Origin of the sequence: Paenibacillus harenae, assembly GCF_030812415.1 — a bacterium.
Taxonomy (GTDB): domain Bacteria; phylum Bacillota; class Bacilli; order Paenibacillales; family Paenibacillaceae; genus Pristimantibacillus; species Pristimantibacillus harenae_A.
In genome coordinates this window covers 1-57,671 of record NZ_JAUSST010000012.1, presented here as the reverse complement: position 1 = coordinate 57,671, position 57,671 = coordinate 1, and the positions used below count along the sequence as shown (strand labels likewise).

At 52.2% G+C, this 57,671-nt stretch carries 55 protein-coding genes, 1 other RNA gene, 1 pseudogene and 1 riboswitch; of the genes and pseudogenes, 39 read left to right on the top strand and 18 right to left on the bottom strand.

Going from position 1 to position 57,671, the window contains the following annotated elements; genetic code table 11:
• Positions 1–30: 30 nt before the first annotated feature.
• Positions 31–1,527 carry a Mur ligase family protein gene (locus J2T14_RS29665; RefSeq protein WP_307476765.1) on the bottom strand — a complete coding sequence of 499 codons (1,497 nt, stop codon included), beginning with the start codon at positions 1,525–1,527 and terminating at the stop codon, positions 31–33.
• 23 nt (positions 1,528–1,550) lie between these two features.
• Complete coding sequence (locus J2T14_RS29660) at positions 1,551–2,726, bottom strand: carboxylate--amine ligase (protein WP_307476763.1); 1,176 nt, start codon at positions 2,724–2,726, stop codon at positions 1,551–1,553.
• 317 nt (positions 2,727–3,043) lie between these two features.
• On the opposite strand from J2T14_RS29660, the gene J2T14_RS29655 reads away from it, so the two are divergent.
• Positions 3,044–3,238, top strand: coding sequence for an aspartyl-phosphate phosphatase Spo0E family protein (locus J2T14_RS29655; RefSeq protein ID WP_307208376.1), 195 nt, complete (start codon positions 3,044–3,046; stop codon positions 3,236–3,238).
• Position 3,239: 1 nt separating this feature from the next.
• Here J2T14_RS29655 and tadA read toward each other — a convergent pair whose 3' ends face one another.
• Positions 3,240–3,704 (bottom strand): tRNA adenosine(34) deaminase TadA, encoded by a 465-nt coding sequence (gene tadA, locus J2T14_RS29650; protein WP_307208377.1) that lies wholly within the window; start codon positions 3,702–3,704, stop codon positions 3,240–3,242.
• A 276-nt stretch (positions 3,705–3,980) separates the two neighbouring features.
• Between tadA and J2T14_RS29645 the strand changes: the two genes are divergently transcribed.
• The 3 genes from J2T14_RS29645 to rluF are packed head-to-tail and all read left to right on the top strand — an operon-like array spanning position 3,981 to position 7,380.
• On the top strand, positions 3,981–5,822 hold the full coding sequence (locus J2T14_RS29645) for an ATP-binding protein (protein ID WP_307476761.1): 1,842 nt from the start codon (positions 3,981–3,983) through the stop codon (positions 5,820–5,822).
• A 26-nt stretch (positions 5,823–5,848) separates the two neighbouring features.
• Positions 5,849–6,673 (top strand): NAD(P)H-binding protein, encoded by an 825-nt coding sequence (locus J2T14_RS29640; RefSeq protein ID WP_307476759.1) that lies wholly within the window; start codon positions 5,849–5,851, stop codon positions 6,671–6,673.
• 2 nt (positions 6,674–6,675) lie between these two features.
• The gene (gene rluF, locus J2T14_RS29635) at positions 6,676–7,380 is read left to right on the top strand and encodes a 23S rRNA pseudouridine(2604) synthase RluF (RefSeq protein WP_307208380.1); all 705 of its coding nucleotides are present in this window, start codon (positions 6,676–6,678) and stop codon (positions 7,378–7,380) included.
• An 87-nt stretch (positions 7,381–7,467) separates the two neighbouring features.
• Here the strand turns inward: rluF and J2T14_RS29630 are convergent, their stop codons facing one another.
• Complete coding sequence (locus tag J2T14_RS29630) at positions 7,468–8,289, bottom strand: flagellar motor protein MotB (protein ID WP_307476757.1); 822 nt, start codon at positions 8,287–8,289, stop codon at positions 7,468–7,470.
• Positions 8,273–9,073 carry a flagellar motor stator protein MotA gene (motA, locus tag J2T14_RS29625; RefSeq protein WP_307208382.1) on the bottom strand — a complete coding sequence of 267 codons (801 nt, stop codon included), beginning with the start codon at positions 9,071–9,073 and terminating at the stop codon, positions 8,273–8,275. The genes J2T14_RS29630 and motA overlap by 17 nt, the downstream gene beginning before the upstream one ends.
• Positions 9,074–9,397: 324 nt before the next feature.
• On the opposite strand from motA, the gene J2T14_RS29620 reads away from it, so the two are divergent.
• Both J2T14_RS29620 and J2T14_RS29615 read left to right on the top strand, forming a co-directional pair.
• A complete protein-coding gene (locus J2T14_RS29620; protein WP_307208383.1) occupies positions 9,398–9,691 on the top strand; it encodes a hypothetical protein in 294 nt (97 codons plus the stop codon).
• 166 nt (positions 9,692–9,857) lie between these two features.
• Positions 9,858–11,093, top strand: a complete 1,236-nt coding sequence (locus J2T14_RS29615; RefSeq protein WP_307476755.1) for an EAL domain-containing protein — start codon at positions 9,858–9,860, stop codon at positions 11,091–11,093.
• Here the strand turns inward: J2T14_RS29615 and J2T14_RS29610 are convergent.
• Positions 11,081–11,560 (bottom strand): GNAT family N-acetyltransferase, encoded by a 480-nt coding sequence (locus J2T14_RS29610; protein WP_307476792.1) that lies wholly within the window; start codon positions 11,558–11,560, stop codon positions 11,081–11,083. The two genes, J2T14_RS29615 and J2T14_RS29610, sit on opposite strands and share 13 nt — an antisense overlap.
• 148 nt (positions 11,561–11,708) lie before the next feature.
• Here J2T14_RS29610 and J2T14_RS29605 point away from each other — a divergent pair, with 148 nt between their 5' ends.
• A complete protein-coding gene (locus J2T14_RS29605) occupies positions 11,709–12,941 on the top strand; it encodes an MFS transporter (RefSeq protein WP_307476753.1) in 1,233 nt (410 codons plus the stop codon).
• 479 nt (positions 12,942–13,420) lie between these two features.
• The gene (locus tag J2T14_RS29600) at positions 13,421–14,164 is read left to right on the top strand and encodes a phosphodiester glycosidase family protein (RefSeq protein ID WP_307476751.1); all 744 of its coding nucleotides are present in this window, start codon (positions 13,421–13,423) and stop codon (positions 14,162–14,164) included.
• A gap of 724 nt (positions 14,165–14,888) precedes the next feature.
• On the opposite strand, the gene J2T14_RS29595 is transcribed toward J2T14_RS29600, so the two are convergent.
• The 3 genes from J2T14_RS29595 to J2T14_RS29585 form a co-directional block, all read right to left on the bottom strand.
• The gene (locus J2T14_RS29595; RefSeq protein ID WP_373458235.1) at positions 14,889–15,365 is read right to left on the bottom strand and encodes a C40 family peptidase; all 477 of its coding nucleotides are present in this window, start codon (positions 15,363–15,365) and stop codon (positions 14,889–14,891) included.
• Between the two features lie 3 nt (positions 15,366–15,368).
• Positions 15,369–15,562: riboswitch (cyclic di-AMP (ydaO/yuaA leader) on the bottom strand.
• A gap of 325 nt (positions 15,563–15,887) precedes the next feature.
• A complete protein-coding gene (locus J2T14_RS29590; protein WP_307476749.1) occupies positions 15,888–16,724 on the bottom strand; it encodes a hypothetical protein in 837 nt (278 codons plus the stop codon).
• 27 nt (positions 16,725–16,751) lie between these two features.
• Positions 16,752–18,770: a M1 family metallopeptidase gene (locus J2T14_RS29585; protein ID WP_307476746.1), complete on the bottom strand. Its 2,019-nt coding sequence runs from the start codon at positions 18,768–18,770 to the stop codon at positions 16,752–16,754.
• Positions 18,771–18,876: 106 nt separating this feature from the next.
• On the opposite strand from J2T14_RS29585, the gene J2T14_RS29580 reads away from it, so the two are divergent.
• The 7 genes from J2T14_RS29580 to J2T14_RS29550 all read left to right on the top strand — a co-directional run bounded on the left by J2T14_RS29580 (position 18,877) and on the right by J2T14_RS29550 (position 23,450).
• A complete protein-coding gene (locus tag J2T14_RS29580) occupies positions 18,877–19,398 on the top strand; it encodes a YwhD family protein (protein WP_307476745.1) in 522 nt (173 codons plus the stop codon).
• A gap of 95 nt (positions 19,399–19,493) precedes the next feature.
• Complete coding sequence (locus J2T14_RS29575) at positions 19,494–20,177, top strand: RNA polymerase sigma factor (RefSeq protein ID WP_307476743.1); 684 nt, start codon at positions 19,494–19,496, stop codon at positions 20,175–20,177.
• Entirely contained in the window at positions 20,174–20,785 is a 612-nt protein-coding gene (locus J2T14_RS29570) for a hypothetical protein (RefSeq protein WP_307476741.1), read from the top strand. Before J2T14_RS29575 ends, J2T14_RS29570 begins: the two co-directional genes overlap by 4 nt.
• Before the next feature lie 77 nt (positions 20,786–20,862).
• Positions 20,863–22,065 (top strand): hypothetical protein, encoded by a 1,203-nt coding sequence (locus J2T14_RS29565; RefSeq protein ID WP_307476739.1) that lies wholly within the window; start codon positions 20,863–20,865, stop codon positions 22,063–22,065.
• Positions 22,062–22,742 carry a hypothetical protein gene (locus J2T14_RS29560; RefSeq protein WP_307476737.1) on the top strand — a complete coding sequence of 227 codons (681 nt, stop codon included), beginning with the start codon at positions 22,062–22,064 and terminating at the stop codon, positions 22,740–22,742. Before J2T14_RS29565 ends, J2T14_RS29560 begins: the two co-directional genes overlap by 4 nt.
• Positions 22,743–22,916: 174 nt before the next feature.
• Positions 22,917–23,105, top strand: a complete 189-nt coding sequence (locus tag J2T14_RS29555; RefSeq protein ID WP_307476734.1) for a hypothetical protein — start codon at positions 22,917–22,919, stop codon at positions 23,103–23,105.
• A 150-nt stretch (positions 23,106–23,255) separates the two neighbouring features.
• Positions 23,256–23,450 carry a hypothetical protein gene (locus J2T14_RS29550; protein WP_307208395.1) on the top strand — a complete coding sequence of 65 codons (195 nt, stop codon included), beginning with the start codon at positions 23,256–23,258 and terminating at the stop codon, positions 23,448–23,450.
• 69 nt (positions 23,451–23,519) lie between these two features.
• Here the strand turns inward: J2T14_RS29550 and J2T14_RS29545 are convergent, their stop codons facing one another.
• The 7 genes from J2T14_RS29545 to J2T14_RS29515 all read right to left on the bottom strand — a co-directional run bounded on the left by J2T14_RS29545 (position 23,520) and on the right by J2T14_RS29515 (position 31,268).
• Positions 23,520–23,993 carry a VOC family protein gene (locus tag J2T14_RS29545; RefSeq protein ID WP_307476732.1) on the bottom strand — a complete coding sequence of 158 codons (474 nt, stop codon included), beginning with the start codon at positions 23,991–23,993 and terminating at the stop codon, positions 23,520–23,522.
• 148 nt (positions 23,994–24,141) lie between these two features.
• Entirely contained in the window at positions 24,142–24,501 is a 360-nt protein-coding gene (gene cyoD / locus J2T14_RS29540) for a cytochrome o ubiquinol oxidase subunit IV (protein WP_373458234.1), read from the bottom strand.
• Position 24,502: 1 nt separating this feature from the next.
• Entirely contained in the window at positions 24,503–25,153 is a 651-nt protein-coding gene (gene cyoC, locus J2T14_RS29535) for a cytochrome o ubiquinol oxidase subunit III (protein ID WP_307476730.1), read from the bottom strand.
• Complete coding sequence (locus J2T14_RS29530; protein WP_307208400.1) at positions 25,153–27,123, bottom strand: cbb3-type cytochrome c oxidase subunit I; 1,971 nt, start codon at positions 27,121–27,123, stop codon at positions 25,153–25,155. The genes cyoC and J2T14_RS29530 overlap by 1 nt, the downstream gene beginning before the upstream one ends.
• A 45-nt stretch (positions 27,124–27,168) precedes the next feature.
• Positions 27,169–28,149 (bottom strand): ubiquinol oxidase subunit II, encoded by a 981-nt coding sequence (cyoA, locus tag J2T14_RS29525; protein WP_307476728.1) that lies wholly within the window; start codon positions 28,147–28,149, stop codon positions 27,169–27,171.
• Between the two features lie 247 nt (positions 28,150–28,396).
• The gene (locus tag J2T14_RS29520) at positions 28,397–28,684 is read right to left on the bottom strand and encodes a hypothetical protein (protein ID WP_307208402.1); all 288 of its coding nucleotides are present in this window, start codon (positions 28,682–28,684) and stop codon (positions 28,397–28,399) included.
• Positions 28,685–29,249: 565 nt separating this feature from the next.
• On the bottom strand, positions 29,250–31,268 hold the full coding sequence (locus tag J2T14_RS29515; protein WP_307476786.1) for a transglycosylase domain-containing protein: 2,019 nt from the start codon (positions 31,266–31,268) through the stop codon (positions 29,250–29,252).
• A gap of 332 nt (positions 31,269–31,600) precedes the next feature.
• On the opposite strand from J2T14_RS29515, the gene speE reads away from it, so the two are divergent.
• Together speE and speB are read left to right on the top strand one after the other, a co-directional pair.
• Positions 31,601–32,428: a polyamine aminopropyltransferase gene (gene speE / locus J2T14_RS29510; protein ID WP_307208403.1), complete on the top strand. Its 828-nt coding sequence runs from the start codon at positions 31,601–31,603 to the stop codon at positions 32,426–32,428.
• Positions 32,429–32,461: 33 nt separating this feature from the next.
• Complete coding sequence (gene speB / locus J2T14_RS29505; RefSeq protein ID WP_307208404.1) at positions 32,462–33,331, top strand: agmatinase; 870 nt, start codon at positions 32,462–32,464, stop codon at positions 33,329–33,331.
• Positions 33,332–33,455: 124 nt separating this feature from the next.
• Here the strand turns inward: speB and J2T14_RS29500 are convergent, their stop codons facing one another.
• Positions 33,456–34,103, bottom strand: coding sequence for a GntR family transcriptional regulator (locus tag J2T14_RS29500; RefSeq protein WP_307208405.1), 648 nt, complete (start codon positions 34,101–34,103; stop codon positions 33,456–33,458).
• A gap of 234 nt (positions 34,104–34,337) precedes the next feature.
• Between J2T14_RS29500 and J2T14_RS29495 the strand changes: the two genes are divergently transcribed.
• From J2T14_RS29495 to argS, 8 genes and pseudogenes are all read left to right on the top strand, one after another.
• Complete coding sequence (locus tag J2T14_RS29495; RefSeq protein ID WP_307476726.1) at positions 34,338–35,291, top strand: phosphate/phosphite/phosphonate ABC transporter substrate-binding protein; 954 nt, start codon at positions 34,338–34,340, stop codon at positions 35,289–35,291.
• Positions 35,292–35,342: 51 nt separating this feature from the next.
• Positions 35,343–36,155: a phosphonate ABC transporter ATP-binding protein gene (gene phnC / locus J2T14_RS29490; protein ID WP_307476724.1), complete on the top strand. Its 813-nt coding sequence runs from the start codon at positions 35,343–35,345 to the stop codon at positions 36,153–36,155.
• A complete protein-coding gene (gene phnE, locus J2T14_RS29485; RefSeq protein WP_307476722.1) occupies positions 36,155–36,949 on the top strand; it encodes a phosphonate ABC transporter, permease protein PhnE in 795 nt (264 codons plus the stop codon). The genes phnC and phnE (J2T14_RS29485) overlap by 1 nt, the downstream gene beginning before the upstream one ends.
• Positions 36,949–37,778: pseudogene (gene phnE, locus J2T14_RS31055) on the top strand (phosphonate ABC transporter, permease protein PhnE). The gene phnE (J2T14_RS29485) and the pseudogene phnE (J2T14_RS31055) overlap by 1 nt, the downstream one beginning before the upstream one ends.
• Before the next feature lie 189 nt (positions 37,779–37,967).
• Positions 37,968–40,208, top strand: a complete 2,241-nt coding sequence (locus J2T14_RS29470) for a bifunctional 2',3'-cyclic-nucleotide 2'-phosphodiesterase/3'-nucleotidase (RefSeq protein WP_307476718.1) — start codon at positions 37,968–37,970, stop codon at positions 40,206–40,208.
• Positions 40,209–40,452: 244 nt separating this feature from the next.
• Entirely contained in the window at positions 40,453–40,962 is a 510-nt protein-coding gene (locus J2T14_RS29465; RefSeq protein ID WP_307476716.1) for a DNA-deoxyinosine glycosylase, read from the top strand.
• An 84-nt stretch (positions 40,963–41,046) separates the two neighbouring features.
• Positions 41,047–41,517, top strand: a complete 471-nt coding sequence (locus tag J2T14_RS29460) for a DUF1934 domain-containing protein (RefSeq protein ID WP_307476714.1) — start codon at positions 41,047–41,049, stop codon at positions 41,515–41,517.
• Positions 41,514–43,199, top strand: a complete 1,686-nt coding sequence (gene argS, locus J2T14_RS29455) for an arginine--tRNA ligase (RefSeq protein WP_307208413.1) — start codon at positions 41,514–41,516, stop codon at positions 43,197–43,199. Before J2T14_RS29460 ends, argS begins: the two co-directional genes overlap by 4 nt.
• A gap of 29 nt (positions 43,200–43,228) precedes the next feature.
• Here the strand turns inward: argS and J2T14_RS29450 are convergent, their stop codons facing one another.
• Positions 43,229–44,365 carry a S8 family peptidase gene (locus J2T14_RS29450; protein ID WP_307208414.1) on the bottom strand — a complete coding sequence of 379 codons (1,137 nt, stop codon included), beginning with the start codon at positions 44,363–44,365 and terminating at the stop codon, positions 43,229–43,231.
• A gap of 405 nt (positions 44,366–44,770) precedes the next feature.
• Here J2T14_RS29450 and rpoE point away from each other — a divergent pair, with 405 nt between their 5' ends.
• From rpoE to J2T14_RS29380, 14 genes are all read left to right on the top strand, one after another.
• Positions 44,771–45,352 carry a DNA-directed RNA polymerase subunit delta gene (gene rpoE, locus J2T14_RS29445; protein WP_307208415.1) on the top strand — a complete coding sequence of 194 codons (582 nt, stop codon included), beginning with the start codon at positions 44,771–44,773 and terminating at the stop codon, positions 45,350–45,352.
• A 405-nt stretch (positions 45,353–45,757) separates the two neighbouring features.
• Entirely contained in the window at positions 45,758–47,365 is a 1,608-nt protein-coding gene (locus J2T14_RS29440; RefSeq protein WP_307208416.1) for a CTP synthase, read from the top strand.
• A gap of 219 nt (positions 47,366–47,584) precedes the next feature.
• Complete coding sequence (locus J2T14_RS29435; RefSeq protein WP_307208417.1) at positions 47,585–47,983, top strand: response regulator; 399 nt, start codon at positions 47,585–47,587, stop codon at positions 47,981–47,983.
• Positions 47,984–48,366: 383 nt separating this feature from the next.
• Positions 48,367–49,635 carry a UDP-N-acetylglucosamine 1-carboxyvinyltransferase gene (locus tag J2T14_RS29430; protein ID WP_307476712.1) on the top strand — a complete coding sequence of 423 codons (1,269 nt, stop codon included), beginning with the start codon at positions 48,367–48,369 and terminating at the stop codon, positions 49,633–49,635.
• Positions 49,636–49,729: 94 nt separating this feature from the next.
• Positions 49,730–51,070, top strand: coding sequence for a transcription termination factor Rho (rho, locus tag J2T14_RS29425; RefSeq protein WP_307208419.1), 1,341 nt, complete (start codon positions 49,730–49,732; stop codon positions 51,068–51,070).
• 21 nt (positions 51,071–51,091) lie between these two features.
• The gene (locus J2T14_RS29420) at positions 51,092–52,345 is read left to right on the top strand and encodes a radical SAM protein (protein ID WP_307476710.1); all 1,254 of its coding nucleotides are present in this window, start codon (positions 51,092–51,094) and stop codon (positions 52,343–52,345) included.
• Between the two features lie 175 nt (positions 52,346–52,520).
• Positions 52,521–52,718, top strand: a complete 198-nt coding sequence (rpmE, locus tag J2T14_RS29415; protein ID WP_307208422.1) for a 50S ribosomal protein L31 — start codon at positions 52,521–52,523, stop codon at positions 52,716–52,718.
• A gap of 81 nt (positions 52,719–52,799) precedes the next feature.
• Positions 52,800–53,210 carry a hypothetical protein gene (locus J2T14_RS29410; RefSeq protein ID WP_307476708.1) on the top strand — a complete coding sequence of 137 codons (411 nt, stop codon included), beginning with the start codon at positions 52,800–52,802 and terminating at the stop codon, positions 53,208–53,210.
• Between the two features lie 88 nt (positions 53,211–53,298).
• Positions 53,299–53,566: signal recognition particle sRNA large type (gene ffs, locus J2T14_RS29405), an RNA gene on the top strand.
• A 259-nt stretch (positions 53,567–53,825) separates the two neighbouring features.
• Positions 53,826–55,625, top strand: coding sequence for a DNA polymerase III subunit gamma/tau (gene dnaX, locus J2T14_RS29400; protein WP_307476706.1), 1,800 nt, complete (start codon positions 53,826–53,828; stop codon positions 55,623–55,625).
• A gap of 29 nt (positions 55,626–55,654) precedes the next feature.
• Positions 55,655–55,966, top strand: coding sequence for a YbaB/EbfC family nucleoid-associated protein (locus J2T14_RS29395; protein WP_307208425.1), 312 nt, complete (start codon positions 55,655–55,657; stop codon positions 55,964–55,966).
• A gap of 52 nt (positions 55,967–56,018) precedes the next feature.
• On the top strand, positions 56,019–56,618 hold the full coding sequence (gene recR, locus J2T14_RS29390) for a recombination mediator RecR (RefSeq protein WP_307476704.1): 600 nt from the start codon (positions 56,019–56,021) through the stop codon (positions 56,616–56,618).
• Positions 56,619–56,832: 214 nt separating this feature from the next.
• Positions 56,833–57,078 (top strand): DUF2508 family protein, encoded by a 246-nt coding sequence (locus J2T14_RS29385; protein WP_307208427.1) that lies wholly within the window; start codon positions 56,833–56,835, stop codon positions 57,076–57,078.
• Positions 57,078–57,341, top strand: a complete 264-nt coding sequence (locus J2T14_RS29380; RefSeq protein WP_307208428.1) for a pro-sigmaK processing inhibitor BofA family protein — start codon at positions 57,078–57,080, stop codon at positions 57,339–57,341. Before J2T14_RS29385 ends, J2T14_RS29380 begins: the two co-directional genes overlap by 1 nt.
• Positions 57,342–57,671 lie beyond the last annotated feature (330 nt).

Here is a 57,671-nt window from a genome sequence, read left to right as displayed (position 1 = left end):
TTGAAATGAATTGGTTGTCCGTGCGGCGGATTAGTTAGTAGCGGCGGATTTGTCCTCTAGCTGCTTCAGGGCAATCTGGGCGCCGGGATCCATGCCTTGGCAGCCTGCGAGCAGCACCAAGTCGCGCGAAGCCGCATGGGAGAGTCCTTCGGCAATCGCGTCAGGCAGCTCGTCATATAACCGTACCCGAATATTCGCCTGCTCCATAACGTCAAGGAACACTCGCGTCTCCTCGTCGGTGACGAAGTCCTTGCCCGTGACATGCGACACGCTCTTCGTTGCGATAATCTCATCAAGCTCCAGTCGCTTCATCCATTGGACAATCGCCTCGGCGTTCTCCCGATTGACGGTAGGTCCGCGGCTGCCCCTAATTGCATAAACTAGATGAAGCTTCTCGTAATCCATGAACTTCACCGTCTCCAGCGTGACATGGATGTTGCCAGGATTAGCGAAATGATCGTCGATAATCATAAAATCATTTTCGTATATGAACTCGAAACGGCGCTCAACGCCGGCAAATGTACGCATCGTCGCTTGAATCGTATCGACTGAAACGCCGCAGAGCAGGGCAACCGTAATGGCTACCATCGAATTGTAGACGGAATGCAGCCCTGGAACGGCAAGCTCAATATCGAATTCACCAGGGGAATGCCAAGCGCCATCCACCTGAAACGGCTTCACGATCTCGTATGTATAACGTGCGCGTCCCGTTGACAGATCGAGATTTTTGCAATAAATATGGCCTTCCTTGCTCTTCACGCCGAACGTTACGACGCTAGCCTTGGTCTTATCCGCCAGCGATGCCGAGTAAGAGTCGTCGAGATTGAGAACGGCGTAGCTATGCTCGCCCGCGTTCGTAATTAAGCTTGATTTGGCTGCAAAATATTGCTCAAACGAGCCATGCGAGTCGATATGCTCGCGGCTTAAGTTGTTGAAAGTAACGATGTCGTAATCAACGCCCTCGACCCGGTTCGTCTCCAGCGCGGCGGAGGATACCTCCATGCTGACATGCGAGACGCCCTTGTCGACCATCTGCTTCAAATAATGCTGCAGATCGAGGGACTCTGGCGTGGTCAGCTCCGACGGAATCGAGGCATCGTCGATCTTGATGACGACCGTCCCGATCAAGCCCGTCTTCAGTCCATGGTTCTCCAATATGGCATTGGTCATGTAGGAGGTGGTCGTCTTGCCGTTCGTTGCCGTAATGCCGATCATCTTCATCTTGTCGGCAGGGTTGCCGTAGAAGGCAGCTCCGAGCTGCGCAAGCGCGATCCGGCTATTCGCTACGCGAATCTGCGGAATAGCGAGATCGAAGTTGAACTCCTCGACGATTGCGGCGACAGCACCGTTCTCGACGGCATTTCCGAGATATTTGTGCCCATTCGTTTTGTACCCGTTGACCGCTACGAACAAGTCGCCCGGCTTGCACTTCTGGGAGTGGTAGCTAATTCCCGAAACCGTTATATCCTTCGGATGCAGCGTATCTAGAGTTGCGGTGGATTTGAGTAGTTCCCGTAACAGAATCATTTAAACACACTCCTTAACCCGAATCATGATCTGCGAAGTATTTTGCCGGTAATCATGCGAAGAAATCCGAAAGCAGGCTTCGGATCGCTCCATGACCAGATGGCGTAAGCCTTCGGCTTGAACAACGACTTGACTACTTGACCGACTGTTAGTTGTTTCGTGCGAATGTAGCCCCTAATCGCCAGCAAGTCCTCATAACCGTACCAGAAAACGCGGTTCGTGTCGCTCTTAAGGGCGCTAGGCTGCGGCGGCGTGCCTGTCAGTTCCATATATGTAAGATAAGGAATGTTCATGCCGACTTTATAGAGAAGGCTGTTAAGATTCGTAATGCGCACGTTGACCTCGATCAAGTAGAACTGGCCGGTTTCGGCGTCCTTCTTAAACTCGATTTCGGCGAATCCCTTCCATTTCATCTTCTCCAGGAAAGGCGCGCCGATATCGTACAGCTCTTGTACGTACTTCTGTCCCGTGTAGACGGAAGCGCCGAAGTTAATCGGGAATTGACGATACTTCTGGCAGGTGACCCAGTTCGTCACCTTGGAATCCTGATTCAAATAAGCATCGAAAGTGTACATATGATCATCGAAGCCTGGAATAATGCGCTGAACGATCACTTCAAGTCCAGCCTGCTTCGACTTCTCAAGCGCCTCGACGAGCTGCGCTCTGTTATCGACGATGAACAGCTTCTTCCTGAACTTCGCAACGAACGAAGGGGAATCGGTTGGCTTCACGACGCAAGGATATTTCAAGATCGACTCCACTTTTTCGAAAAATTGCTCTTCGTCCACGCGGACGGTTTCCGGAACAGCTACGCCGTTCTCGCTGGCGAGACGATGCAGAATTTCCTTGTTCATCAGGTTCGTATAGATGCCTGGCACGTCCTGCGGAATAAGATAATATTCTCGCAGCTCCTCCAAAAATTCGTCTACGACCTCGACATAGTTGTCGTGGCAAGGAATGAGCACGGGAGGCGCGGATTGCCTCCGGGCATAGTCCTTCAGAAATTGAATGAAAGCTTTCTTATCGTTCTTATAATGGGGGGCAATCAGCCGTTCCGAGCAATATTTGGATTGAGCGCCGTAATTATGATTGGCTGTATAATCGACAGCAACCGCATGTATGCCGTTTATGCCGAGGCAACGGATCGTACTAAGGCCGATATAATAATTGCATCCTAAGATGACTGCTTTATTGTTCATAGAAAAGGCACACCCCGCTTGATTTGCTTAAATAATTTTACTGCATACTACCCTATAATACAAATGGATTTATTGGCAATATCAGGCGTACAAGCCTGCTGCAAGCGTTCAACGCTGCGAACAGGCTTTATATTACATAACACAAAAATAGGAAATTGGAACTATTTAAGGATATGGAAAATAGCGCAAATGTCGAATATTAAATGAAAATTGCCCGTGTTCGTCGACATGATTTTACAAACTCCTTAAACGACTACGAGTATAATAGAACTATTACCACACGAGTGCTTATATAAGGAGCGTGCCCCGAAGCGAATATGGACAAATACAATCTGCTACAACAATTGCATTCGCTGCGGCTTAAGCTACATGAAATCGCTGAGGCACGAGGCAGCCTAACGGATCCGGACGTTCTGGCGGTCAGCGAAGAGGCTGATCAATTGATCGTTGAGCTACAATATCTCCAGCGGAACGAACTGTCCTACAGTTCTACCAGGCAACCTAATAGATGAATTAACGTTCCCGCAATCTGCGGAAGAACTGAGTCAGTAGAGAGGCGCATTCTTCCTGAAGAATGCCGCTCGTGAGCTCCGTTTCATGATTGAAGCGGGGCTCTTGAAGTAGATTCATAAGCGTACCTGCACAGCCGGCCTTCGGATCGGTCGTTCCATAGACGACACGTTTCACACGCGACTGGACGATTGCGCCTGCACACATCGGACAAGGTTCCAATGTGACGTAGAGCGTACAGTCCAGTAATCGCCATGCGCCAATCCGCTCGGTGGCGTCTCGGATCGCGACCATCTCCGCATGCGCGGTGGGGTCAAGATTCGTCTCCCTTAAGTTATAACCCCTCCCGATTATTTCGTTATCGCGAACAATAACAGCCCCGATTGGCACCTCCCCGATCTGCTCTGCTTTTCGCGCTTCTGCGATAGCTTCCGTCATCCAAGCCCGATCTTCCAGTTCCCGTATCATTTTGGCAATTTTCCTTTCCGTTACTTACGTTTATTCTACGAACAAATATTCCGTTGTTAACATGCAGTGGATAAGTTTGTGGATAAAATATAAGTTATCCACAAACTTATGCACAATATATCAACTTCTGTGCATAAGTCATGTGAACAGTGGGTATAAACTGTCTATAAGCGATCAACCACTAAGCGATATGGCTTTTCCAATAAGTTTCTAGTTAATGGAATAGTTCCTAGGAACTGCTCCCTTATGATTATTGAATAAAGGATGTGTCTATCGTTGTCGATTAAGATGAAGTTCTCCATTATGATTTCTCTTATTGTACTCTCGATTTTCATTGTCTACAGCATGTTGAACGAATATGCGTGGATACGCAGCATGCGGGAAGAAATGAAGCAGGTGATGCTGGATACATCCATACAGGTTGCCGTGTCAATGGACGCCTACGATACCGGCCCAGAGAGCCAGACTTTGGAATTGCAGAGCCAAGTAGAAGGCAAAGATATGTTCGATATGGTACAGAGAATGAATACGAATATTAAGGAGATAACCGTATTCCATAACGGCACGCTGGAAATATCGGCCGGGACTTATGCCTACAATGATGCTACCAACGATAGCGATTTTGTGCAAGAAGCGAGAGACAGCGAATTTGTATTCCGCAAAATGATCATCGACGAGGAAATTTACTATAGAAGCTACTATTCAAATGAAAAGCTCGGCAATTATACGATCAGTATCGTGTATGACGGCAAAGGCATTCAGAATCATGCCGGGGAGAAGCGAAACGACACGCTTCTCTACTCCTCCATCGTAACGGTGCTTATCCTATTCATTAGCTATTGGCTAGTAGGCGTTATGATCCGACCGCTTAAGGATATTTTATGGAAGGTTAACGAGGTGTCCTCCGTCCGATTCAAGCAGCCGATTCAGATTCGGCGCAGGGATGAATTCGGCTTGCTCGCGCTGAAGGTGAACGCCATGTCCCAGAACCTAAGCATTTATATGGACAAGCTGCGCAAGGCGTTCGAGGAGAACCGGCGGATGAAGGAGCATCTGGAGTCGTTCATTAACCATACAAGCGATGCGATCCATCTCATGGAGCTGGATGGAACGATTATTCAAGTGAACCGCGCTTTCGAGCTGTTATACGGCTATGGGGAAGAGGAAGCGGTTGGTCTTGTATTCCCGATATTGCCAGACTCGCACCGGGAAGAGCTGGAGCAGATGCTGAGCCAACTGATCGCCGGCAGAGTGCTTCCCGCCAAGGAGACGTTCCGCGTGACGAAAGCGGGAGAACTGATCCCGGTGAGCATTACCATCTCGCCCATACGCGATTCGGACGGGACTATTCGCGCCTTCGCAAGCATCTCTAGAGACATGCGCTCGCGCAATAAGATGGACGAGCTGCTGCGGCGTTCGGAGAAGCTCACGACGGTTGGACAACTGGCTGCGGGCGTCGCGCATGAAATTCGGAATCCGCTCACGACGCTAAGAGGCTTCCTGCAACTGCAGCAGCAGACAATGCAGCTTAATGTGTCGCATGTCGGTCTAATGCTGTCCGAGCTGGATCGGATTAATCTGATAGTCGGCGAGTTCCTTATCTTGGCGAAGCCGCAGGCGACGAAGTTTGTAACCAAAGATATGCGCAACATATTAAGGGATGTTGTCGCATTAATGAACAGCGAGGCGCATCTGCATAATATCGAATTCATGTCGTTATTCACGGAAGAGGACTGCCTTGTGTCCTGCGAAGAGAATCAATTGAAGCAAGTATTCATAAACCTGCTGAAGAACGCGATCGAAGCGATGCCGACAGGCGGCCCGATTCATATTCATATTACGAACAAAAAAAAGATCGTCTCGATTAAGATTACGGACGAGGGCGAAGGGATTCCGAAGGAGATGATCTCGAAGATCGGCGACCCGTTCTTCACGGGGAAGGAATCGGGTACCGGACTCGGCATTATGGTCAGCCAACGGATCATTCTGAACCATAAAGGCAATCTCGATTTCCAGAGTCAAGAAAAGGTAGGCACTACGGTTCATGTATCGCTTCCGGCTTTGAAACAATCGTCTAGGGACGGTATACTAGAAGCATCAACAAATGAAGGATCGTAGAGGCTGAGTATAGGGGTGAGGATGCAATGGCGGTAGCTAGCAAGGGCGGCGCGGCCACTGGCAGCGAGGCATCTATCGGCGAAGGGGTTCATGACGATAGGGACGGATATAGCTGTGTGCTTGCCGGGGCAACGGGGCTTGTTGGCGCTGCGCTTCTGAGATTGCTGCTAGCCGATCCGAAGGCTAAAGCAGTGACGGTACTAGCCAGGCGTCCTCTGGATGCAGCCGCAACAGCGGGACTGGAGGCCATGAGGCCCAAGCTGCGCATTATCGTGGCATCCTTCGATGATCTCGATACGGCACTGCAGGATGTAGAGGCCGATATCGTCTATTGTACGCTTGGCACGACGATTAAGGCGGCAGGATCGCAGGAGGCGTTCCGCCTCGTTGATCTGGAATATCCGCTCGCTCTGGCTCGCTATGCGAAGCGGGTGAATGCATCGCAGTTCGCCGTTATTACGGCGATGGGCGCTTCGAAGAGCTCGGCTTTCTTCTACAGCCGAGTGAAGGGCGAGCTTGAGGAGGAGCTGGCGAAGCTGGAAATACCGCTGCTCCATATTTTTCGGCCGTCGCTGTTGCTTGGTCAGCGGAGTGCGAAACGGCTCGGCGAAACGGTGGGGGCATGGCTGGCAACGGCGCTTGGCTTCACCATGGTCGGACCGCTGCGCAAGTATAGGGCGATTCGCGGCGAGCGAGTAGCTGCTGCGATGATCCATGCTACTGGAATAGGTCGGGCAGGGCAGCATGGACAAGGGCAGCATGATAGATCCGTTCAGCGGACACCTGAAGTGCGGATATATGCTTCGGATGATATTGCTGGGCTAGGTGCACATAATGGCGAGGTGACATAAGGGTGAGAATTAATAAGTTTATTAGCGAGACGGGCTTCTGCTCGCGCCGCGAGGCGGACAAGCTGGTCGACAGCGGACGGGTTACGATCAATGGCGAGGTGGCCGTGCTAGGGAGCCAAGCCGAACTAGGCGATGACGTGCGCGTCGATGGGCGGCGGATTGGCGAGCAGAAGCGCCATGTCTATATCGCGCTCAATAAGCCTGTCGGCATTACGTCCACGACGGAGCTTCATATTAAAGGAAATATCGTCGACTTTGTCGGACATGAGGAGCGCATCTTCCCGATCGGAAGGCTGGATAAGGATTCCGAGGGGTTGATACTGCTCACGAATGACGGCGATGTCGTGAACCCGATCTTGCGTTCGGAAGGCAAGCATGAGAAGGAGTATATTGTGACGGTTGACCGTCCCATTAACGATTCCTTCGTACGCGGCATGTCCGAGGGCGTACGGATTCTTGGCAGCATGACGCTGCCTTGCGAGGTAACGCGCATAACGGATCGGGTATTCCGTATTATTTTGACCGAAGGAAAGAATAGGCAGATTCGCCGCATGTGCGAAGCGTTCGGCTACCATGTCAGGAAGCTGCAGCGAGTGCGCGTGATGAATATTCAGCTTGGCGGGCTAGCATCCGGAAAATGGCGCGATCTGACCGAAGCGGAGAAGACGACGTTATTTCAAACGCTTGGCTACAAGGTGAACAGCTAACGCTATCCCCTGGTGACGTTAGTCGGTTCATTCCGGATAAGCAAAGCCCCGACATTCTGCGATTATGCAGCTTGGCGGGGCTTTCTATTATTTGGCGGCTGGAATGACTTGTTGATTGGTCGGATCGGAGACGGAGTGGGAAATCGACACTTCGACGCGTCTGTTCTTGGCCTTGCCCACGGTTGTCTTATTATCGGCAATCGGCTGATATTCCCCATAACCAACAGCTCTGAACTTCTGAGGCTTAAGCTGCTTGTTCTCCAGCAAAATATCCATGAAACGAATGGCCCTCATCGAGCTTAAATCCCAATTGGACTTGAAGAACACGGTCGAGATTGGGGTCGTATCGGTATGGCCCGATATGATGACGTCGTAATCGGGATATCCTTGCAGCATTTTGCCGATGGCAACGGCGAGCTCTCTCGATTCCGGCTTGACGGTTGCCTGCGCGGGAGCGAACAAAGCGTTATCGCTAATTGTAATCATGAGCTGCGACATGTTAAGCTTCGTCTCCAGATCGGTCGTCAGTCCGTTCTTGTCGATATAATCGTCAAGCTGCTTCTTCAGCTTCTCGAGGTCCTCCTGCTCTTGCTTCAAGGCAGTCTCGCGAAGCTTCTGCGCATCCTGTTCTTCCTTCTTCTGCTCGTCTTCCTTGGACTGGTCTTCCTTCTGGTTCTGACTGGACTCGCCATCCTGCACGATCGCCGGATTGTCGAGAATGCCGCTGCCAGTATTAAGAGCGACGCTGAATGCCTTTGACATTTCCTCGAACTTCTTCACATCAACGGAGTTCATGGAGTACAGAACGATGAAAAGCGCGAGCAGCAAAGTCAGCAAGTCGGCGTAAGGAATGAGCCAGGATTCGTCTACATGCTCTTCGTGATCGTCATGCTTATGCTTTTTGCTCAACGGCGCCTTCCTCCTTCTCCCTCAGTTTTTTTCTTTCCGTAGGAGTGAGGAATACGGACAGCTTCTGGTTGATCGCAATCGTCGAGACGCCGGATTGAATGGACAGCAGTCCTTCAACCATCATAAGCCGGATTTGAATCTCGCTCTTCGACAGACGCTTTAATTTGTTGGCAATCGGATGCCATAATACATAACCTGTGAATATACCGAGCAAGGTGGCGATGAAAGCGCCGGCGATCGCATGGGCCAACTTCTCCATGTCGCTCATATCGGCAAGCGCGGCAACGAGGCCGACAACGGCGCCGAGTACCCCGAGCGTAGGCGCGTATGTACCTGCTTGCGTGAAGATGAGAGCGCCTGCCTTGTGGCGGTCCTCGGTAGCGGCAATGTCCTCGAGCAGGACGTCGCGAACAAAGTCTTGGTCATTGCCGTCGATAATCATGCGCATGCCGTTGCGAAGGAACGGATCTTCGATATCGTCGACCTTGGCTTCAAGAGCAAGCAGGCCTTCGCGGCGCGTGATGGACGCCCATTCCATAAAGTTAGCGATCAGCTGATCGCGTTGCATTAGCTTTTGTTCCGTGAAAACCATCTTGAAGAGCTTGCCGATTTTGCCAAGCTCGGACATCGGGAAGGCGATCATAACCGATGCAACCGTACCAAGTATGATAATAGCGAATGCAGCCGGATTGGCAAGCGACGACAAATGAGCGCCCTTAAGCACCATACCTCCCAAAACAGCGACAAGACCTAATACAATACCTATAATTGTTGAATTTTTCATCATACACCCCGTCCAGTACGTATTCGAATTAAAATGCTAAACATGTATAAGGTTTTCGTTCTTATAGACGCTTAGAATTCACCGCGAAACGGTTACTGACCCGCCAAAGTACGGCGTCAGCCGTTTACGCTTGTCTACTTCTATTATTATCGACAAATAGGGTTGCTGAGATTAGAGTAAACGCGACGATTTGGAGCGGAAGACGTTTAATATTGTCGAAATGATGTAAAATAAGTCTATAAGGCAATATTCATTCAGACGCCGAAGTCTGATGATGGCATTCGAAGCTAGTCCAATAACGATAATAGAAGGCGGGAAATGAACATGGGAGTAAGACATGCGAGAGAATACGCGGATATTTTGAAAGAGTTGACGGAGGCCGTTGCGGAAATCGAGAACAGCTATACGTTTTTCGAGATGGAAACCGAGGAATGGGAAGCGCTGCATGAGGATGACCGGCATGAGGTGATGGAGGCTCTCGCAGACGACGTATTTTTCGGACTGGGCGAAAATCCGGAGATCGAGGTAGCCGGGGGTGTCATTACTTACAACAGTAAGCATCATATTATAGAGGTGTCCCAGAGCGATCAAGTTACGCGTATTGTCAGGCTCATCTAACCGGGCTTTTCTTTCCTATGTGCCCACCAAAAAACAGACGCTCTTCGACAAAAAAGCGCTTTGAAGCTTGCAATGTCGCTTCTTTACAATTAATGTCGCTTCCTTTACAATGATACTCATTAGATGGCAGGAAATATAACATGAGAATGACACGAAGGAGAGCGCTATGAGTGATGCTCGGACGACGTTAGCACTGCCGAAAGCGCTAGGTCTAAATGGCGAGAAGCTAGCGGCCTACTATCAACCGATCATTGCGATGGATACGAGGCGAATCATGGGCTATGAGGTGTTGGCTAGAGCGGTCAAAGGAGATTTTGTACGCAGTTTGGGGCCTTTCTTTAGCGATGAATCGGTACCGGACGAGGAGCATATCCTCGTTGACCGGCTGTTGCGCGAGCAAGCTTTCGCGAAGCTGGGCCGGACGGAAGATCCTCCGATGTTGTTCATTAATTTGAAGCCCTCTTGGATTTATCGCTATGAGCAATCGGGTGAGCTGTTCACGTTATCGCTGCTTCAGAAATACGGCATCGATCCGCGAAGAGTCGTTATCGAGATTACGGAGCAGAGCTTCCGAGGTTCAATGGAGGTGCTTCGTACGGTCGTCGATCTCTATCGCGAACAAGGCTGCCAAATTGCGATAGACGATGTAGGGAGCGGTTTCAGCAGCTTCGACCGTATCGCGCAGATTCAACCGAATTTGCTGAAAATCGATATTCATATGATTAAAAAGAGCGCCACGCATGACGGTTACTTCGGCGTGCTTCGCTCTTTCTCGGATATGGCGGAGTTGATCGGCGCCTCCTTGCTCGTAGAGGGCGTCGAGACAAGAGAGGATCTTGCCCGTTCCATCCAGGCGGGCGCGCGTTATGTGCAAGGCTTCATGTTCGCCAAGGCCGAGGCCGATTTCCGCGCTTCGGACAGTTTTGCTGCTATTATAATAGAAGAGCTTGAGAGACATCTGCTGCATCACGTCATCTCGGAGCGGGATTGGCAAGTGAAGGCCGAGCAGCTTGCGAAGAAGCTCGCGCGTATTAGGGAGAAAGCGGGCAACATGGACGACAAAGACGGCTGGGCCCTGCAGCTGCTGCCGGAGCTGGATTCGGGTTATATTCGCGTATATTTATGCAATCAGGACGGCATTCAGCTATCGGCCAACTATTGCCGCGAGCTCGACGGTTCATGGCGGAGCGAGGATCAATTCCGCGGCGCGAACTGGTGCTGGCGGCCGTATTTCGTGCCGAATCTCGTTCAGATGAACGAGGATCGAAGATCGATCGTGTCGAGAGCTTATATCGACCTTGATACGCATGCGTGGATACGGACGATATCGGTACTTGTCGGACCCGGACTTATTTTATTCGCGGATTTAGTCGATATGGAACATGGCGCTCAGTCGTTCTGATCTTTCGGCTCGAACACCATGCAGTGGCATTCGGCGTAGCCGCTCTGCGAAGGACGGGCATACGTGTCGGTAATGCGGAAGCCGCCTCGCTCATAGGCACGGACGGCGCGCGTATTCCAAGCGAGCACCTCGAGATCGATCTCATGCTGCGGCTCTCGTCTCCGTGCTTCGAGCGCGACAAGCCGGGAGAAGGCAGGGCCAAGCCCAAGGCTGCATAGATCCGGCCGAAGTCCGAGTCCGAGCCTGGTTACTCCGGTCATGGGGAAGAGCTGGGCGAAGCCGATCAGCGCAGAGCTGTCGTCGACGATCGCTATGTATTGCAAGGCACGCAGGACGGGATCGCCGAATTCGATTTCGTCCTTTTGCATGTGTTCCCAAGATGGCCAGCGGTAGATGTCGTAGGGCGGTTCGTATACCCAGTCGCATATTTCGGCGGCATGCTGTATTTCCAGCGGACGTATGGTCATTTGAATCGGATTGCGTTTATAATAGGTAGAACGGTTTACATGTTTCAATTCCTTATGAACCTCCACTCGGAGCAATCGAATTGGATACGTACGAATAATTATATCAGATAGGCGCCAGAAGGCGCGCGCGCATAAGGAGAACTACAGCATGAAGAAGTTAATATGGATCGGTTGCCTATCCTACTTGGTTATCGGCATTGCGCATGTGGTAGGCGGGGCGATTCTGGAGCAATTGATCGATTACTATGGGCTTACATACAAAGACGGCGGACAATGGATTATGAATCAATTTCTCGGCTTCCTGGTCGGCGTTGTATTCGCGCCCTCCATTACGGCGAGAATCGGCAAGCGAGGCGCAGTGCTTATTGCGATCGGCGTGCTTACTTTAAGCGAGGCTGCTTATAGCTTGCTGCTTCCGTGGGGCTGGATGCTTGCCATCGCACCGCTCGCAGGCTTCGGCTTCGGCATGACGGAAGCGGTCGTCGGCGCGATGATTATCGACCTAGCCAAAGGCAAGGCGTCGGCGATGAGCCGGTTGGAGACGTTCTTCGGCGTCGGTGCGCTTATTATTCCGGTTGCGGCCGCCTATTTGATCGCTCAGAACGTATGGCAGGTTTCTTTTCCCATATTGGCGGCGCTCTCAGGCGTTACGTTCGTATTATGGCTGACGATGTCCTTCGGCAAGCTGGACGAGCAGATCGGATATCAACCCAAAGCAACGGTGAGCGGTACGCCTTCAAGCGATAGCCTGGGGCAAGGGGCTGCAGGCGCAAGAACCGGCTTATTCGGTTATCCGCGTACTGCGCTTCCGTTCTTGCTGCTGTCGGCTGCCTTCTTCATGATCTATGTCGGCATGGAGATGAGCTTCTCCAACTATTTGCCTTCCTTGCTCATTGAGCGTTCGCAAGTAGACGAGTCGAGCGCGGCGGCGGCGCTTAGCCTGTTCTGGGCGACGATGGTGTTCGGGCGCATATTCGCGGGCGCGCTCGCCGAGAAGATGGGGTATGCGAAGTATTTGTTCATCGCGACCGGCGGGGCAACGATCGTATTCGCGCTGATGGCGCTAATGGGACAGCTAAGTTGGATGCTCTTCTTCGTCGCATTAAGCGGACTGTTCTTCTCGGGTATCTTCGGCATTGCGCTTGTCTATGCGAATGCGCTGATCCCGGGCATGACCGAGCGGACGACGAGCTTGCTCGTAGCGTGCGGCGGACTTGGCGGGGCGATCTTTCCCCGTGTTACCGGCTGGTTCATGGACCGATATGACGGCGGGGTCACGCTTTGGTACGTCAGCTCGCTCGTTCTAATTATGCTGCTCGTTTTGGCTGTAATGCTCGTGCTGGGTAGAGGGCAATCGCAGCGGCGTGAGGGCCGTTCGTAGAGGGCAACCCCCATCAATGAAGAAGCTATTCTTAAAAGGTTGAATCGACCTCTTAAGAATAGCTTTTTTTCGTTGATTACAAGATAAGCAAGATCTTCAAGTCTTGCTGAAAACGTCGATGGAATACAGTGCATCTAATTCAATGAAAGTTCCAGCAATGTTCGTAAGTAAAATGCGAAATCGTGATATATTTAGACATTCGAGGTTATCCAAGCGACTGTTATTAATGATTAAATAGATTCCTAAAAAAATTTGTCAGTCCTAGTTGTTATTTAATCAACGCACGACACTTTATATATTATCAGCCAACAACGATCAGAAAGAGAAGTAACGAGTACTTCTCCGAGGACAGGCTGTGGTGGAAGTTCCCACGATTGCCGCTGAGGGATACAGCAGTAACCTTGGTATCCTGAACTACTGCCTCTAATTGATTCATATTCAGATTCCAGTCATTCATAACTTTCTAGGAGGAATTCAAAATGGCAATTAACTATTCGTACTTTGAGCAAGGCCCATTTCGTGTCATTAAAACGCATGTGAGCAATCTAAAAAATGTCGTAATCAAGAAGCCGTTGTGCGATACGTCCTACTATGGGATTAATGGCGGATTTTTCGCCGAGCCTGCCGGCGGCTACGGTACACCGCCCACTACTCCGCTCTCGATTAACTGGTTCAAAGGCCAAACGACCGGTGTTTGCACCTATAACGGTCCTTCTGCAACCGATACACGTCAACGCGGGACGCTGGTAACGTTCTATGATACAGCTACGAGTAAAACTTTGAGTGTCATCACGCGTGCTAAAGATATCAACGAGATTAAGCAGGATTTGGGCGCAAATCTCGACTATCGTAACATAATCGGAGGAGGCAGCCTGGCGCTCAACCTTAGCAATAGCGCTTGGAAGACACTTCACGAAGATCAAGAAAAATGGTCTGTTTATGGTACATTAGCAATTACCGAAAGAAGCGCTATTGGCCTAAAAGTGGAAAATGGTCAGCATATTGCTTTCCTGTTAATTTCCAAAAACGGCAACAATGAAAGTCTATACAGCATGCGGGACACTCTTAAGGAACTTGGGTGCTTTGATGGAATTTTCTTGGATGGAAGCGGCAGTGCCCAAATGCAGGTTCATGCAAATGGCGCACTGATCCAAGATCGAGGCAGCGACGGTGCACCGGGACGTTACATCTATAATGCGGTTACGTTGGCCAATACCAACTAAATCTGCAACAGCAAAGAGTAGGGTTTATCCCCTACTCTCTGCTTTGTAATACGGTTATTTCGGTTGCTTCGATAAGCTCACCGCCAAATGTGGTTGTTGACCAGACCCATATTTCTAACGTGTCATCGGGTTCAAGGGTATCGATGGAAATCTCTTCTCTTTCGTTCTCGGCATTAAGCTTATAAAACTTGGTATAACGTGTTGTTAACACGGAAAACGGTTCTGTTTCCGTTGTTTCGATAGTATATTCGAATTTACGGTTTAATTTAAAGTCCCCAACTAAACTATCATTGTATTCTTGTTCATAATCACTAATGTCTTTTACAGTTACGATCCTTTTGGTTTCAGAGGGAATATCAGATTGCGAGTACGAAAAATATAGCCAGAAGAAACCAAATATAGCTGCGAGAAGTAATAAGATGCCGATAAATATAGTTCGTAGCTTTTTTATATGGATGGTGTTGTCCCCCTTTGTAGCCTGCCATGCTTTTTTATCTCTTCTTTATACCCATTAGCCTCTTGTTGTGTGATTAGATATTTTCATTGTAGCCAATACTGGCAGCCTCGATAATGGTTAAACGCATATGTCCAAAATATGTTGCAAAAAAATATTTAGATTGCATCATATGCTGACTCGGCACCCCTTAAGATTGTACAACAAAGCCACAGGCTGATTGTCACAAACGGACAAACATTCTGCGGCTTTGTTGTTTAAAGGGTGACACTATTTAGCGTCGGCGTAAGTAGTGAAGGCTTCCTCGCCTAGAATGCGACGTGCTGTCACATAACGAGGTTTGTAGTAAGAGGAATCGATCTTGTCGACTACAACGCCGCGGCTAACCGAAGCGTGTACGAACTTGCCGTCCCCTATGTAGATACCGACGTGGGAGATGGCGCTGTTGTTGCCGCCGCTTGTGTCGAAGAACACAAGATCCCCGGCAATGAGGTCTGTCTTAGCGACCTTCGTGCCAACTGTTGCTTGGTCGGAGGAAACGCGCGGAAGATCGATGCCCATCTTGGCGAACACATAGTTCGTGAAGCCGGAGCAGTCGAAGCCTTTCGCGGTCGTGCCGCCGCTCTTGTACGGAGTACCAATGACGTCATTGATAAATCCGTTCATTTTGGAGTCTGCGAAAGCGCTTCCCGCTTGAAAAGCGAGCAAGATCGCAAGCCCCAAAAGCATTACGGTAATCTTTTTCAATTGTGAAACTCCTTCCGGTGCCGACGAGGTTAGCTGTGGGGTTCGGTTGAAGGTTCCCTATGATTCCTCAGGCGCTACGAACAAGTCGACGGTGCCGTCTTCTAGAGAGGCGGTATGACTTATAGCCGTGGCGTCAGAATCAATTCACCCAGAGTGGTTCCCCCGTTTTCCGCTAGGAAATTAGGCAGTTTTGTTTTGTCTTGAGAATTATTCGATTTTTTTCATTGATCTCCTGCCTTTCTTGGCAAATTCTAATAATTCTCATGTAACCTTTTGTAAGACAAGTACGTTTTATCATTTTTCATGTAATAATAAGACCTGAAATAGGGCTTACAACCTATAATTTAATTACTCATTTTCATTAATTATGTGGATTTGCCGTAAAGTATGACCCCAGGTCCTATCCGTGAGAACATTCTCATTTTCGAGGAAACGCGAAAAACCCCGAATTCGCCATGATCGAGCAGGCGTGAATTCGGGGCTGCGTTAGAAAACCGCGAAAGCAGCTTAAGCCTTGCAAAGCTACTTCGATTGCGATTGCAGGCATTCATATTGGGAAGCGATAGTCCATACACGTACGAGCGTGCGTACCAGGTTGTAGCCTTGATGTAGAACGAGAGCAAATAGACCGGCCCATAACAGCGATACGCTGGTGATGAGAAGGCCTAAGCCTGCTCCGATTGCCCACATGACGAGCGAGATGGCGGCATAAGAGACGATGTGTCTCAGCGCGCGCCAGAGCGAGTGGAGGATGCCTTCGTTCGAGGCTGCTCCGAGCTGCATCGCCAGGAAGAGCAGATGCAGCAGCGAACCCCAGAGCAGCCATAGCCCGGCGCCGGGAAGGACGGCTTGCAGCAGGTCGGCGGTGGAATCGCCTTGCAGGTAAGCTTCGAGCGTGTGAGGCAGCACCCACCATGCTGGAGCAAGCGCCAGTACGGCCTCCAGCCAGTAGAGAAGCATGACCGGCTTCCAGGCCTTGCGAATGCCTTCGATGAATTTGGTCCCGCCGCCGCCGGTTGCGCCTCCGCTCCTCGTGCTCGAGTGGTGCAGCGAATAAAATAATCCGGCATTAAACAGCGGTGTCAGCAGCATGCGGATAACGAACAGGCCGCCGAGCATCCATACATAGGGCATAAGGATGTCGGTCTTCAGCAGTTGGAACTGCGCTTCGGTCAGGAAGAGATGGACGGCCGTGTCGGACGGGTAATCAGCCGGAAACCGCCGCAGCAAGGGCGAGACGACCGAATCGATAAACCGATAGAGGAAGAAGCCCCATAGCAACTGATACAGAAATAACAGAATGATGAGGTGGAAGTGCTTGACCGCAAGCTGCCAGCCTTGCTTCATATATATTTTCATATTCGATCGCTCCTTGCGCGCTTATACTTACCAGCTCATCGTGCCTAACAAACCCTCGATCAGCTTCGATACGCTGATGCCCCACCGGATACGCGTCTTGTCCGGCAGATCCGCCTGCATATAGTTGTTGATGAGCTTATTGTCGAGTACGTTCGAATGCCCCGAATCGATCATCGCCCATTGCAGCGGCGCAGTATGCAGTTGCGTTAGCTGGACATGCGATTCTTCGGCGTCCCATAGCTTCGTCACTGTCGCGCCGTCCGTGAATTGCAGCGTGATCGGTATTTGGCTGCCTACGCCGCCGTTTCTCTTAATGAGCACGGTCGATTCATAGAGTCGTTGTCCATCTTGTTCGGTAGGCTTCACTTGGATCGACTCGACCGAGTAGTCGGACATTTGGTTCGCGTACACATACCCGCTGAAGTAGTCATGCCACTTCGTCTTGGTCACTTGCTCGACGACGCGCTGGAAGTCGGCGGTGGAAGGGTGCTTGAATTTGTATTTCTGAAAATAAGTCCGCATAATCTTCGCCATCGTTTTGTCGCCGACCTGATTCCGGATGCCGACAAGGACGAGCTTCGCCCGTAAATAGACGTTCTCCGCATATTGATCATGGCTGCTGTAAGCCCATGAGGGCTGCTTAAGCGGCGCAGGGTCGGTCATATAGCTTGCCTCGATCCGCAGATTCGGTTCAAGTCCGTACGCGGACTCCATGACCATATCCTCGGCGTAGGAGGTGAAGCCTTCATCGAGCCAAGCTTCCTCGAATTCATTGGAGGCGACCATGCCGTACCAATATTGGTGGCCGATCTCATGGACAACCGTTCGCTCCAGATCATAGCCGGGATTCGCCTTCTCGGCAGCGAACGCGGTGACGAGAGTCGGGTATTCCATGCCGCCAGCGCCGTTGCCGCCTTTCGGCGGGACGACGATCGACAGCGTGCTGTACGGGTATTCGCCGTACCACTGCGCGTACTTGGAGAGCGCGGACTTGGCTGCATGCATGTAACGCTCTTTCAGGTCGGCATGCAGCGGGTCAAGGTACAGCTTAATGCGTACGCCCGGCACGCCCGCAGCCGAGAACGCCTCCTCCGCGAAGACGAAGTCTGGCGATGCCGACCATGCGAAGTCGTGCACGTCTTCCGCATAGAATTGATACGACTTCCGCCCGTTGCTTCCCTCGGCCGTCTTCGTCTGAAAGCCGGTCGCCGCAACGATGTAGGACTCGGGCACGTTGATCTTCACGCTGTAAATACCGAAGTCGCTATAGAACTCCGAATTGCCGTGATACTGATGCACGTTCCAACCTTCAGTGGTCCGTCCGCGCGTTCCCGTCGTCTCATATACGGCTATTTTCGGAAACCATTGACCCGCCATGACGAAGTTGCCGGAGTAGCCCATGCGCGCGAATACTTCCGGCAGCTTCACCTCGAAGCCCATGCGCAGCGTAACGTTCTTGCCCGGCGCAACGGGCTCTGGCAGGCGGAGCTTGACGAGCGTAAGATCGTTCTCGTTGCCGTCGTCGGGCTGAACGTAGTGGAGGCGAGGCAGCAGGTTTTCGCCATCAAGCGTCTGCAAAGACAGCAGGTTCATGTAGCCGAGGCTGTCCGCCGTAGCCTTGTCCTCGCGAAGCTTGCCGCCGGATTCGGTCATGAACGTTGTTTTCTTGGACTGGAAGGCATTCGGATACAGGTGAAAATAGAGCTCGGACACCGTTTTTTTGCCGGGATTGGTCCAGGTCACGAGCTGATCGCCGTCCAAATGCCGAACGTCCTCGCGCAAGCTGACATTCATGTGGTACTCGACTACACGCTTGCTGAGCGATTGCGGCTTAGGCGCCACGCCCGTGTCCGGCTGCTGCACGACGGGCGGCTTGGCCGTTTTTGGGGCAGAGGCAGGCGGCTGCTGCTTGGAATTCGACGCGGGAGCCAATGCGTATGTATACTGCGATTGCCAAGCATTCCCGAAGCCGTACTGCACAGAGACGCCGAGCAGCACGATTCCGAGCATAACTAATAAGATTCGTTTGACGTAGCGTGGAGTCATGAACGTTTCCCTCCCGTTGACAAGCATCTACAGCATGTATATGTTTGCTTTTCGAGGATTATTAGCTAAAATGTAATTATTGTACGGGGAAGGTGTGAATGCAGGGATGGATGATCAGAATCAGCAAGCCCAGCCAGAGAAGAAAGAGAAGAAATCACTGTCGCTCAACGTGGTGAGCAACAAACAACATAAAGGCTTCGGGGCCGGAACCATCGATTTGAGCCAGGTATCCTGTATCATCATTGACAATGGCGAGGCGTATATCGACGTGGGCGCGATGCATGCGAAGAGCAAGATCGAGCGCGGCATCAAGTTCACGCCGAACAGAGAGGATACGCCGAACGGCCGCCAATGCTGGATCGTATGGGTAGCGGTGGACCGCAATGAAGAGGGCGCTTACTATGCGGGCGCTACCGCTTGCGAGATGTGGATCGACACGGAAGCGCGCCGCGGATGGAAGATTCTCGCCGACCACGTCAACAAGCTGGATTATTCCTTGAAGCGCCGCATCATTCTCGGCGAGCTTGGCGATGTGGAGAAAGCCGCTCTGCGCAAGCTGCTTATTGAGCACAACGCCGAGTGGTGGGAGCGTTCGTCGGTAGATCTCAAGCAAGCGCTTGAGGTATAAGGGGCCGAAGTTGTAAAGGGCGATAGCCGATCAAAGAGGAGAACCTCACCGTTCGCAGGGAGAACATTGCTGCGAACGGTGAGGTTTTCGTCGTTATGGAAGGAAAACTTCAGCTATGCTGCTCGAATAGATTATGCGTACTAATTTTTTTTCAAGAAAGTGCAGGGTATGGGACAGTCTCTGTCGTCTATTATATGGGGAAGGAGGAGAGCGACATTCAGGATACGGATTGGATCAAGGCGGTACAGAGCGGCGGGCCCGAGCATTACCGACCGTTCGTACAGGCTTATGGTCCGTATATATACAAGACCGTCTATGCCGTGCTGCATTCGCCGCATGATGCGGAGGATGTAACGCAGGAAACGCTCCTTCAAATCTATCGCTCCCTCCCGGAATGCCGATTAGACGGCTTGAAGACATGGATTACACGAATTGCGGTCAATCGAGCGATCGATTTCAAACGCAGCAAGGCAAGGAAGCCCGAGGAACTGTACGAAAGCGAAGCAAGCCTGCGACAGGTTGAGCAAGCGGATTACGATGGAAGCGTACCCGCCGCGGAAGCGGTTGCGCTTGAACAAGAAAACGTACGGCATATCCGCGAGCGGGTGGACGAGCTGCCGGGTAATTATCGCGAGGTTGTCACCGCTTATTATATGGAAGACAAATCTTATGAACAGATTGCAGCCGAAACCGGACTGGAACGCAAGAGCGTCGAGTCCAGGTTGTACCGGGCGCGAAGCTGGATGAAGCGGCATTGGCGAAAGGAGGATTTTGAATGAACAAGCTTACAGCAGGAAGAGAAGGTGCGGACGTTCACGTAACGGAACATACGATGAAGGGCTATGCAGAGCATCGTCTGTCCCAGCAGGAACGCGAGTCGGTCGATCGGCATTTGGCCGAATGCGATATTTGCTTGCAGCGTTTTATGGATACGGTCGAAGCTGCGGAAGCGGGGGACGGTCTGCCGGAGTCGTATGCGTTGCCGGATATGGACTCTTTGGAAAGGCAAGTTATCGCTCGGCTGAATGAAGAGGAAGAAGCGGGGAAGCCGGTGGCAACGAAAGATACGCTTGTTGCACACGCCATCACCGTTACAGCCGCAGCTGCGAACAAGGGTGTTCAATCGACTCCTCGCGCCGCTCGCCGCCATTCCTGGCTGCAGCATCCGGTCGCTCAATATACGATTGCAGCATCCATCACGCTTCTATTAGTGGGAACGGGCACTTTCGCCGGGCTGTCCGAGAAGCTGTCCAAGCTTGATCAAGGCGTTCAGCCCCCGCAGGCGGCGGAGCAATTGCCGGTGCTGCCAACCGAATCGTGGTCGGATCGCATGGTTGATCGCACGGGGTCATGGTTGAACGGGATTAGAGAAAGCCGATACAAATAAATAAGCGCCATTGCAAGGCGTTATGACGATAGATGAACCGGATCGAAGTACAATGAACAGAGAGGCAGGAACTTATCATGAACAAAAGCGCGTTAGCCGCTTTCTGGCTGTCGTTTATACCGGGAGTCGGCCATGGCTACTTAGGCCGCCCGGTACGGTTCGTATTATACGGAGGATCGTTCTTCGGCATCCTTGCCATGATTTTTCTCTTCGGCATTACGGGCAATTTGGAGGAGGAGTGGGGCTTATTCGGTTTATTCATTATGACCATAAGCTGGCTCATCAATATGATCGACATGCTGGTTACGCTGTTCACGGGCAGAGTGAACGCCGGCGCTGCAGGAGCGCCTCCGGTACTCGGATCGTATCCGGGGCATGGAGGGATGGAATCCAGCTTCAATCCGTACGAGCAGCAACAGATGTACCGCCTGCAGCAACAGCAGCAGCAAGAAAAGACGAGGACGATTCTGCTCTCCTTCCTCCCCGGTCTTGGCCATATGAGCCTCGGATTGATGCAGCGCGGCATTACGTTTCTGATTTCCTTTATCGGACTGTTCGCGATTATCGTGTTCCTGAGCGTGATTATGGGCAAAGCGGTACTGCTGATCTTCTTGCTTGGCCTTCCGATTATTTGGATCTACAGCTTGTTCGATGCGATTCAGCAGCTGCATGCGAAGCAGCGCGGCGAAAGTATGGAGGATCGCGCGGTGTTCGAAGAACTGGAAGCGCATATCGCTTCGGGACGCAAAAGTAAGGTGCTTGCGATCGCGCTATCGATATTCCCTGGAGCGGGTCATCTGTACTTAGGTCTTCAGAAGCGAGGCCTGCAATTGATGGGCGGCTTCCTGCTTACGATTTACATTATGGATAATTTGAGACTGTCGCTCTTTTTCTTCCTGCTGCCATTGTTCTGGTGCTTCGCGTTCTTCGATGCTCTGCAACAGACATCGCGTTATGAACGTCAGACGCTCAGCGACGAGCCCATACTGACGCAGCTTGTACCGTACCAACGGTGGTTCGGTTTCGCCCTGCTTAGCTTCGGCGTCTATTACTTGCTCGACCGTGTAGCCGCGGAAGCGGCGTCGCGGTATTCAAGCGAGATTTACACGCAATATTTGCAATTCAAATATATGATTCCGACTGCGGTCATCGCCTTCGTTATGATTATCGTCGGAATGAGACTCGTGTTCGGCGGCAAAACCTATTCCGAGGGGCGGCAAGATACGATGGCGCCACCGCCGCCACCCCCGTACTCCAAGCAAGAGGAGGAGATACAATGAGCGCAATCGATACGATGAATCGTCCTCTCCCTAGCGAGGGGATACGCACTTGGCGGGTAGGCTCGCTCTCGATGGGCGTTACGCTTATGATGATTGGTACGGCGCTTGCCGTATCGATCTGGCAGGACATTGAGGCTTATGAAATGCTGTTATGGGTAGCGCCGATCGTATTCATTCTGCTTGGCTTGGAGCTATTGCTTTATTTGAAGTTTTCCGGCAGCGATCGCGCCATTGTCAGATATGACTGGATTAGCGTGTTCTTTGTCGGGCTCATTGGAACTGCGAGCCTCGGTCTTGCACTGCTCATGTCTACCGGTCTGTTCGATGAGTTGCAGCGCGGCTTGCAGGTGACGCAGCGATCCGTCTTCGTGGAGCCGCATTCGCTGCAAGTGCCGGATAACGTGAACAAGGTCATCGTGCAATCCATTGGCGGCGTTGATCTTGGAGAAACGGATACGCGCGAGGCGAAGCTGTTCGGCCAGGTACGCTATTGGTCGGCCGAGCCGATCGGCAATCCGGACAAGGAGCTGATGCAGACGACGATTGTCGGCAATACGCTCTACATTGTCATCGGAACGCTTGACCGTAGAGACGGCGGTCTCGTGACCGATACATACGACTCGCAATTGACGCTCGTTCTGCCGAAGGGGTTGGAGATCGAACGCCGCGGCTACTAGCCGATAGAGAGGCTTGGCTTACGGGTACAACAATAAAGTATTTTTCATAACCATCTATTCCCTTTCGGACATCGCGCCAGTGCGGCTACAATTGAGGCAAGGGGAGCGTGCCGAGCAGCACTCCGGGCTGATTCGGCATAGCCCCGTATCTGTCTATAAAAGGGGTAATACGCAATGGCCAAAACGAAAAGAGGCAAAGCGCTCTGGAACGTTCCTTCGCATGGACGCGGCACCTGTCCGGTATGCGTCAGCACGAGAATCAAGCTGCTCTACGCGAGAACGACATCGGACAATAAAGCGATAAAAGTGTGCAAGAGATGCGCGAATGCGCCGCAAACGAAGGTAGACGCTGTTAATGGATAGCTTCGATGAAGCTCGCATTCCCCAAGAATGCGGGTATTTTTTTTCGAACCGCGCGAAATATGGAATATTTACGTTTCTTTTATCCTAAACTTATAATAGATTCATAGTGAAGCGTTACCATTTAGACATTGAGCTGATGGAGGGATGAATATGAATGCTTCTTACGTCAACGAGTGGCTGGATGAATACAATGATTATATGCGTCTGTACCGGATGTTCGGCGACCAAGCTTTCATGGATAGGGCAAAAGCGGCGCTTGACCATCTCCAGATGAGGATGAACCGGGAAAAGCAGCTTCAGCGCTTCATGTATAGAATGATGAACAGCAAGTCGCTGGCTAACTGACTGCGGTATGGATCGGTATCGTACTCCTGAAATAAGGGCTGCCATGACCCTTGGGCAGCCCTGCTTTGTTTATAAAGCTACATGAAAAAGATGTTCTTTGACCTTCTCTGCTTCTTCGGGCGTTCGATGCAGATGGACGACCTCGTTAACATCGAATTTGTTGCCGTCCAGATCGTAGAACACGAAGTTGATGCCGCAGCTGCCCCGATCCTCAAGATTCTCCGTTCGTACGCCTTTCGTTTGCAGACGGTTGTACAGCTGCTCGATTTGTCTGACCTCGAATGTAAGTCTGAACATTTCGTAACCCGACTTATTCGGAAATTGGTTATCGATGACTCCATCCGTTTCCACCAAATGAAGCCACTGACCATCGGATAGCTTCAGAATGGCTTGAAATTCGGCTGGATTATACGGCACGGCGTACTCAAGTCCGAAATGGTTTTGCCACCATTCCGCGGACCGCAACGGTTGCTTGACCGGTACGTAGTTCGAACAAACGCATTTCAAGGCATTGAGCGGTTGTTGATGCGATGCTTCAGACATCTCGATCATCCCTTCCATTATTACTGTCTTCATAGAAATAAACGTAACTTGGAATGAAAACCAAACAGCATAATGGTTGACTGGTCAAAAAAAGGCTGCTCATAAGCGAACTTATGAGCAGCCTCTTCTATGCGTCAATGCGTTGCCCTTAATGAGCGACGGTATTGTAAGTCATAATCCAGATCGAGCCGGCAACGATCGTCAGCAGGATGACGAGGCCGAAGATTAGCGCCATTAAATTAAAGCGCGGCTTCTCTTCGTCGCGGATATGCATGAAGAAGAGGAGCTGAACGGCAAATTGGAGCACAGCCATGATTAGAATGAGCAATGTCGTGCCGGACTTACTCAGCAAGTCGTTCATGACCACGACAAGCGGAATAATCGTAAGCACGATCGAGAGCAGGAAGCCGATGACGTAGGATTTCATCGAGCCGCCATGCTCATGCGAGCCGTGCCCGCCATTGCCGTGCTGCGTATCATGCGCGTTATGCGCGTTGTGGTTAGCCATCCTACATCACCCCCATCAGGTATACGATCGTGAATACGAAGATCCATACGACGTCAAGGAAATGCCAGTACAAGCTGATAATGCTGACCTTGCGTTTCGTTACCGGCGTAATACCGCGGCGCGAGAGCTGCAGCATGAGCGCGACCATCCAGACGAGACCGACCGAGACGTGAAGTCCGTGCGTCCCGACCAGAGTGAAGAACGCCGACCAGTATGCGCTGGTGCCGATGTTCGCTCCTTCATGAACGAGGTGAATGAACTCGGTAACCTCAAGGCCTATAAACGATGCCCCGAGAAGAGCTGTAATGGCGAGCCATAGAATAAGCCCGCGTTTGTTGCCTCTGTTCATCTCCAGCACGGCGATGCCGCTCGTGAAGCTGCTCGTAAGCAGGATGAACGTCGATATGATGATGCCGTTCAGCTCGATCAGCTCGCCCGGCGTAGGTCCTGCTGCCGTATTGAAGCGCAGCACGACGAACGTCGCGAACAAGGTGCCGAACAGGATAACGTCAGTAATCAGAAACAGCCAAAAGCCGAACATTTTCATCGATTCTTGATCGTGATGATCATGATGGCCGTGGTGCTCGTCATGGTGACCGCCTTGATCGCCGCCGCCATGCGCTCCCGCTGTTTTCGAAATCGCGTGTGCCATTATTTTGACCCCCTTAGAGCAGCTTCCGTCCGCTCGACTTCATCGACGGGAATGTAATAGTCGGTATCGTAGGTGAACGAACGGGCCAGCAAGCAGGCTACGACGCCGAGGAAGCCCGGTATAGCCATCCAGAGCCAATCCCAGACGAGGCCGAAGCCTAGAACGAACCAGCAGACGGACATAATGAACGGAATGCCGGAGTTCTTCGGCATATGGATCGGCTCAAGCGGCGCAGGTGCCGGTTCAGGCTCGCCCGCAGCTCGGCGCTGCTTCGTCTCCCACCAGTCATCCTGGCTCTGTACTTGCGGGATTCTAGCAAAGTTGTAGAGCGGCGCCGGCGATGGAATCGACCATTCCAGCGTTCTGCCGTCCCAGTTGTCGCCATTGTCGACTTTCTTGAAGAACTTAATGCTGTGCGCGATTTGCCATATTTGGAACAGGAATGCGATACCCATCAAGAAACCGCCGACGGTGGAAACGACGTTAAGCGGCTGCCAGCCCATATCGAAGTCGTACGTGTTGACGCGGCGCGTCATGCCCATAAGGCCGAGCGCGTATTGCGGCATGAAGCAGACGTAGAAGCCGATGTTCCAGAACCAGAACGCCCATTTGCCAAGACCTTCGTGAAGCTTGAAACCGAACATCTTCGGCCACCAATAGTATAGCCCTGCAAAATATCCGAATACGACGCCGCCGATCAATACTTGGTGGAAATGCGCGATCAGGAAGTAGCTGTTATGGAACTGGAAGTCTGCCGGCGCGACGGACAGCAGGACGCCCGTCATACCCCCAATGACGAAGCACGGGATGAATGCGACCGTCCACATCATTGGCGTAGGGAAGGATAGCCGTCCCCTGTACATCGTAAAGAGCCAGTTGAACACCTTGACCCCTGTCGGGATCGCGATGAGCATTGTCGTTAAGGCGAAGAACGCATTGACGTTCGCGCCCGAGCCCATCGTGAAGAAGTGATGCGCCCATGTGAAGAACGAGAAGAAGCTGATCGACATAAGAGCGAATACCATCGACTTGTAGCCGAATAGCTTTTTCTTCGAGAAAGCCGATACGATCTCCGAGAAAATACCGAATGCCGGCAATATAACGATATAAACTTCGGGATGTCCCCACATCCAGATGAGGTTGATGTACATCATCGGATTGCCGCCGCCGTCGAGCGTGAAGAAATGCGCGCCCAAGTAGCGGTCGATAAACAGCAGGAACAGCGTAACGGTCAAGATCGGGAATGCGAATATGATCGTAATGCACGAAGACAGGACGGACCAGACGAACATGGGCATTTTCATCAATGTCATGCCAGGCGCGCGCATCTTCAGAATCGTAACGATAAAGTTGATGCCCGTTGCGAGCGAGCCGATACCTGAGATTTGAATCCCCCATATATAGAAGTCTTGGCCGAGGCCCGGACTGCCCGACAGCTCGGAAAGCGGCGGGTAAGCGAGCCAGCCCGCATCCGGAGATCCGCCGATAATAAACGATACGTTGAACAGCATCGCCCCGAAGAAGAACATCCAGAAGCTAAGCGAGTTCAGGAACGGGAATGCGACGTCGCGCGCGCCGATCATAAGCGGTACGACGATATTGAATAAACCGAACATCAGCGGCATGGCCATGAACAAGATCATGATAACGCCATGCGTCGTGAAAATTTGGTTATAGTGCTCGGCCTCTAGAAATTCGAGCTGCGGTGCAGCAAGCTGAAGCCGCATAAGCAATGCGTCGACGCCGCCGCGGAACAGCATCAGAATGGAGGCAATGATGTACATGATGCCGATCTTCTTATGATCGACGCTTGTAAGCCATTCCGTCCAAAGCCAACGCCATTTTTTGAAAAAAGTGAGTACAAATACGATCGCCACGACCGACAGTGCTATCGATACTTGCGCCCCTAGAATAAGCGGGTCGCCCGTAACGAAAAACTCGGATGCGAACTCTTTGATTTTGTCCAACATGAGGGGACCTCCTACATTACGTTAGTGTGAAACAGTGCTTAGGGGTTAATGCCCCTCATGGTTCATATGTTCTTGATTAGCGTCAGCGTTATCTGATTCCGCTTCATTCTTGGCATCCGTTGCGGATCCCGTATCCGACTCGCTCTCCGCAGCCCCGTGATGATGGCCGCCGGAGCTGCCTTCCTCTACGTACTGCGTGACGATCTTGTCGAACAAGCCTTCAGGGAAGCTGGAGAAGAGCTGCTTGTCGGAAGTGCCGGGCTCGGTCAGCTTCTCAAACCCTTCCATCGTAAGCGCCGGAGCGGAGTTCTTCACTTCCTGCACCCAAGCGTTGTAATCCTGTTCGGTCGTTGCGTCAACGGTGAACGTCATCTGCGCGAAGTCTTTGCCGTTGAAGTTGGCGCCGGAGCCGAAGTAGCTGCCTTGCTCGTCAGCCTGCAGGAACAGCGTCATCGCCATGCCCGACATGGAGTAGAGCTGTCCGCCAAGCTGCGGAATCCAGAACGAGTTCATCGCGGTATCGGATGTAAGCTGGAAGCGTACCGGCACGTCCTCCGGAATTTTCACGTAATTGACGGTTGCAATGTTCTCGTCCGGATATTTGAACAACCATTTCCAGTCGAGCGATGTGACTTGAATCGTAATCGCTTCTTTCTCGGAAGCGATCGGCTTGGAAGGCTCAAGAGCATGTGTATATTTTACCGTGACAGTAGCCAGTGCGATAATAATAACAATCGGGATACCCCACCAAATGATTTCGAGCTTCGTGCTGTGCTCCCAATTCGGTCTATACTTGGCGGTGCTGCCTTTCTTATCGCGATATCGCCACACAATGATCGCCGTTAAGATCAGCACGGGTACGATAATGACCGCGCAAAGTATGGTGGATAAGTAGATGAGATCCTTCTGGGATTCCCCAATCGGTCCCTTCGGATCGAGTACAATGAACTGCTCGCCGCAGCCGGAGAGCGTGACGGCCATCAGCAACAAGAGTACGGGTGTCAGCATGCGAATAAACGGTCTCATAACGTTTCAACTCCTCAAAATGACTGCTTACGCTTAACATAGCAGATATGACGCACAATATCTCCATGGTTAACAATTACGTCAACAATTCGTCTTTTTTCCGTAATAGAAAGTTCACCGGTTAGACAACAGTTACTTTTAGCCAGTCGTGAAGCGACTTCATTAGGTTTCATAACGCAAAAAAGCCACTTCTTCACATGGAAGAAAGTGGCCCTTTGGCTTGTTGAACGAAAGGTTCACAATCGCTTTAAGCCTGCGGATCGTGATGATCATTCGTTGTCTGGTCTTGATGGAGTCGCGCGTGAACAAGTCCGATTGCCGTTCCGATAACATAAATATGAACGCTGCCGATTAGAAATCCGATGCCGACCATTAGTCCGACGTTCTGATCGCTGAAGTGGCTAAGATTAACGAGACAGAGCAGGAAGCCGATGCCGAGAATACCCCAAGCGATGGCAGTCATTGCTTTGACAAGACGTTTGACATCTGATTTGGTCGGCTGCGCGTGGCTGATTGATGCAGTTTTCGTCGTCATATTCAACACTCCCGAGTCATTGTAAGTGCTTACTTAGTATTACTATACCATAATTATACGAACTTGTTCAAAGAAAATTCACTTTTTCATCATATTTCCGTCAAATATATGCGAAGATCAGGGGTTGGCGGGGTTGAAAATGGACAAATCAACAGTGTGGCCTGTCGAAAAAGCACTAAATATGGCGTTTGTATGTCGAAGCTGCCTGCATGTTGTATGTCTATGTCCTAATTAGCATTTATACCTTGAACAGGTTGCGTATGCCGGCGGTGGGGGCGGGAACTATGGTTTGCGTTGCAGGGAGTGCAGCGGAATCACGGAAATAGGACGCAGGAGGAAGGCGTCGTTGCACAATATGCAACAGAATGGACTTAAACGCGGAAGATTAGGGTGCACCACCGAGGCGATTCTTTCGCAGAAAATGCAACTAGGGGGAGTATTGAAGGCGGAGTTGGCGATTATGTTGCAGAAACTGCAATCAGAGTGCCCTTATGGGGCTTGTTTCCATAAATAACCCCTGATCGGGAATCGATCAGGGGCTAACTTGTTCGTCAGAGCTGACGACTTAATCCGTCCACCAACGTTTAAGGTCTTGCCACCATGAGTGGCGTTTCGCCGCTCCAGCGCCGTCTTCCTTGGCTGCTCCGCCTTCTTCGCCGGCAGAAGCAGGCGTACCGCACGCTTCTGTCGGCTCCGTGCCGCTGATGAACGTCTCCAGCCTGCGGGTCGGGCAAGTGTCTAAAGCCAGTTTGCCGCTCTCCGGCTCGATATAGACGTTCGCGACGCCCGCCGGTATCGGGAAGATCTTCGGCGGCACGGTGGCGAGCGCTTTCTCCGTGAACTGCGCGAAGATCGGCGCGGCCAGATGCGCCTCCGCAACCGATAAGTTGCGGTCCTTGTCATAGCCGACCCATACCGCGGTCGCAAGCTCCGGCGTATAGCCGACGAGCCAAGCGTCGGCCGAGGTCGTGCCCGTCTTCCCGGCGACGGGACGTTTCATAATAGAAGAGACGCGGTAGCCGGTACCGCCTTCGTCGAACACGCTCTCCATGAGGCTTGTCATCACATAAGCTTCGGCAGGCGATATCGCCTGCTTGCTCTGCTGCTTAGCTTCATATATAACGTTGCCTTTGCGGTCCTCGATCTTGATGATCGCGACCGGCTCGGCATGAATGCCGGCATTGGCGAACGTCCCGTAAGCCGATGCCATCTCGAACGGGCTGACGGGAAACGTGCCGAGCGCGAGAGAAGGAACAGGCTGCATGGGGCTCTTAATGCCGAGCTTCCTCGCCGTCTCGATAACCTTGTCCGCACCGACGGTCATAATCGTGTTAACGGCGTAGATGTTGTCCGATCCTGCGAGCGCGCGCCGCATGTCGATGAATTCGTTCGCATATTTATCGTTGTAATTATGCGGCTCGTACGTCTTGCGCCCTTCGTCGAAAGTGAAGACGGTCGGTTCGCTCTTGAAGCGGGTAACCGGCGTCATATAGCCGCTCTGCAGCGCGGTTAAGTAAAGGAACGGCTTGAACGACGAGCCGGGCTGGCGCGTCTGCGCGAAGACGCGGTTGAACTGATTCGTCTTGTAATCGCGCCCTCCGACCATTGCCTTGATGTACCCGTTGCGCGGGTCGATGGCGATGAGCGCCGCCTGCTGCTCGGACTTAGCGGGCATCGTTTTCTTAATCGCGTCCTCGGCCGCTTGCTGCGCTTCTGGATCGAGCGTCGTATAGATCGTAATTCCGCCCTCGTTAAGCATATGCTCGTCGATGCCGAGCTTATCGACCGCAATCGAGCGGATGTAGTCGCGGAAGTAGGGAGCGAACCCTTCGCTTTGCCCGGCTTCAAGCGACTGGAAGTTCAGCACTTCGGCGTAGGCGCTGTCGGCCTGCTCCTTCGTAATCGCGCCGCCCTCCATCATCGCATGCAGTATAGCGCGCTGCCGATCCTTCGCGTTTTTCATATCGAGATAGGGCGAGTAATATTTAGGTCCTTTCGGAATGCCGGCCAGCATGGCGCTTTCGGCTAACGTCAGCTCGTTCGCATGCTTGTCGAAGTACATTTGGGCGGCTGCTTCGATCCCGTAGGAGCCGTGTCCGTAATAGATCTGGTTCAAGTACATACCGAGAATTTCGTCTTTGGAATAGTTCATCTCGAGCTGTACCGTATACATCGCTTCCTTCATCTTGCGCTGCCAGGTGCGCTCATGCGTCAAATAAAGATTCCGCGCAAGCTGCTGCGTCAGCGTGCTGGCGCCCTGCCGCGCGGACATGCTCTGCACGTTGACCATGACGGCGCGCGCCATGCCCTTCACGTCGAAGCCGCTATGGTCGAAGAAGCGACGGTCCTCGATGGCGAGCGTGGCTTCCACCACGTAATGCGAGATGTCCTCCAGCTTCACGGAGCGTCGATTCTCCCCGGCGTGGAACGTATCGATGACGTTGCCATTCAGATCGAGCATCTGCGACGTCTGGCTGATGGTTGCCGCCGGCAGCGACTGGGTGCGCAAGAAAATGAGCAGTCCGCAGACGAATACGGCGAAGATCGCGAAGAGGATGGCGGAACGCTTCAGCCACTTTTTCATTTGGAGAATTTGAGGGAGAAATCTCTCGGTCAGTATCGGTATCGACGGCAAGCGGCGCGGCTTGACCGGTCGTTTGGAAGTCTTAGTCACGTAAGCGTACTCCCTTCAGCGCAAAGCTTCACTTTTCCTTAGTATGGAAAAACGGAGAGGCCGCTATTCATAAGTGGAACGCCGAAGGGGAATTAATTTGAGCGAATTATGGCAACTCTAAAAAAATGCGCGGGCCTTTACGAAAGGTTAAGCTGGAGCAGCCCATAGAAATACTTGTAGCAACGGGCAGTTTTTACTATAATACAGTGTGAACTATTGACGGAAAGAAGGGATTCATCACCATGGAATTGTGGTATACAGAAAAACAAACCGAAAACTTCGGCATTACGGCGAAGATTACGAAAACGTACGTAACGGAACAAACGGACTTCCAAAAGCTTGATATGATCGAGACGGAAGAGTTCGGCACGATGCTCGTGCTTGACGGCATGGTCATGACGACAGTGAAGGACGAGTTCGTATATCACGAAATGGTCGCCCATCCTGTGCTCTACACGCATCCGAACCCGGAGCATGTGCTCGTAGTCGGCGGCGGCGACGGCGGCGTTATCCGTGAAGTGATGAAGCACCCGCAAGTGAAAAAAGCGGTTCTCGTCGATATTGACGGCAAAGTTATCGAATACTCCAAAAAGTATTTGCCGACGATCGCAGGCGAGCTCGACAACCCGCGTGTCGAAGTGCTTGTGAACGACGGCTTCATGCATATTCACGATCACAAAAACACATACGACGTCATTATGGTCGATTCCACCGAGCCGGTTGGCCCTGCTGCCAACCTATTCACGCGCGGCTTCTACCAAGGCATCTACGAGGCGCTTAAGGAAGATGGCATCTTTGTTGCGCAAACGGACAATCCTTGGTTCAAGGCTGACCTGATCCAAAGCGTCAACAAAGACGTGAAGGAAGTATTCCCGATCGTACGCGTATACGGCGCCAACATTCCGACTTACCCAAGCGGTTTGTGGACATTCACGATGGGCAGCAAGAAGTATGATCCGCTTCAAGTGGACGAGGCGTCCATTCCCGAGATCGATACGAAATATTACACACCGCGCTTGCACAAAGCGGCATTCGCATTGCCGAAGTTTGTGGAAGACCTTATTAAGTAAGCGTAGCTCTGCAGCTTAGAAAGGATTGTACTCATGAAATTGGATCAAAAATATTCCGGCAACGTGTTCATCTTGAGCTCGGATGATTATGAAGCTTCCAAAGCGGTCATCTACGGCATGCCGATGGACTTCACGGTCAGCTTCCGCCCTGGTTCGCGCTTCGGCCCTCCGCGCATCCGCGAGGTCTCGATCGGCCTTGAGGAATACAGCCCGTATCTCGACCGCAGCCTGGAAGACATAACGTACTTCGATGCCGGCGATTTGCTGCTGCCATTCGGCAATGCGGCTCGCAGCCTTGAAGTCATCGGAGAATTTGTGAGCGGCGTATTGGCCGATGACAAATTGCCGGTTGGACTAGGAGGCGAGCATCTCGTATCGTGGCCGATCTTCCGGGAGGTCTACAAGAAATACCCGGATCTGGCAATCATCCACTTCGATGCGCATGCCGATCTTCGCGAGTCGTACGAAGGCGAGCCTTTGTCGCACTCGACACCGCTTCGCAAGGCGGCAACGCTAATGGGTGGCAGCAACATTTATCAATTCGGCATCCGTTCCGGCTCCCGCGAAGAGTGGCAGTATGCTCGCGAGAACATCAACTTCCACCCGTTCGAGGTGCTTGAGCCGCTGAAGAAGGTGCTTCCCGAGCTGGCTGGCCGTCCGGTATACCTGACGATCGACATCGACGTGCTCGACCCTTCGGCTGCTCCCGGTACGGGTACGGCGGAAGCCGGCGGCATTACGTCGAAGGAATTGATCGACGCGGTTCATGCGATCGCCCGTTCCGGCGTGAACGTCGTCGGCTGCGACCTTGTAGAGGTTGCGCCGGCTTACGATCCCACGGAGCAAACGCAGATCGTCGCGGCGAAGGTAATCCGCGAGATGCTGCTCGGTTTTATTAAATAACGAATAATGAAAGAAGCTGTCCTGGGATCTACAGACCCTAGGGCAGCTTTTTTCGTGTTACTCTATATGGCCATATTGGAGTAATTGCAGAAATCCAACATAGCTCACCGCAGTGTGTGTCTAATTAGAAACGACCGCTGTCGAACACGCGGCTGCGCGCGTAGGTGAAAGCGCCTTTCGCCAGCTTGCGAGCTTGCTCCTCATCGCCGGCCAGCAGCGCATCATAGATCGATTTGTTCAACTGATTGGCGGAATAGTGCTTAATATGCGGCGTCAGCTTGAAGTTGATGTAGGAGGCCATCGTGATCTTGTCCACGTACATATCGAGCTGCGACGTCATCGCGGTGTTGTTGATCGAATAAACGAGCGTCCGCATGAACAGCATCGAGTTGTTGATATAGGTATAATAATCGTTTGCCTGCTCGGCCTCGAATTGGCGATCCAGATAGACCCGCAGCTGCTCCATGTCGATCGTATTATTTCGTTCGCTGCGGATATCGATAGCATATACGACGAGCGCCAGGATCGCCTCGTACATATCGAGCATTTCCTTCCCGGTTACTTCCTTCACGAGCACGCCGCGATTTTTAAGAGCAACGACGAATCCTTCCGATTCCAGGTGCGTAATGGCGTTGCGGACCGGCGTGCGGCTCATCTGCAATTCCTCTGCAAGCTCATTCTCCGATAACAGGGTGCCGGGCATTAGGTTGCCGCCCACGATTCTTTCTCTTAGCTTTGTATAGGCCGTATTCACAAGCGATTGCGATGCCATGGCGCATATTCCTCTCGAATTCATAGTTCTCCAGATCGGTTAACATCATCTTAACAGTCTCTCTTTCGTCTTCGCAAGGCGATTTCGAAATTAACAATATCTCAAAAAGACGCAAACATTGCATTGACATTCAACTTGTATCCTAGTTGTGTACCACGAGCGAAATGATGGAATAGACACAACGCATGCGATGCCGCCTCAGAGCGCTCGCAGCAAACCTTAGGAGGATGTACTGTGCTGAAAAAGATGGGTTTACCGATTGCTCTGATGATTACCGCTTTAATGGTTGTGCTGGCTGGCTGCGGTCAGAAAGCCAACAATGTTTCTGCCGGCGGCAATGGCGGCAATAACGAAGCGGGTACGGAGGCGGATACGAAGTGGCCGGACGTGCTTCGAATCGGAAACCTTCCGATGGAAGACGGAGAAGCGTCGCGTAACGCAGACCAATTCGCAAAGGATTTGGGCGAGTATTTGGATATTAAAGTGGAAACGTTCGAGGGCGAAGATTACAACATGATGATCGAAGCGATGCGTTCCGAGAAAATCGACATCACGACTTTCGGCCCTTTCGGATATATTATTGCTGCTGAGAGAAGCGGAGCGAAGCTGCTCGCGGCGATGAACAACGGACCGGGAACGGAAGGCACGAGCGTCATTATCGTTCCGAAGGACTCCCCGGCTCAGACGATCGCCGATCTGAAAGGCAAAAACTTCTTGTTCGCCGATCCGGCGTCCACGACGGGACATCTGTACCCGCGCGCTGCCATTATGAAGGCAGTCGGCATTGCGAACGAAGAGATCGAAACGTATTTCAGCAACGTATCGTTCTCCGGCGGACATGACAAGTCGTTGCTTGCTATCGCCAATGGCGATGCGGACGGCGCAGCTACATGCAGCCAATGCATCAAGATGATTGCGGACGCTGGACTTATTAAGGAAGACGATGTACGCGTCATCGGGGAATCCGATCCGATCGCGGGGGGCGGCGCGCTTGCCTACCGAGGCGATCTTCCTGCTGAGCTCGTCGAGAAGATTCGCGAATTCGCGCTCGCTTACGGCGAGAAGAATCCCGAGTATTTCAAAGCGCTGGGCGTAGCGGGTTTCTTCCCGGCGGAAGATTCGGACTTCGACGGGGTCAGGGAAGTAGCGAAGCTGCTCGAAATGTCGCCGGAAGAGATGCTGGAATAGAACGTAACGACGTACGACTATAAATGAGCGATGAAGCGGAGGACAATGGAAATGACATTGCTGCGGGTTGAAGACTTGAAGAAAGTATATGCGGATGGAACGGCAGCGCTGAACGGCATTGACTTGACGGTTGAAGCAGGTGAATTCATCGTCGTCATCGGACCGAGCGGAGCGGGCAAGAGCACGCTGCTTCGCTGCTTGAACCGGATGGTCCAGCCGACGTCGGGCAAGGTGCTGTTCCAAGGAACGGACACGACCGGCGTAAGCAAAAGAAAGCTGCGCGAAATTCGTCGTAGCATGGGGATGATCTTCCAAGGCTTCAATCTTGTCGAGCGATTGTCGGTGCTCGCCAACGTTCTTCATGGAAGGCTCGGTTATATGAGCGCCTGGCGCGGCGCGCTTGGTCTGTTCGCGAAGCCGGACGTCGAGGAAGCGACTCGTCTGCTGCAGCGCGTAGGACTCGGCGAGCAGCTGCATAAGCGCGCCGACGAGCTTAGCGGCGGGCAGCAGCAGCGCGTAGGCATTGCAAGGGCGCTGGCGCAGAAGCCGCAGCTTATACTGGCGGATGAACCGATCGCAAGTCTGGATCCGGCCTCGTCGGAAATCGTGATGAACAGCCTCTATACGTTTTGCAAAGAAGACGGCATCGCTTGCCTATGCAATCTGCACCAAGTCGATGTCGCCAAAAAATATGCAACGCGCATTATCGGCATTTACAAAGGAACGAAGGTGTTCGACGGTACGCCGGAACAGCTGACCGATGAGATGATAGACTATATCTATAATCAGCATAACGATAAAGCATCCGACCAATCCGAAGCCGATGGCAGGCTGGCTCGCGCTCTGAAGAAGGAGACGGCGTAATGATGAAGGCTGAACAGTTGCTGAGAGAACGCCGGGGCAAGCGTAATCAGCTGATCGTGTTTCTTGCCTTTCTCGCTGCGCTAACGGTATGGTCGGCCATCGGAACGAACTTTACGCCGGGCGCATTATGGGGCGGAATAGGCGACGGAGCGGGATTTCTGTTCGTCGATCTGATGCCGCCGGATACAGCCGAGCTGCCCGGCCTTATCGGCCCGGCGCTCGATACGATCTACATGAGCTTCGTTGCAATGGTTATCGGGGCGCTCGTTGCCAGCGTGCTGTCGATCTTCGCAGCCGCTACGACATCGCCGCATCCGGTCTTCCAAGTCGGCATGCGGGCGTTCTCCGCCATGCTTCGCAACGTGCCGGTCATTATTTGGACGATCCTGCTCGTTGCCTCCTTCGGTCTAGGCAAGCTTGTCGGAACGCTGTCGCTTATTATCGTCTCGATCGGTATGCTCGTTCGCTGCTTCGCGGAATCGCTGGAGGAGATCGACTTGGGCCAAGTGGAGGCGCTGCGATCGGTAGGAGCCAGCTATTGGCAGGTCATTACGCAAGCGGTGCTGCCGCAGTTTCTGCCAAGCCTTATAGGATGGGCGCTGTTTAATCTGGAGGTTAACGTTCGCGCATCGACCATCGTCGGCATGGTGGGCGGCGGCGGCCTCGGCTTCACGATACAGTCGGGATTGAAGCTGTTCCAGTACAAGGAGGTCAGCATGGCGGTGCTGCTCGTGCTGGCGATTGTACTGGCGACGGAGTTTTTGACAAATCGGATTAGGGAGCGGATCATCTGATGGCTACAGCGGCAGATACTGGGCAAGCGCCCAAGAACGGAACGCTGCGAGCGAGCGGCGAGCAGCGCAGAAGCGGCAATCCGCTCAAATGGTACGGATGGATCGGAGCGGCATTTTTCCTGTTCAGCCTTATTCAATTGCAGCTCGATTACAGTCGAATTATGCCGGGCATTGCCAAGTTCGCGAAGACGGCCGGCCTGATGTTCCCGCCGGACGCCTCGCAGTGGAAGCATGTACTGCTGGCGGCGGTGGAATCGATCCAAGTCGCTATACTAGGAACCGTAATCGGCATCGTCGTCGCATTCTTCCTGGCTTTCCTTGCAGCGGACAATATTGCTCCGAATCGTGCAGTCAGTTGGTTTATTCGCAGCTTCGCTTCCTTGCTTAGGGCGATTCCGACGCTGATTTGGGCGCTTATTTTCATTGTAGCCGTAGGCATGGGTCCTCTGCCGGGCGTGCTTGCGATTATGGTGCATGCGGTCGGCGGGCTCATTAAAGTGTTCTCTCAATCGCTCGAGGAGGTGGATGGGTCATTGAAGCGATGCGCTCAACGGGGGCAAGCTGGCTGCAGATCGTGCTGCAAGGCGTATTGCCATGCGCGTTATCCGCGCTGCTCGCATGGTGCGTCATGCGCTTCGAAGGAGACTTGGCCGAATCCACGATACTGGGAGCGGTTGGCGCAGGCGGGATCGGATTCGAGCTGTCGCATGCGATGCGCAGCTACCATTTTGACCAGGCGTTATTCGTTGGGTTCGTTATCTTCATGATGGTATTCAGCGTCGAGCTGGTGTCCAACCGACTGAAGCTGAGAATGCGCAAGCGCGCATAGCGTGGCAATCCATTCAATTCCTAAGAGTTGGTAAATGAATGGTGACATTTCAGAATTTTTAAATTATTATATTGAACGTAGAGACAGATTGTCCATCGAGAGACCTCATCGGCGCTCAGCTTAAATATAGGCTTCAAGGCTTGCGCCTGTCGCAAGCCTTTAGCGAATTATGGACAAGGAGTGAAGGGAATGAAATTGTATCAATCGATGTGGAGGCGGTCGCTGTTCGCCGCGATTTCCTTCAGTCTGGTGACGCTTCCGTATTCGGTCGCGGTCAACGCGGAAGGAGAAGCGACGGTCCAACTGCGCATCATGGAGACGTCGGACATTCATGTCAATGTCATGAACTATGACTATTTCTCCGACAAGTCAACGGATGAATACGGGCTGGCGAAGACGGCTACGCTCATCAAGCAGACGCGCGAGGAAGTTCCGAACAGTCTGCTGTTCGACAACGGCGACCTGATTCAAGGCAATCCGCTCGGCGATTACGTCGCCACCATCGACCCGTTGCAGCAAGGAGAGACGCATCCCGTTTATAAGGCGATGAACCTGCTCGACTACGACGCGGGTAACCTGGGCAACCACGAATTCAACTACGGTTTGGACTACTTGAACACTGCGCTTGCGGGCGCGGAATTCCCTTACATTAACTCCAATGTTTACGTGTATGATGGGGATACGGACGAGACGAACGACAAAAACCTGTTTACCCCTTATTTGATCCTCGATAAAGAAGTGAAGGACAGTGCCGGAGCTACGCATAAGCTCAAGGTCGGCGTGATCGGCTTCGTGCCTCCGCAAATTATGCAATGGGACAAAGCCCATCTCGAAGGCAAAGTTGTTGCGAAAGATATTGTCGCCACAGCGAACAAGTTCGTACCGGAAATGAAGGAAAAGGGAGCAGATGTTGTTATAGCGATTCCGCATTCGGGCTTCGAGGATATCCCTCAGACGCCGCTCATGGAAAACTCCGTGCTCTACTTGAGCAAGGTAAGCGGTATTGACGCGATCCTGTTCGGCCATGCGCATAAAGTATTCCCGGACAAGTCGTTCGAAGGAAAGCCGGGCGTCGATCTGACGAAAGGAACGATCAATGGCGTAGCCGCCGTTGAACCGGGCTTCTGGGGCAATAACCTCGGCATTATCGACCTGACGCTTCAGCAGAAGGACGGCAAATGGGTCGTTGCCGACTCCAAGTCGTCCGTGAAGCCGATCTTCGATACGGTGAACAAAGTGCCGCTCGTCGATGCCGATCAGCAGATTGTTGACGCCGTGAAAGACGATCATCAGCATACGCTTGATTATATCCGCGGTCCGGTTGGCCAGACGACTGCGCCGATCAATAGCTGGTTCGCTCTCGTGCAGGACGATCCGTCCATTCAGATTGTAACGAATGCGCAGAAGTGGTATGTCGAGAAACAGCTGCAAGGCACGGAATATGAGGGCGTACCGGTATTGTCTGCAGGCGCGCCGTTCAAGGCGGGCGGACGCCAGGGCCCTAATTATTATACGAACATCGCTAAGGGCGATATTGCAATCAAGAACGTAGCGGACTTATATTTGTACTCCAATACCGTCAACGCCGTACTCGTTACTGGCTCGGAAATCAAGGAATGGCTGGAGTGGTCGGCTGGGCAATTCAATCAGATCGACACGGCTAGCACGGCTAAGCAAGACTTGGTGGACTATGATTTCCCGACCTACAACTTCGATGTTATCGATGGCCTCACTTACCAGATCGACGTTTCGCAGCCCGCTAAATACGAGGCAAACGGAACGCTTAAGAACGAAGGAGCAAGCCGCATTGTCGGATTGCAATTCGAGGGCAAGCCGATCAAGGCCGATCAGAAGTTCGTCGTCGCAACGAATAACTATCGTGCTTCGTCGAGCAAGTTCGCCAATCCGGATGGCAAAAGAATCATTCTCGCGTCGCCGGACGAGAACCGCCAGGTTGTTATTGATTACATTCGTTCGAACAAAACGATCAACCCGTCAGCCGATGGCAACTGGTCGCTTGCCCCGATCAATGACAAGGTCAACGTGACGTACAAAACTTCACCGGAGGCGAAAGCGATGGACGAAGCGCTGGCATGGCTGTCATTCGAGGCCAACACGGAAGACGGTTATGCCGAATTCAAGCTCGACTTGAAAGCCGAGGCAACGACTGCGCCGCCGAAGCCGGAGCAGCCGAAGCCGGAGCAGCCGAAGCCGGAACAACCGAAACCGGAACAGCCGAAGCCGGAACAGCCGAAGCCTGAAACGCCTAAGCCCGCGCCAGATGTTACTTACATCGTGAAGAACGGAGATACGCTGTACTGGATCGCGATGAATCACGGTACGACGTGGCAGAAGCTGGCGAGCTACAATAAGCTGAAAAACCCGAATCTGATCTACCCAGGACAGAAGATTAAGATTCCGGCGAAGTAACGAGAGGCTATAACGGTTGAATGAGACGTTTTCCGCAAATGATAGAGCGGGAAACGTCTTTCTTTTGTTTTAGATAACACCCGAAAATGAAAACGGCGATTTACCGTTTAACCTTACCCACAGTTATGCTCATGTTGTGCACCGATTGTTGATAACATTGTGGATAACTTTTTCGAGCAATTGGCGTTGCTTATCTATTGTATGGTACTTTAAAAAAAAGCTACAGAAGGAGGCCGCAGCAGCAATGCGCATCCATTCGTTTCCGCCCGTCATCGACGGGCGTGCCCGCGTTCTCATTGCGGGCACGGCTCCGAGCGTGAAGTCGCTGGAGCATCGACAATTTTACGGGCATCCGCAAAATTTCTTTTGGCGCGTCATTTATGGTCTGTTCGATGCTGGCGCCCCCGATCCTATCTATGAGAACAGGCTCGATTTCCTACGGGAGCATAAGCTTGCCGTCTGGGACGTGATCGAATCCTGCGTGCGCGAGGGCAGTCTCGACGTTAATATCAAGGAGGAAATACCGAACCGCTTCCCGGAGCTGTTCGCGGACTATCCGCAGCTTCGCTGTATCGGATTCAACGGCGCCAAGGCGTACGACACGTTCCGCAAATATTATGGGAAGCACGAGCGCTTCCGCGACGTGGCGCTCATTAAGCTGCCTTCTACGAGCCCGATACCGACAAAGCACATGCGTAATTTGGAAGATCGCATCGAGGCTTGGCGCGTCATCATGCCTTTTATATCGGAATAACATCGCCTCGGCGTTGAAATAAATAGTCTTCCTGTATATAGTAGTTACATACGACTAGACTGATAACAGGAGCAAGCAGGCAAAATGGGAGACGGCAGAAAAGTAAGGATCACGCTGACCAGCGCGCAGGACGGAAGCTCGTTTGACCACAGCTATAGCGGAGAATGGTTCCGCAAGGAACGATCGATCTATATCCGGTATACGGAAGCGGCTGATAGCGACGACAAGGGTGCCGGGGAAGTGCGGACGCTTATTCGGTATAGACCGGAGGAGCTGTCGATCTTGCGTCGAGGCGCTGTCGAATCGGAGCAGCTATTTACGGCGGGGCAGCGGCGTATTGGCCGTTACAGGTCAGCGGCAATCGCCTTTGAGTTGGAGACGGATACCTCGAAGCTGGGCCTTATTGGCGCCGGCGGATCAGCGAGCGTGGACGAGCACGGATTGCCGTCGCAGTTGCCATTCACGCTGGAGTGGGCATACGAGATGCGTGTCAATGAACAATCATCGGGTCGATTCGATATTCGACTCTATATACAGGAGGATACCCATCAATGAAAGCGAATGTGCTGGAACAGATGTATGAGAAGGTAAAAACAGCGATTGCCGATGCGGCGGTAGCGGCAGGCTTAGCGGAAAGAGAGGAGCTTCCCGTAATCGTGCTCGAAGTGCCGAAGGACAAGTCCCACGGCGATCTGGCGACGAATGCGGCGATGCAGCTGACGAAGCTGGCGAAGAAGAACCCGCGCCAAATCGCCGAGGCGATTATCGCGAATCTCGATACGGAGAAATCGTCGATTCAATCGGCGGAAATTGCAGGTCCCGGCTTCATTAACTTCCGTATGGACAAAAGTTATCTGTATTCCGTCATTAACGACGTGCTGGAAGCGGGCGACGACTATGGCCGCACTTCCGACGGCGGGGGCCAGCGCATGCAGGTCGAATATGTAAGCGCGAATCCGACGGGCAGCCTGCATCTGGGCCACGCTCGCGGAGCGGCGGTTGGGGACGCGCTGTGCAACCTGCTCGACTTCGCCGGTTATGACGTTACGCGCGAGTACTATATTAACGATGCGGGCAAGCAAGTCGAGAATCTTGCCGTTTCTATAGAAGCGCGTTACCGCCAAGCGCTGGGCCAGTCGGCAGACATGCCGGAGGACGGCTACTACGGCGAGGATATTATCGGCTTCGCGAAGCTGCTGGTCGAGCAAGAAGGCGATCGTCTGCTCTCGTTGCCGGACGAAGAGCGGTTCACTTTCTTCCGCAGCTTCGGTCTTGAGCGCGAGCTTGATAAGATTAAGCGCGACCTCGGCCGTTTCCGCGTCGGCTTCGACGTCTGGTATAGCGAGACCTCGCTCTATGAGAGCGGACAAGTCGAGCAAGGCTTGGCGGCGCTTAAGGCTTCCGGCCACGTCTATGAAGAGGAAGGCGCAACATGGCTGTCCACGATGCCTTTCGGCGACGACAAAAACCGCGTTCTCGTCAAAAATGACGGTTCGTACACGTATTTGACGCCGGACATCGCCTACCACCGCGACAAATACGGCCGCGGCTTCGATCGGATGATCAATATCTGGGGTGCCGATCACCATGGCTATATCCCGCGCGTGAAGGCGGCTATGGCTGCGCTAGGCAACGATCCGGGCAAGCTGACGGTATTGATCGCACAGATGGTCAGCCTGTTCCAGAACGGCGAGAAAATGAAAATGTCGAAGCGGACCGGCAAAGCGGTAACAATGGAAGATTTGATGGACGAGGTTGGCGTGGATGCGATCCGTTACTTCTTCACGATGCGCAGCATGGATTCGCATCTGGATTTCGATATGGATCTGGCGATCTCGACTTCGAACGAGAACCCGGTTTTCTACGTGCAATATGCGCATGCCCGCATCTGCAGCATCTTCCGCCAGGCGGAAGAGCAGGGCATTGCAAGCGGCGCTGTCGACGCGGGCAAGCTGAACTTCGCCAAGCTGAGCGCCGAGACGGAGTTCGATCTGCTGCGCAAGCTCGGCGAGTTGCCGCAGGAGATTACGGAAGCGGCTGCGCAATACGCGCCGCACCGGTTGATTCGCTATGTATACGAGCTGGCATCGCAATTCCATAGCTACTATAAAGCGGAGCGGGTCATTACGGATGACGCGGAGCAGTCGGTCGCCCGTCTGGCGCTGCTCGGCGCCGTTCGCATCGCGCTCGCGAACGTGCTTCGCCTTGTCGGCGTATCCGCTCCCGAGCGGATGTAGACCCGTCTAATTTAAAGGAAGCCGTAGAGTTAAGATTTCTCTACGGCCTGCAGGATACGCATCACATCGAGCTCGCCGATTGTCCGGCGGGCTTTGCTGCCTCTTAAGGGCTGTACGGAGCGCTTGATGATGGCTTTAATCTCGGTAGGCGAGAGGCCCGGCTTTAATGCGAGCAGCAAGGCGATTGCCCCGCTTACATGCGAGGTAGCCATCGATGTGCCGCTCATTTCATTATATTTGCCCTTCAGCCATGTCGAGACGATCTTCTCGCCGGGCGCGTAGACGTCGATGTAGGCGCCGCGGTTGCTGAAGGGAGCGATGCGGCGAAGCTTGTTCGTCGCGCCGACGGCAATGGTCTGCGGGTAGCGGGCGGGGTAATCGACCGAGCGCCGCTTGCCGTCGTTGCCGGAGGAGGCAACGATAATGACGCCCGCATTGTGCGCGTTGACGACCGCGCCAAGCAGCGCCTTGCTTCGCGTCTTCATGCCGAAGCTCATATTGATAACATCCATGCGGTTGCGAACGCACCAATCGATGCCGAGTATAATATCCGATACGAATGCGCTCCCATTGTGGTCGAAGGCTTTAACGGGGGAGATTAAGGCGCGCGGCGCAACGCCGATCATGCCTTGAAGCTGGTTGGCGGCCGCAATCGTACCCGCGATATGCGTCCCGTGTCCGTTGTCGTCATGCGGCAGCATACTCCGGTTAAGCAGATTGATTCCGCGTGACAACGATTGCTTCAGGTCGGGATGGTTGAAGTCGATGCCGGTATCGATGACGCCGATCTTCACCTTATGGCCGGTCGTCGCCCCCCATGCCTGCGGAGCTTTTATTTGCTGAACGCCCCAAGGTATTCCCTTCTCCATGGAAATCGACTTTTGAGCCGGAGCAGCATGAACGCTAATTTTACAATCCTTCTCGATCCAGACTCGGCCCGCGAACTGCTCCAGCGTCTCAACGGCTGGAAGCGTGCAGGAGAGGCCGCGGATAATGGATATTTGTTTCACCTGCTTGAGCGGCGAATCAGATGGAATTTCGGATAACTGTTGCAGGAAGCGTCGGTAGTCGCTAACATGCTGGAAGCGAACAATGCGCTTTGTTGCGGTGGGATCTGCGCAAGCCATCGTGTCTTGCAACGAGCGGATAAATGCGGCGGTGTCCAAATTTGGCTTCCCTCCCGACGGACGATGCTGAGGTATTGTATGAACAATCGCATCCTTCGGCATGAGCAACTTGCCCTTTTTATCAGAATTAGGCGAGAAACCGTGTCAAAAACCGTCGCTGGACATAGGATGAACTAAGAGTTCTTTGGGGCTCTTACGTCCCCGTTATGCAGGGCATACGGTGTCGGATGGATACAGTCGGAGCGAAGGGAGCAATCCCTTCGCTTTTTGCATGAAGGTCCAAGCTGTAGGCTGTTTTACGTCCGCGAGAAGGCTGCTGCCGGTTGGGCTATATGCTCCGGCTCCGTGCCGCTTGCTTTTTTGGACGAAATAGGTTTTACTATACTGTGATAAGCGAGCAATGAATAAGTACATAAATAGATTGGCAAGAGAGGATGTGTCCATATGAGCAGCAGCAATTTTACGTTAAAGCTGGATCCTGAACGAATGAAGGAAATGCCTATGGTCGATTTGGCGTTCGAAGTTCTGAAAGCAGCGAATACGCCTTACTATTATCGTGATCTCATGATGGAGATCGCTAAAATACGCGGTCTATCCGCGGAAGGTATCAACCAATTCATCGCACAGGTGTACACGGAGATTAATATTGACGGCCGTTTCGCTTGCGTCGGCAGCAATATGTGGGGACTGAAGCGCTGGTATCCGGTTGAGCGTTCCGAAGATCCGGTGGGCAATGCGAAGCGTACTCGTATCATTAATGATGACGACGACGATGATGACGATCTGTTCGCCGACGAGGAAGAGGATACCTACGCAGCGGAAGAAGAAGATTACGATGTATTTGACGAAGACCGCGAAGACTTCGAAGAGGCGGAAGCCGAAGAGGAAATTGACGAGGAAGTCGTTATCGACGATGAAGAAATCGACGAGGAAGAGGTTGAAGGCGAGCTGGATGCAGACGCCGAAGCCGAATCGGATGATGAAGAAGAGGATCTTGAAGAAGAAGACGAGGAAAACGACAAGTAACGATTCCTGCACGTTTGCTTTCGTCATTGGTCCTGACTCCATCCACTGCGTTTGAATGCTAAGAAAGAGGAGATTTATCTCTTTTATGGCTTAGAATTGTATACGAAACGTTAGATGTTGCCAGGAAAGGCCAGCAACATCCGTTTACGCTTGACAGCGCCCGTCAGGGCAGAGTAAACTATTGCATGGGCTTAAGATTCGGTTAACAAATAACGCATATTTATATGCCAATTGGAAAAAGTGCCCCGTGGCTACGGGTGTCACTTTTTTTGTTTGTGAGGGATGCGTCGGCAGGATATATTCCCACAAACTGGATGGACGGGCGGAAGGTATCCGCATCCATGTTTATCGAGTAAATGGGCAAACCTAAACATTAACCATAGGAGCTTGGAGGGTATCATCACAGTGACCAAATATATATTTGTAACCGGCGGCGTAGTTTCGTCCCTGGGCAAAGGCATTACCGCAGCTTCGCTCGGTCGTTTGCTGAAGAACAGGGGACTCAAAGTAACGATTCAGAAGTTCGACCCTTATATTAACGTTGACCCGGGAACGATGAGTCCCTATCAGCACGGCGAAGTGTTCGTCACCGACGATGGCGCGGAAACGGACCTCGACCTTGGGCATTATGAACGTTTTATAGACATTAACCTATCCAAGAACAACAACGTGACGACAGGCAAAATTTATTCCAACGTCATTACTAAAGAGCGTCGCGGCGATTATCTAGGCGGCACGGTTCAAGTTATTCCGCATATTACTAACGAAATTAAGGACCGCGTATTCCGTGCAGGCAAGGAAGCGGGTTCGGACGTCGTTATTACGGAGATCGGCGGAACGGTTGGCGATATCGAGAGCTTGCCTTTCCTTGAAGCCATTCGCCAGATCAAGAGCGACATCGGTCGCGACAACGTGATGTACATCCATGTTACGCTTATACCTTACATTAAGGCTGCAGGCGAAGTGAAAACCAAGCCTACTCAACATAGCGTGAAAGAGCTGCGCAGCATCGGCATTCAGCCGAACGTCATCGTATGCCGTACGGAATATCCGCTTGCCGAAGATTTGAAGCGCAAGATCGGCCTGTTCTGCGATATCGATGCGAATGCGGTCGTAGAGTGCCTCGACGCATCGACGCTATACGAAGTACCATTAATGCTTCGCGAGCAAGGTCTTGACGATATCGTCGTCAACCACCTGAAGCTGACTACGAATCAACCGGACATGACGGAATGGGAAAGTCTTGTTAAGCGCGTGAAGTCGCTTGAGAAGACGACCGAGATCGCCATTGTCGGCAAATACGTAGCGCTCCATGACGCTTACCTAAGTATCGTGGAATCGCTTGGCCATGCCGGCATTGACGCGAACTCCGAAGTGAAGCTTCGCTGGGTCAATGCAGAAGAGCTTACGGATCAAAACGTGGCGGACAAGCTGCAAGGCGTCCACGGTATTCTTGTACCTGGCGGCTTCGGCGATCGCGGCATCGAGGGCAAAATTTCGGCTATCCGTTATGCTCGCGAGAAAGGCGTTCCGTTCTTCGGCATTTGCCTTGGCATGCAGGTTGCCGTTATTGAGTACGCGCGCAATGTCGTTGGGCTTGCTAACGCGAACAGCTCCGAAATTAATCCGTCGACGCCTTATCCGGTTATCGATCTGCTTCCCGATCAGAAGGACATTGAAGATATGGGCGGCACGATGCGCCTTGGTCTGTATCCGTGCAAAGTTGTTCCTGGCTCGCTTGCGGAAGAAGCATACAAGGATGAGCTTGTTTACGAGCGTCACCGTCATCGGTACGAATTCAACAATGAATATCGCGAGCGCATTGAATCGGCTGGCTTGCGCATCTCCGGCACGTCGCCGGACGGCCGTCTCGTCGAGATGGTTGAGATGTCTGACCACCCATGGTTCTTGGCTGTTCAATTCCATCCGGAATTCACGTCCAGACCGAACCGTCCACAGCCGTTGTTCCGTGGATTCGTATACGCAGCGCTTAAATATTCCGAGCAAAAATAAACGAGAAGCGACTTTGCCGTTCTTTGACGACAAGGTCGTTTTTTGCGTCTAATTCTCCTCATATGCATCCCGCGACTACCGGATGCCGCATCTTTTTCCATCATCCTACAAGTTTTTCTAGACGAGAGAAGGATTATTTACCCACTTCATCGAATATATTAGCGATTATGGAAGAGTTGGCCATTAATGGCTAAGCTCAGTTGCGGGGGGTAATAAGCGTTGGAGAAGAAGAAGGTATTGATCGTCGATGATCAGAACGGTATCCGAATATTGCTGATGGAAGTGTTCAGCAGCGAAGGATACGATACGTTTCAGGCGTCTAACGGCAAGCTGGCTTTAGAAATCGTAAAGCAAGAAGCTCCCGACCTCGTATTGCTGGACATGAAGATTCCAGGCATGGACGGATTGGAAATCTTGAAGCATGTGAAGACGATTAACCGCGATATTAAAGTTATTATGATGACGGCTTACGGCGAGCTCGACATGATTAAGGAAGCGACAGATCTCGGCGCTTTGATGCATTTCACGAAGCCGTTCGACATCGATGAGATGCGGATTGCGGTCAATGCAGAGCTTCAAGGCGGCAGCTCCTCCAGCCGTTTCGCTATCGGGTCTTAGATAGTTTTACGAACGGCATTGTCGCTTGCTAGCGGCGATGCCGTTTTTTTAGATTTCTAATAATGATAAGTTTCCCCTTTTAAATAGGGATATAAGCCTTTCCTAAAAGGCGGACGCCCTTTCCCGAATGGCTCCGGCAGGAGTTTTTCTCACTATTCCGAATCGCATTATGGTATAATGGCTCAGAATGACGCTTGGAAGCGCGCGTGAAGCTTATGTATATCACGCTGACTGTTCGCTAGAATAGCAGTATTCAAGCTCAAGCCGTTAAGTTAAGGCGGCAGCCAAGCGTAAAATACGGAGCATAGGACGACATTCCGCCTTATTGATGTTCGGCGGTTTTCCTTTGTTCTCTTCCAATCCACGGGAGGATTAATATATTGATGGAGAAATTGATGATACGCGGTGGACAGCCGCTGCGGGGCACCGTACAGATTAGCGGGGCGAAGAACAGCGCCGTTGCGCTGGTGCCGGCATCTATACTTGCAGAGACCGAGGTTGTACTTGATAATTTGCCGCTTATAAGCGACGTTGCTGTATACAGTGAGATTTTGCAAGAACTTGGGGCAGTCGTTTCGCGCGATAATGACATGATGCGAATCGACCCTACCCATCTAATGTCGAAGCCGATGCCCAACGGCAAGGTGAAGCTGCTTCGTGCGTCGTACTATTTGATGGGCGCAATGCTGGGCCGGTTCGGCGAGGCGACGATCGGCTTGCCGGGAGGCTGCAACTTCGAGCCAAGACCGATCGATCAGCACATCAAAGGCTTCGAAGCGCTTGGAGCGACGGTAACCAACGACCATGGCTCTATCCGAATTTCAGCCAAGGAGCTGCGCGGTGCTAAGATTTATTTGGACGTTGCGAGCGTTGGGGCGACGATCAATATTATGCTCGCGGCATCGCGGGCCAAAGGATTAACCATTATCGAAAATGCAGCCAAAGAGCCGGAAATTATCGACGTGGCTACCCTTCTGAGCGCCATGGGCGCAAAGATCAAAGGTGCAGGAACGGAAACGATTCGGATCGAAGGAGTCGACAGCCTGCACGGCTGCCGCCATTCCATTATTCCCGATCGAATCCAAGCCGGAACGTATATGATAGCCGCCGCCGCGACACGCGGGGACGTGTTGATCGACAATGTAATTCCTAAGCATCTCGAAGCGATGACGGCCAAGCTTGAAGAGATGGGCGTTCAAGTGCATGAGATGGATGAATCGATTCGCATTGTCGGAACGTCTCAATATTCGTCTATCGACGTGAAGGCGCTTGTCTATCCGGGCTTCCCGACGGACTTGCAGTCTCCGATGACAACGCTGTTGACGCAAGCCAATGGGGTTAGCATTCTAACGGACTATGTATACGGTACGCGCTTCAAGCATGTCCCTGAACTCACTCGCATGGGCGCTAACATCCGGGTTGAAGGACGTTCGGCCGTTATTGAAGGCGGCAAGCTGAACGCTGCGAAGGTAAAGGCTGCGGATTTGCGCGCAGGTGCGGCGCTCGTTGTGGCGGCATTGACTGTCGAGGACGGCATTACCGAAATCTCCGGTGTGGAGTATATCGATCGCGGCTATGATAATCTAGTGGAAAATCTAAGGCGACTAGGCGCAGACGTATGGCGTGAGCAAGATACCTCGGCAGACGATTAGCAGAAGTGGGGGCGTCGTGGAATAGAGGGCGCCCGATTCGGCAATGATGGATAATCAAGCAATTATAATGAAAACTGAATAGAGTGGTGAGAACATGACAGACCTTCAGATCGCGGATCTGGAAGAGATGAAGCTGACCGACCTGTACAAACTAGCGAAGCAATACCAGATCGCTTATTATGGCCAGCTTAAGAAGAAGGAACTTATTTTTGCAATATTGCGCGCGCAAGCCGAAAAAAGCGGACTTATGTTTATGGAAGGCGTACTGGACATTTTATCGGAGGGCTTCGGTTTCCTGCGTCCTATCAACTACTTGCCGAGCAAAGAGGATATCTATATTTCCGCCTCTCAAATTCGTAGATTCGATCTGCGTAACGGCGATCTCGTCTCCGGCAAATGCCGTCCTCCTAAAGAAAACGAACGTTATTTCGGCCTGCTGCAGGTCAACGCCGTTAACGGCGAGAACCCTGATACGGCAGCCGAGCGACTGCACTTCCCGGCCCTTACCCCTCTTTATCCCGATAAGAAGCTTGTGTTAGAGACAGCGCAATCCAAGCTGTCTACGCGTATGATGGATTTGCTGGCCCCAGTCGGACTTGGCCAGCGCGGACTTATCGTAGCGCCGCCTAAGACAGGCAAGACGCTGTTGCTCAAGGAAATTGCGCACAGTATTACGGAGAACCGCCCCGACATAGAGCTGTTCGTTCTGTTGATCGACGAACGACCGGAGGAAGTAACGGATATGCAGCGTTCTGTGAAGGGAGAGGTTGTGGCGTCGACATTCGACGAGCTTCCCGAGAACCATATCAAGGTAGCGGAGCTTGTGCTTGAGCGCGCGCTGCGACTTGTGGAGCATAAGAAGGATGTCGTGATCCTGATGGACAGCATTACTCGTCTGGCTAGGGCGTACAACCTCGTTATTCCTCCTTCGGGCCGTACGCTTAGCGGCGGTATTGACCCTGCCGCATTCCATCGTCCGAAACGTTTCTTCGGATCGGCGCGCAATATCGAGGAGGGCGGAAGCCTGACGATACTGGCGACCGCGCTCATTGAGACAGGCTCGCGTATGGATGATATTATTTATGAAGAATTTAAAGGTACGGGCAATATGGAGCTTCATCTCGACCGCAAGCTATCGGAGCGCCGTATTTTCCCTGCCCTCGATATACGCAGATCGGGCACGCGCCGCGAGGAAATGCTGCTCACCAAGGAAGAGCTTGAGAAAGTATGGGCGATTCGCCGCACGATGAACGACTCTATGGAATATGTGGACAGCTTCCTGAAGAAGCTGGCCGACAGCAAGAACAATGAGCAGTTCCTTATGTCGCTTGATACATCGGCGGATGCCAAACCGGAACGCCCAAGCATAAAAAGCGGCAGTACGTCGACTACCGGCCGGCGCCCAGCGCCAAGAACGACGACGCACGGATCGTAAGGCCGCAGGAAGGAGAACATCATGAATCTCGTATATGCGGATGAACACGGAAATGTATTCGATCACCCCGAATTTATCGGGCTTGGCCGCAGCGGCGATATGATCGTCGAAATTATGGAAGAGGAGCTCATTCCGCTTCCTAACGGAGCCACGCTCGTGAGCCTCCCTTTCACGAAGCCGGTCGGTCTTAACCCGAGCAACGGCCAGATGCAGGCGATGCCTGATGGCGCGCACGCTGTCGGCGCATTGCTGCCGCAAGGCTTCACAAGACTTTGCTTGCCGGGTTACGTGAAAGCCGACAAGAATGAGAAGCTGCCCTTGTTCGGCTATACCGCGGTCGTATGGAAGGACGGCCAGTTCTTCGTAACGGCGGAGCAATGCGACGATCCGGAGAGATGGGATCCGCTTAATTGCGATCGCGACGAGCTGGGCATACAAGTGGACCGAATTTTGAACAAATATCCGGAAAACCGGTTGTATAAACATCTGTCCAACTGCGCGCTAGGTTATGAATGCCTGACGTCCTCGAACACGTTCCTCGGAAGATGGGAAGGCGCCGTGCCTGTATCGTATTCCTGCAACGCCGGATGCTTCGGCTGCATTTCCGAGCAGCCGGACGACAGCGGCTTCGTTGCTCCGCAAACGCGGATGAACTTCAAGCCGACCGTCGACGAGGTTGTCGAGGTAATGCTGGAGCATCTGCGTACGCCGGATGCGATTATTAGCTTCGGACAAGGCTGCGAAGGCGAGCCGTCGACGCAAGCGCGCATTATCGTCGAAGCGATGAACCGCGTCCGCAGCCAGACCTCGAACGGCTACATCAACATTAACACGAATGCCGGATTAACCGACTTTATGCGTGCGATTGTCGATGCCGGTCTTGATTTGATGCGGGTCAGCACGATTAGCGCGCTGGACGAGCATTACAACGCGTATTACAAGCCGCGCGGTTACACGCTTCAGAATGTGGAGAAGTCGCTAAAGTACGCAACCGACAAAGGCGTATATACTTCCATTAACTACTTGATCTTCCCTGGCGTTACGGATCGCGAGGAAGAGATCGAGGCGATGATCGGCTTCGCGAAGCGGACCGGTCTTAAGCTTATTCAAATGCGCAATCTTAATATCGACCCCGAGAGCTATCTGTCGATTATTCCGAAGGCGCAGGGCGAAATCTACGGCATGAAGCAAATGCTGGAGATCTTCCGCGAGGAGTTGCCGGATGTCGTCATCGGATCGTATACGCATATACCGCCGGCAGTGCTCCGTCGCTAATCGTTTTATACTATTGCAGGCGGATGGCTTGGGATCGGAGACGGAAACGTCTGCCAGATCCCGCAATATGCCTGATTACGCTTATTGCAACTCAAAATCAGTTCGTGCTATAATCCTTCATGTGTGATTATACTCTGGGCTCGCATGTAGCTCAGGGCGGAAAGAGGTGAACGAGATGAAACCAGCTATTCATCCGACATACCACGTCGTTACAGCAACTTGCGCTTGCGGCAACACTTTCGAGACAGGATCGATCAAATCGACCCTTCGCGTTGAGGTTTGCTCCGCATGCCACCCGTTCTTTACGGGTAAGCAGAAGTTCCTGGATGCCGGCGGTCGCGTCGACCGTTTCAAGAAGAAATACGGCATTTAATTGTCCGAATCATTCGGCCAATATTTGGCAGAATACAAGAGCCTCCCTCAGCCATCCTATGGTTAAAGGGAGGTTTTTTGATTGCAAAAAAATAACTCGACTCATTATAACCGGCAACGCATAGCGTTTGTCATGGCAGCGATTGCCGCAATTGCGGTTTTCGCAGGGGGCTGCGGCAACCAAACCTCCGACCATATGAAGACGTACGGTCATGATGGATATATGGGCTACACCAACACTAATCCGAACTTGCCGAATCGGTTCGGTACGCTTAATTACAACGTAGACGGGAACTTGATCGAACAGGTGTTGAAGCCGATAGACGGCATTGAACAGACGCAAGTTATTTTCAACGGCACTACGGTGCACGTGAATTTGAACGTTAACAATAAGATGTCCGATTCCGAGGTGGCCAAGCTGCGCGAGAAGGCGCAGTCGGTCGTTCAATATAATATGCCAAGATACAACGTGCATGTTGAGGTTAGACGATAGTCATTCATCGTGTCTTATCGATGATGTCCATAAATTAACGGACAACCTCGGTTGCGCTTTAGTACGGAATCGGCTATACTTATTTTTGCCGTGCTAGACGGGGAGGTAGCGGTGCCCTGTAACTCGCAATCCGCTGTAGCGAGGTTGAATTCCTGCTCGAGGTTATGTCGATATGGGGTTTGGCACTTGCGAGCAGTGTTGACAGTCGGGTCCTCCGCAATGAACGCTTATGAACCCGGTCAGGTCCGGAAGGAAGCAGCCGTAAGTAAGTTAGTCCATGTGCCGGGGGAGTGCCTGGCTCGAGCTGTAGTGCAAGGATGCCGCCTGGGTCGCATCTATCGAAGGCAGGTGCACGGTACTACGATATATCATGCATGCAATAGCCAATATTACAAATAACATCTTCGATCGAAGCCCGATCTCAAGTCGGCGCAAGCGGCCGCAGATGTTTTTTTGGTTTAAGGACAGCGCTATGATTCTAGCAACTTCATGTAGGATTTCAGCTTCGCCGTCATGGCCTGGAGATAGCCCTTTGAGCCGGCTTCATGTATAATAGAGGCAATTGGGTCTAGAGCTGGCTCGGAATTTATATGTACACCGAAAGGAAAGGTCTGCGTGTCACATATCGCATTATATCGTGCCTGGCGTCCGCAGACGTTTCAGGACATGGTCGGACAACGGCATATTATTCAAACACTCCAGAATGCGATCAAGGAGCAGCGCGTATCGCACGCTTATTTGTTTAACGGCCCGCGGGGGACAGGTAAGACGACTGCCGCGAAGGTGTTGGCGAAAGCGGTTAACTGCGAACGAGGTCCTGCTATTGAACCATGCAACGAGTGCAATGCTTGTCGGGGAATAACGGCTGGACATATTATGGATGTCGTCGAGATCGACGCTGCGTCCAACCGCGGGATCGATGAGATTAGGGATATTCGCGACAAGGTGCGCTATGCGCCGTCGGATGTCCGTTACAAAGTTTATATTATAGATGAAGTACACATGCTTACAACGGAAGCATTCAATGCGCTGCTTAAGACTTTGGAGGAGCCTCCTGGCCATGTTATTTTTATATTGGCGACGACAGAGCCTCATAAGTTGCCGGCAACGATTATATCGCGATGCCAACGGTTTGACTTCCGTCAAGTATCGCTTGAGGAACAGACGGAACGGTTGGTGCAAATTTGCCGCGAAGAAGGGATTCAAGCCGAAGAAGACGCCATCTCGTATATCGCACGCCTCTCAGAGGGCGGGATGCGTGACGCGATAAGCTTGCTTGAACAAGTAGCGGCGTTTGGCGATTCCCATATTACGCTTGCTGCGGCGATCGATGTGACGGGCGGTATGGCAGCCGATCAATTCTACGAGCTGGCCGACGCCGTCAAAGACCGGAACGTAGCCAGAATCATGCCGCTTGTAGAAAGTTTGATGCAAGCGGGCAAGAGCGCGGATAAATGCTTGGAGAACTTGATTTACTATTTCCGCGACTTGCTTGTGCTTAAGCTCGCGCCGCAAGGAGGAGCCGTTACGGAACGGGTCGTCGACACGGAACGATTCCGATTGATGGCTGAAGCTTACAGCTCTCAGAGGTTATTCGCGATGATCGATACGCTCAACAAGTATCAGGTCGAGCTCAAGCATGCTTCACAGCCGCAGACCTTATTCGAAGTGGCGCTCATGAAGTTATGCACGCTTGATGAGGGCCTAGTAGCGGGCGGCGAAACGCGGCAAGGTGCAATTTCCGGTTCCACTGTTGCGCCCTCAGCGGAAGTTAACCGGTTGCGGCAGCAGGTCGAGGCGCTTGAGCGCAAGCTGGAGCAGGCGCTTCAGAACGGCATAGCCGCATCCGCCGCTGGCGGTGATTCGGGCGGACGGCAAGCGGCACCTGCGGTACGAAGCGGCGGAGGCGGCACGCGAGGCGGAAGCTTCGGCGGCAGTTCTGGCGGTATTGTCCGTTCAGCCGTGAAGCTGGATCGCTACTTGGCGGCTGCGGGCAACGATGATTTCAATCAAATTCGCATGAAATGGAGCGCAGTGCTTCAGCGTGTGAAGGAGACGAAGATCACGGTGCATGCTTGGTTGACTGACGGCGAGCCGGTTGCGGTCGCTGACGATACGCTCTTGATTGCATTCAAGAACACGATGCATAGAGAGACGACCGAGAAGCAAGCGCATCGCGACATCATCGAACAAATACTGCGTGAATTAATGGGCAAGCCGCTTCAATTCGTGACATGCATGATGAAAGATTGGCAAGCAGCTACTGCCGACGGGGGTGGCTCGAAGCAGGGCGAGACGCTTCAACTCGAGCCCGAGCAAGGAGATGGTCCTGCGGGGGCGCAGCGGCCTGAGTGGGTCGAAGAAGCTGTAAGGTTGTTTGGCGAGGATTTGGTTGTCGTGAAAGAGAACAATTAAACTTAATTCTAATGATGAGGTGATTAGGAATGAACAATATGAACCAAATGATGAAGCAAGTGAAGAAGATGCAGGATCAAATGATGAAGGCGCAAGAGGAGCTTGAAACGAAGACGCTGGAAGGAACGGCAGGCGGCGGCGTTGTTACGGTCGTTGCGAATGGCCATAAGAAAATTTTGAGCATTACGATCAAGCCCGAGGCTGTAGATCCGGAAGATGTGGAAATGCTGCAAGATCTCGTATTGACGGCAGTTAACGACGTGCTTACTAAAGTAGACGAGCTTGCGAACAAAGACATGGGCAAATTTACCGGCGGTATGAAAATCCCTGGCTTGTTCTAGGAAGCTCGAAGTCGCACATAGCCGTTAACGCTTGAAAGGAGCTGTACCTTCTTTGTTTTACCCTGAGCCGATAGCGAAATTAATTGATGCTTTTACCCGTTTGCCGGGAATCGGTCCTAAGACAGCCGCCCGTCTAGCGTTTCATGTGCTTCGAATGAAGGAAGACGATGTAATTGATTTTGCGAAGGCGCTCGTAAGCGTGAAGCGCAACTTGTTCTATTGTTCGGTCTGCTGCAACATTACGGATACCGACCCATGCAAAATATGCCAAGACAAGTCTCGCGATCAATCGGTCATATGCGTTGTGCAGGATTCCAAGGATCTTGTTGCGATCGAGAGAATGAAGGATTACCAGGGGCAATATCATGTGCTGCAAGGCGCGATATCGCCTATGGAGGGGATCGGTCCGGAAGAGATCAAGATTGCCGAGCTTCTTAGGAGACTGAGCGATGAACAGGTGCAGGAGCTTATTCTGGCTACGAATCCGAACATCGAGGGCGAAGCGACGGCGATGTACTTATCAAGGCTCGTAAGGCCGTTCGGCATTAAAGTGACACGCATAGCTCATGGCTTGCCGGTTGGCGGCGATCTGGAGTATGCGGATGAAGTGACATTATCCAAAGCGATAGAAGGCCGGCGCGAGTTGAGCTAGGCTACTGCAATAGAAGACTGCTTCAAGGAATTCCTTGAGTGGTCTTTTTTTATTGCAAATAACGAAACCTATGTCCTCATACGGTCAATATCAATTAAGGAATTTCCTTACTGCTATGTCATTTCATTTTCGCTTTAGTTCTATTCCGGTATACAAGCCTAATACAAATAGGAGAGGGTGGATGAAGCAATAGGACAAGCGGGAGGGGTTTGAAGTGACATTAGAACGACCGGCGACACATCTAAGCGACCAGGAATGGAGAGAGAGATTGCGTAAGGAGATAAAAGAAGCGCATAGGGATTGGGTAAATGCGAATCGTTTCTTCGAATACGCTTTAGGCCAAGACCAAGTGGATTATGCGATCTATGCGATCATTACGGCTGAGAAGAGATACGAAATGCTGCTTAGGCTTGCAAAAAGGACATGCAATCATTGGCCACAATGGGGAGGCGTTATGTAATGAAAACGATCTGGTTAGCCATATTCATTGTATCATCTCTATTGCTTATCGCTGTATTGCTGCGCAACCGTCTGCCATGGGGATGGTTGAGAGGGTTCGGCTTGCACTTGGTACTTGCGGCAGCATTGCTCTACGTGCTTAATGCAACGGAGCTTATCCCGGGCCTGCATGTTCCGCTGAATCCCATTACGATCGGGACGATTGTCGTGCTTGGCGTGCCGGGAGTAGCGCTAATCGTGGGTTTGCAATGGGTCGTCGTGTGAGGCATACATAAAGTTTAAGTAAAAGGTTGACGCCGTCTAATGATCTATGCTACATTATATCTCGCGCCTAGAGGCTGTATCAAAGGATGCCAAGAAAACTTTTTAAAAAAAGTGCTTGCATCAAACTAGGCGGATGTGATATATTATAAAAGTCGCCGCTGAGACAAACGGCCGACACGAAAGAAAGACAAATGATTGTTCTTTGAAAACTGAACAACGAGCGAAACTGCCAGTATATGAAGCTTCGGCTTCATTACTAAAGCAATAAAATGTTTTTGAGCAAGTCAAACACCATTATGGAGAGTTTGATCCTGGCTCAGGACGAACGCT

Bases quoted from the DNA above. Each gene is read 5' to 3' on its own strand.
- J2T14_RS29665 (WP_307476765.1), bottom strand. From the start codon at position 1,527: ATGATTCTGTTACGGGAACTACTCAAATCCACCGCAACTCTAGATACG.
- J2T14_RS29660 (WP_307476763.1), bottom strand. From the start codon at position 2,726: ATGAACAATAAAGCAGTCATCTTAGGATGCAATTATTATATCGGCCTT.
- J2T14_RS29655 (WP_307208376.1), top strand. From the start codon at position 3,044: ATGGACAAATACAATCTGCTACAACAATTGCATTCGCTGCGGCTTAAG.
- tadA (WP_307208377.1), bottom strand. From the start codon at position 3,704: ATGATACGGGAACTGGAAGATCGGGCTTGGATGACGGAAGCTATCGCA.
- J2T14_RS29640 (WP_307476759.1), top strand. From the start codon at position 5,849: ATGGCGGTAGCTAGCAAGGGCGGCGCGGCCACTGGCAGCGAGGCATCT.
- motA (WP_307208382.1), bottom strand. From the start codon at position 9,073: ATGAAAAATTCAACAATTATAGGTATTGTATTAGGTCTTGTCGCTGTT.
- J2T14_RS29620 (WP_307208383.1), top strand. From the start codon at position 9,398: ATGGGAGTAAGACATGCGAGAGAATACGCGGATATTTTGAAAGAGTTG.
- J2T14_RS29615 (WP_307476755.1), top strand. From the start codon at position 9,858: ATGAGTGATGCTCGGACGACGTTAGCACTGCCGAAAGCGCTAGGTCTA.
- J2T14_RS29610 (WP_307476792.1), bottom strand. From the start codon at position 11,560: ATGACCATACGTCCGCTGGAAATACAGCATGCCGCCGAAATATGCGAC.
- J2T14_RS29605 (WP_307476753.1), top strand. From the start codon at position 11,709: ATGAAGAAGTTAATATGGATCGGTTGCCTATCCTACTTGGTTATCGGC.
- J2T14_RS29600 (WP_307476751.1), top strand. From the start codon at position 13,421: ATGGCAATTAACTATTCGTACTTTGAGCAAGGCCCATTTCGTGTCATT.
- J2T14_RS29590 (WP_307476749.1), bottom strand. From the start codon at position 16,724: ATGAAAATATATATGAAGCAAGGCTGGCAGCTTGCGGTCAAGCACTTC.
- J2T14_RS29585 (WP_307476746.1), bottom strand. From the start codon at position 18,770: ATGACTCCACGCTACGTCAAACGAATCTTATTAGTTATGCTCGGAATC.
- J2T14_RS29580 (WP_307476745.1), top strand. From the start codon at position 18,877: ATGGATGATCAGAATCAGCAAGCCCAGCCAGAGAAGAAAGAGAAGAAA.
- J2T14_RS29575 (WP_307476743.1), top strand. From the start codon at position 19,494: ATGGAAGGAAAACTTCAGCTATGCTGCTCGAATAGATTATGCGTACTA.
- J2T14_RS29570 (WP_307476741.1), top strand. From the start codon at position 20,174: ATGAACAAGCTTACAGCAGGAAGAGAAGGTGCGGACGTTCACGTAACG.
- J2T14_RS29565 (WP_307476739.1), top strand. From the start codon at position 20,863: ATGAACAAAAGCGCGTTAGCCGCTTTCTGGCTGTCGTTTATACCGGGA.
- J2T14_RS29560 (WP_307476737.1), top strand. From the start codon at position 22,062: ATGAGCGCAATCGATACGATGAATCGTCCTCTCCCTAGCGAGGGGATA.
- J2T14_RS29555 (WP_307476734.1), top strand. From the start codon at position 22,917: ATGGCCAAAACGAAAAGAGGCAAAGCGCTCTGGAACGTTCCTTCGCAT.
- J2T14_RS29550 (WP_307208395.1), top strand. From the start codon at position 23,256: ATGAATGCTTCTTACGTCAACGAGTGGCTGGATGAATACAATGATTAT.
- J2T14_RS29545 (WP_307476732.1), bottom strand. From the start codon at position 23,993: ATGTCTGAAGCATCGCATCAACAACCGCTCAATGCCTTGAAATGCGTT.
- cyoD (WP_373458234.1), bottom strand. From the start codon at position 24,501: ATGGCTAACCACAACGCGCATAACGCGCATGATACGCAGCACGGCAAT.
- cyoC (WP_307476730.1), bottom strand. From the start codon at position 25,153: ATGGCACACGCGATTTCGAAAACAGCGGGAGCGCATGGCGGCGGCGAT.
- J2T14_RS29530 (WP_307208400.1), bottom strand. From the start codon at position 27,123: ATGTTGGACAAAATCAAAGAGTTCGCATCCGAGTTTTTCGTTACGGGC.
- cyoA (WP_307476728.1), bottom strand. From the start codon at position 28,149: ATGAGACCGTTTATTCGCATGCTGACACCCGTACTCTTGTTGCTGATG.
- J2T14_RS29520 (WP_307208402.1), bottom strand. From the start codon at position 28,684: ATGACGACGAAAACTGCATCAATCAGCCACGCGCAGCCGACCAAATCA.
- J2T14_RS29515 (WP_307476786.1), bottom strand. From the start codon at position 31,268: ATGAAAAAGTGGCTGAAGCGTTCCGCCATCCTCTTCGCGATCTTCGCC.
- speE (WP_307208403.1), top strand. From the start codon at position 31,601: ATGGAATTGTGGTATACAGAAAAACAAACCGAAAACTTCGGCATTACG.
- speB (WP_307208404.1), top strand. From the start codon at position 32,462: ATGAAATTGGATCAAAAATATTCCGGCAACGTGTTCATCTTGAGCTCG.
- J2T14_RS29500 (WP_307208405.1), bottom strand. From the start codon at position 34,103: ATGGCATCGCAATCGCTTGTGAATACGGCCTATACAAAGCTAAGAGAA.
- phnC (WP_307476724.1), top strand. From the start codon at position 35,343: ATGACATTGCTGCGGGTTGAAGACTTGAAGAAAGTATATGCGGATGGA.
- phnE (WP_307476722.1), top strand. From the start codon at position 36,155: ATGATGAAGGCTGAACAGTTGCTGAGAGAACGCCGGGGCAAGCGTAAT.
- J2T14_RS29470 (WP_307476718.1), top strand. From the start codon at position 37,968: ATGAAATTGTATCAATCGATGTGGAGGCGGTCGCTGTTCGCCGCGATT.
- J2T14_RS29465 (WP_307476716.1), top strand. From the start codon at position 40,453: ATGCGCATCCATTCGTTTCCGCCCGTCATCGACGGGCGTGCCCGCGTT.
- J2T14_RS29460 (WP_307476714.1), top strand. From the start codon at position 41,047: ATGGGAGACGGCAGAAAAGTAAGGATCACGCTGACCAGCGCGCAGGAC.
- argS (WP_307208413.1), top strand. From the start codon at position 41,514: ATGAAAGCGAATGTGCTGGAACAGATGTATGAGAAGGTAAAAACAGCG.
- rpoE (WP_307208415.1), top strand. From the start codon at position 44,771: ATGAGCAGCAGCAATTTTACGTTAAAGCTGGATCCTGAACGAATGAAG.
- J2T14_RS29430 (WP_307476712.1), top strand. From the start codon at position 48,367: ATGGAGAAATTGATGATACGCGGTGGACAGCCGCTGCGGGGCACCGTA.
- rho (WP_307208419.1), top strand. From the start codon at position 49,730: ATGACAGACCTTCAGATCGCGGATCTGGAAGAGATGAAGCTGACCGAC.
- J2T14_RS29420 (WP_307476710.1), top strand. From the start codon at position 51,092: ATGAATCTCGTATATGCGGATGAACACGGAAATGTATTCGATCACCCC.
- rpmE (WP_307208422.1), top strand. From the start codon at position 52,521: ATGAAACCAGCTATTCATCCGACATACCACGTCGTTACAGCAACTTGC.
- J2T14_RS29395 (WP_307208425.1), top strand. From the start codon at position 55,655: ATGAACAATATGAACCAAATGATGAAGCAAGTGAAGAAGATGCAGGAT.
- J2T14_RS29380 (WP_307208428.1), top strand. From the start codon at position 57,078: ATGAAAACGATCTGGTTAGCCATATTCATTGTATCATCTCTATTGCTT.